We start from the raw sequence: 54846 nt of genomic DNA, 5'->3' as shown, positions 1-54846 counted from the left end.
GGCAATCTCCTGCTCGCCCCCATGCCCGGTCTGGTGACGCAGGTGCAGGTCAGTGTAGGCATGAGTGTGAACGCGGGCGACACGCTGGTGCAGATGGAAGCTATGAAGATGGTGCATACGCTGAGCGCGGTAGCGCCGGGACGTGTGGCCGAGCTGCGTTGCCGCGTCGGCGACGCGGTGCGCGGTGGTGATGTGCTGGCGATCATGGAAACAATCGAATCCGAGGAAAAGCAATGAACGAGCCGATTTATTTTGACGAGCAACACCGGCAGTTCCGGGACAACCTGCGCCGCTTTGTCGAGCAGGAAGTAGTGCCGCACGCCGCGCTCTGGGAAGATCAGGGCATGGTGCCGCGCGCGCTGCTGCGCAAGATGGGCGAACTGGGCTATCTGGGCATACGCTACGACGAAAAGTACGGCGGCTCGAAACTCGACACCGTGTACAGCGCCATCCTGGCCGAAGAACTCGGCCGTTCCACTTACGGCGGCTTCGCCGTGACGGTGATGGTGCACACCGACATGGCCTCGCCGCACCTGGCCAACTTTGGCACGCCAGAGCAGCTCGCACGCTACCTGCCGCCCATCATCGGTGGCGAGAAGATCTGCGCTGTGGCGGTCACCGAGCCCGATGCCGGCTCCGACGTGGCCGGCATCCGCACACGCGCGGTGCGCGACGGTGAGCACTGGGTCATCAACGGAAGCAAGATGTTCATCACCAACGGCGTGCATGGCGACGTGTACTTTGTCGCCGCCAAGACCGATCCGAGCGCCAAGGGTTCGCGCGGTATCTCGATCTTCATCGTCGAGAAGGGCACCCCGGGTTTTCGGGTCGGGCGTGCGCTCAACAAGAGCGGCTGGCTGTGCAGCGACACCGCCGAGCTGGTGTTCGAGGACTGCCGCGTGCCGTCCGCCAACCTGCTGGGCGAAGAGAACAAGGGCTTCTACCAGATCATGCGCAACTTCCAGAACGAGCGCATGGTGCTAGGTGCGCAGGTGATGGGCGAGGCCGCACGCGCGATCGAGCTGACGCTGGCCTATGTGCGCGAGCGCAAGGCCTTCGGCGCCACGCTGTGGGACAAGCAGGCGATTCGCCAGCGCATGGCCATGCGGGCAGCGCAGGTGGCGGCGGCCCGCCAGTTGGTTTACCACGCGGCCTGGCTGGACGCGCAGGGGCGCGACTGCGTCAAGGAGGTGTCGATGGTCAAGGCGCTGTGCGGCGAGCTGGTCAACGATGTGGTCTATGACTGCCAGCAGTTCCACGGCGGCTTCGGCTACATGCGCGAGGCCGCGATCGAGCGTATGGTGCGCGACGCACGCGTCCAAGCTATCGGTGGCGGTGCCACCGAGGTCATGCTCGAAGAAGTGGCGAAACGGTTGTGAACATGAGCACCTCTCGAGCTACTTCAGTCATTGACGGGTTGGTCGAGCTGCCTCTGAAGGAGGTCCTGCCCGGCATCCTGATGTTCACGCTGCCGGTGGACTATGGCATCGACCACGTCAACATCTACCTGATTCGCGACAGCGAGGGTTGGTGCCTATTCGACACGGGTGCCGATTGCGAGGCGGCGCGGGCCTTGTGGCTGCGCGCATTGGAAGGCCCGCTGGCGGCTGGCTTGACGCGCATCATCGTCTCGCACCACCACCCCGACCACCTCGGGCTGGCGGTGTGGCTGCACGAGCGCACCGGGGCTCCGATCCTGATGCGCGAGGAGGAGGTGGCGGTGGCGCGGCAGACGCACGTGGTCAGCATCGATGACCGCGCTTACTGTATCGACTTCATGTGCCGCCATGGGGTGGCGCCGGAAGATGCGCATCAGGTGGTGGGCGGGGTGTTGCAAAGCAATATGGCCTGTGCCGTGCCGACTCGCGTCGAGCCGCTCGAAGCCGGCCAGACCTTGCACATCGGCGATCATGCTTTCGACGTGCTGGTGCTTGGTGGACACAGCATTGCCCAAATCTGCTTGTACGAGCCCAAGCTGAAATTGCTGCTCACGGGCGACCAGTTGCTCGAGCGCATCACACCCAACATTGGTGTCTGGCCCTATGGCGAAACCGATCCGCTGCCACGTTACCTGGATAGCCTGCGCACCATTGCGGGACTGGACATCGAGTACGTCTTGCCAGCCCACCACGGCGTCTACCACGCCGGGGTCGAGCGCGCGCATGGACTGGTGGCGCACCACCAGAGGGCACTGCGCAAGTTCTTGGCGCGTCTGGGCGAGGGGGGCATGAATGCCACCGAACTCGGCTACGCCGTTTATGGCGCGCAGAGCGACCCGCTGCATGCTTACCTGGCCATGGGCGAAACCCTGGCGCACCTGCTGTGGCTGCAGCGTGCCGGCCATGTGCGCCATGAAGAAACGCCAGCCGCGACCCGCTGGTATCCGGTGACGGCGGCCAGCGAAGAGCCCACCCTCACCTTGTCTGGAGACATGTCGAGATGACAGAAACACACATCATCAAAGAAGAAGAAATCGCCAAGCGATGGCAAAAGTTCGCCCATGTGTCGCCGTATAACCGCGAACTGGGCTTCCTGCCGCACGCGGTGCACACCGACTGGTGCGTGCTCAAAGTCGAGTACCAGGAAGCACTGGTGGGCGATCCGCAGACCAGGGTTTTGCATGGCGGAGTCATCACTGCGCTGCTCGACGCCGCGCTCGGATTCGCGATTTTCGTCAAGCTGCCGGAGATACGGCCGATGGCCACGCTGGACTTGCGCATCGACTACCTCAAGCCCGCGACGCCCGGGCGGGCGATTCTGGGGGGAGCCGTTTGCTACAAGTTGACTGCAGAACTGGCGTTCGTCCGTGGCGCCGCTTACCACGACACGTTGGACGACCCAATAGCCACCGCAGTCGGCATTTACATGTTTACTTCCGGGCGACCGGTATTGCGCAACGAGGATGTGCCACGATGAAATGGACCGAACAAATTGACCATGCGCGCGCCCAGGGTGACTGGAGCGAAGTGATCCAGGCGGTGCCCTTTGCGCGTTTTCTGGACCTGCGCATTGATGTCAAGGGCGAGGAGTTCACCTGCGTCTTGCCTTTCCAGGAAAAACTGATAGGCAACCCCATGCTGCCGGCTCTGCATGGCGGTGCCACCGGAGGGTTTCTGGAATGCGCCGGATTGTTCTACCTGCTGTGGCACATGGACAGCCGGGACTTGCCCAAGACCATCGATTTCAACATTGATTACCTGCGCTCGGGCCGTCCGCAGGACACCTATGCCAACGTCGTGATGGTCAAGCTGGGCCAGCGTGTGGCGAACCTGCGCATCCAGGCATGGCAATCCAGCCCCGATAAGCCCATCGCCCTTGGCCACGGCAATTTCATGCTGCGAGCCTGAGGGTGCAGAAAGGAAATGTCCATCATGTCTCAATCTACCTACCGTTCCGTGTTCCGCCCTGGCCTGTTTGTTGGTCAAACCGTTATCGTCACCGGTGGTGGCAGTGGCATTGGCCGCTGCACCGCGCACGAACTGGCCAACCTAGGGGCCAGCGTCGCGCTTGTCGGTCGCCGCGTCGAGAAGCTGGAAGCTGTGCAAGCTGAAATCACGCAGGCCGGCGGCCGGGCCAGTATCCACGCTTGCGACATTCGCGACGAGGCGGGCGTCAAGGCCATGATCGCCGACGTGATCGCACAGCACGGCAAGATCGATGGTCTCGTCAACAACGCGGGTGGCCAGTACCCGCAGCCGGTCAAGGACATCAGCCTGAAGGGCTGGGATGCGGTGGTGCGCAGCAACCTCACCGGCGGCTTCCTGGTGGCGCGCGAAGCCTTCAACCAGTCCATGGAGTTCCATGGCGGCGCCATTGTCAACATCATCGCCGACATCTGGGGCGGCATGCCGACCATGGCGCACAGCGGTGCGGCGCGTGCCGGCATGCTGTCGTTCACCGAGACGGCGGCTTGCGAATGGGCCTGCGCCGGCGTGCGTGTCAACGCCGTGGCACCGGGCTGGATTGCCAGCAGCGGCTTTGATACCTACAGCCCCGAGATGCAGGCCGAACTGCGCAGCCTGAAGACCAAGGTGCCGCTGCAACGCTATGGCACCGAGGCCGAGATTTCGGCGGCGATTGTGTTTTTGCTGTGCGAGGCGGCGGCTTTCATCACGGGTTCTTGCATTCGGGTCGATGGTGGCGTGCCCAATGCCCGACCGACCTGGAAATTGCAGGCTCATGATCGATCCAAACCCTTCAATGGCTTTGCGCTGGCCGAACCGCCAAAGTGCCTGAGCGTCAAGGATCAATGACATGGAAGTGACTATGCAAACCCCAATCACCCCTTCGAACGATCCGTCGGCTTATCTCGCGCCCGGCCGCTACGTGGACAGCGATCACTCGGCGGTGATCGCGTTCGCGCACCGGGTGGCCGACCCTGCCATGGCGCCGCGCGAGATCGCAGTCAAGCTCTATTACGCCGTGCGTGACGAGTTTCTCTACGACCCCTACTGCTTTGACACCACGGTCGAGGGTTTGAAGGGCAGTCGCGTGATCGAGGCCGGGCGTGGCTTTTGCGTGCCCAAGGCGGCGCTGCTGGCAGCGGCAGCCCGCGTCCTGGGCGTGCCGGCACGGCTGGGCTATGCCGACGTTCGCAACCACCTGAGCAGCAAGCGCCTGCAAGACATGATGGGCACCGATCTGTTCGTCTTTCACGGTTACACCGAGCTGTGGGTTGACGGGCAGTGGCTCAAGGCCACGCCCGCCTTCAACCGCTCCTTGTGCGAGAAGGCCGGTATCCATCCACTGGAATTCGATGGCCGCGCCGATTCGGTCTTTCATGAATTCGATGTCAGCGGCCGCAGGCACATGGAGTATGTGCACGACCACGGCACTTACGCCGACTTGCCGCGCGATGAACTGCTGGCCTCTTGGCGCGCACATTACAAAACCTTCGCCGACTGGGGACAGACCGCGGACAGCGGGGCCGACTTCGCGCAGGAAGTGGGGCCGTCATCATGACGACGCGCCGGGAATTTCCCGGCTTTGCCGGTGGCTCTCTGGTGGCCGACGTCTATGGCCCAGTCGGCGCGCCCACGGTGTTGCTGCTGCACGGTGGCGGGCAAACCCGCCATGCATGGGGCAAGGCGGCACAGGTGCTGGGCGATGCGGGTTGGTACACCGTGGCGCTGGACTTGCCGGGCCACGGCGACAGTGCCTGGGCCAAGGATGGCGATTACCGCATCGAGACGCTGGCCGACACCATGTGCTGCATCTGGCGCGAACTGGGCACACCGCTGGCGGTGGTCGGTGCCTCGCTGGGTGGCCTCATCAGCATGGCCACCGTGGGCCGCGCCGATGCGCCGCCGATCAACGCGCTGGTGCTGGTGGACATTGCGCCGCGCATGGAAGAAGTCGGTGTCGAGCGCATCGTGCGCTTCATGCGGGCTCGGCCCGATGGTTTTGCGTCACTTGAAGAGGCCGCCCAGCATATCGCCGCCTACCGGGGCCGACCCATGGAACGACCGGTTGAGGGGCTGAAGAAAAACCTGCGCATGAATGCGCAAGGTCTCTGGAATTGGCATTGGGACCCGCAACTGATGAGCGAGGCCAACCACAACCACCGGCGCGATGCGGACGGCTACGAGCGCGCTTTGCGCGGCCTGCAGGCGCCCACTTTGCTGCTGCGCGGCCAGCGCAGCGACGTCATCAGCGAAGAAGATGCGCGCGCCCTGGTGCAAACCCTGCCGCGGGCGCGTTTTATCGATCTGAAGGGTGCTGGTCACATGATCGCTGGTGATGCCAACGACGCCTTCGCCGCCAGCGTGGCGGCGTTTCTGCACGAAGTGATGCCGTCGACACAGTCCCCGTCGGGTGAAATCTGAACCAGGAGCCTGAAATGAGTTTGCGATCTTTTACGCTGCACGATCTCATCAACCGCAACGCGCGGTTGTACGGATCGAACACCGCTCTGGTGTTCGGCAATCAGCGGATCACGCACGCCCAGTACGCCGGGCGCACAGCGCGCCTGGCAGCCGGTCTGGCGGACGCAGGCGTGGGCCAGGGTGACCGGCTGGCGATACTGGCCCCCAACTGCCTGGAATACGTCGATCTGTTCGGCGCCGCAGCCCAGTTGGGCGCGATCGTGGTGCCGATCAACTGGCGGCTGTCGGCCGAGGAGGTCGCCTATGTCATCGAGGACGTGGCACCGCGGGTGCTGATCGTGGCCGATGAATTCCAGGCCCTGCTGCCGCAGCGCGGTTTGGACGACACGCTGCGCTACACGCTGGGCGCCGCGCCAGCGCCATGGCAACCCGTCAGTGAGCTGTATCGGGAGTGCGATACGCAGGCGGCGGATCTGCCCGGTCTGGCCGACGACAGCGGTTTGCTCATCATCCACACCGCCGCCGTGGGCGGTCGGCCGCGCGGCGCGCTGCTCTCGCACCGCGGCCTGATTGCCGCCAGCCTGCAGACGCAACTGGCCTGGCACCTGACGCCGACGGACGTCAATCTGGGCGTTTTGCCGCTGTTTCACGTGGCCGCCATCGGCTTCATGCTGGCCACGCAGCAGGCGGGCGGGGCGACGCTGCTGTTGACACGTTTCGATCCGCCCAGTCTGGTCAAACATATCGACGAGGACGGGGGCAGCCTGATCGGCACCTTTCCACCGATGCTGGGTGCCCTGCTGGACGCCGCAGCCGCCCAAGGCTCTTCACTGGCCAGGTTGCGCGTGGTGTCGGGGATCGATGTGCCCGAGACCATCGCGCGCTTGCGCACCACCTGTCCCCAGGCGACCTTCTGGAGTGCCTACGGCCAGACCGAGACCTCGGGCTCGGTCAGCCTGGCGCCATTTGACGAGCGCCCCGGCAGCGCCGGGCGTCCCACCGCGCTGAACATGGTCGCGGTGGTGGACGAACTGGACCGCCCGTTGCCCACAGGCGCCACCGGCGAAATTGTGGTGCGGGGGCCGATGGTGTTCCAGGGCTACTGGCGCTGTGAAGCAGACAACGCCTTCACGCTGCGCAACGGCTGGCACCACACGGGCGACATGGGGCGCGTCGATGCCGAGGGCTACCTCTGGTACAGCGGGCGTTCACCGGCCAAGGAGTTGATCAAGCCGGGGGGCGAGAACGTTTATCCGGCTGAAGTCGAGCGGGTCATTATGGAGCACCCGGCGCTGGCGCAGGTGGTGGTCCTCGGTGTGCCGGACGTTCAGTGGGGCGAGGCGGTCAAGGCTGTCTGCGTGCTGAAGGCGGGGTGCACGCTGAGCGCCGAGGAGTTGATCGAGTTTGTGGGCGGTCGCATCGCACGCTACAAAAAACCCAAGCACGTGGTGTTTGTATCGGCACTCCCCTTGGGCGGTGCCGATAGCATTGACCGCGCGGCCGTCAAGGCCGCGCACGGTGGCGCCTGATGGCCATGTCAGCCCGGTGTGCTCAAACCGCCGTTGACGCTGAGCGTCTGGCCGGTGATGGCATCGGACTCCGGTCCGGCCAAGAACGCCGCCGAGTTGGCGATGTTCTGGCAATGCACTGGAAACAGCATGCGCTTGCGCGGGTTCTCGATCATGCCCGCACCATGGCCGTCTTCGAGCGCTGGCGAGCCCGGACCCCAGCGCGGCTCGGCATCCCAGATGTAGCTCATCGCCACCGCGTTGACGCGAATGCCGTCGCGCCCCTGTTCACGTGCCAGCACGCGGCACATTTGCATCATGCCGCCTGTGGCACCGCCAATGAAAGATTCGCCGACCGTGGCCACGCGGCCCGCGGCGGTACCCACCGCGACGATCTTGCCGCGACCGTGCAGTGCCATGACGCGGGCGGCCGCCTGGATCGCATACACGCGGGTGAGCCAGTGGGCGCGGATGTAGTTGTCGAAGCCGCCGTCGCGCATTTCCTTGAAAAGGCGAAAGAACGGCAAGTCGGCACTGGCATCTGCGCCGCTGGCCACCAGGATGTCAAGGCGACCGTGGCGCTCGGCAACTCGATCCACCATGGCATGAACCGCATCGCTATTGGTCAGGTCGGCTTGTTCAAACGTGGCGCTGTAGCCGTTCGCAGCGATCTCGTTGATCACCGCCTGCCCGGCTTCGGGATTGCGGCCGTTGACGACCACGTGCGCGCCGCGCCGCGCCAACTCCAGCGCTATGGCACGACCGATGAAGGCCGTGGCACCGGTGACGAGGGCGATCTGGCCCTGAAGTGGACCGCCAGTCAAGGGTGCTGGGTTCATCCGCTGTTCTCCGGCGCTGGATACATAAAAACCCGACTTTGTCAAAACAGCGGGACAGGCCGATCGAGGGATTGCCCGCAGAGGACCACTTTCATCCATCACCACCCCCCATCCATCACCGGACTTCAAAATGACCAAGCTGACCGACAGTGCCAAGTCGCATCATTTCAAGACGCACCGGCGCACCATCAGCGAAACCGACATCGTCACCTTCGTCAATGTGGTCGGCTTGCATGAACCATTTTTCATCGACATGGAGTACATCCGGGAGAACATGACCGGATCGCATCGCAGCCGCTTTGCGCCCGGCCCGATGGTCATCTCGCTAGGCATGGGGCTGCTGGCGACTTACGTGGCGGGCATCATCAAGGGCACGCTCAAAGGCCACGAAGTCGGCCCGTTCGGCGGTATGACCGGCGTACAGGCGCGCCTGCGCGGTGCGCTGTTTCCGGGCGACACCATTCATGTCGAAGGGGAGGCCCGGTTGCTCCCCACGACCTCGCGCGGCTACACCCTGATGGAGTTGCAACATTTGGTGATCAATCAGCGTGGCGAGACCATTGCCGACTTCACTGAAACCATTACTTTTTTGCCTGCTGCTCCGGCTCCATGAATTTTGAACTTTCGTGAGTCGTTTGCCTGTGGCAGCCCGTCTACGACTCGCGACGTCAAAGGGCCGGATCAACAGTACAGACCGGGTGGACCGGGATATTCAACACTAGGAAACTTCCAACTATGACAAAACGAGAAGCTGTGATCGTCGGCGTTGCCGACCTGCCACTGAAGGACGGCAAGGTCCTTGCGCCCATGTCGGTCCTGCAGGCCCAGGCGCTGGTCGCCCGCGACGCCTTGAAGGACGCCGGCATCGCCATGCACGAAGTCGATGGGTTGCTGACCGCCGGTATGTGGGGGGTGCCCGGTCCGGGCCAGTTGCCGACCGTGACGCTGTCGGAGTACCTGGGGATTACGCCGCGCTTCGTCGACGGCACCAACATCGGCGGCTCGGCCTTCGAGGCGCATGTGGCGCATGCCGCCACCGCCATCGAGGCTGGCCGCTGCGAGGTGGCGCTGATCACTTACGGTAGCCTGCAGAAGAGCGAGATGAGCCGCAACCTCGCCGGGCGCCCGGCGGTGCTGACCATGCAGTACGAGACGCCTTGGGGCATGCCCACGCCGGTGGGCGGCTATGCGATGGCGGCCAAGCGCCACATGCACGAATATGGCACCACCTCCGAGAACCTGGCCGAGATCGCGGTGGCCACGCGCAAGTGGGCGGCGCTCAATCCGGCGGCCACCATGCGCGAGCCGCTGTCGATCGAGGATGTGCTCCAGAGCACGATGATCTCCGACCCGCTGCACCTGCTCGATATCTGTCTGGTCACCGACGGTGGTGGCGCGTTGGTCATGACCACCGCCGAGCACGCCAAGGCGCTCGGTCGCAAGCCGGTGTTCGTGCGCGGTTACGGCGAATCACACACCCACTGGACCATCGCCGCCATGCCCGACCTAGCGCGCCTGACGGCCGCCGAAGTGGCCGGTCGGGACGCCTTTGCCATGGCGGGCATCCGGCATGACGCCATTGACGTGGTTGAGGTCTATGACTCGTTCACCATCACCGTGCTGCTGACGCTCGAAGCGCTGGGCTTTTGCAAGCGTGGCGAGGGTGGAGCCTTTGTCGCCAACCAGCGCACCGCGCCGGGCGGTGTATTCCCGCTTAACACCAACGGCGGCGGTCTGTCTTACGCACACCCCGGCATGTACGGCATCTTCCTGCTGATCGAGGCGGTGCGCCAGTTGCGCGGTGAATGCGGCCCGCGCCAGATCCAGGACGCCGTGACCGCGCTGGTCCACGGCACCGGCGGCACGCTCTCCAGCGGTGCCACTTGCATTCTCTCCACCCGGTGAACACCATGTACGACAAACCCCTGCCCGTCATCGATGGCGAGAGCCGCTCCTATTGGGACGCCCTGAAACAACATCGCCTGACACTCAAGCGCTGCCATGACTGTGGCAAGCACCATTTCTATCCGCGCGTCCTGTGCCCGCACTGCCATTCCGACGCCGTCGAATGGGTCGATGCGCGCGGCACCGGCACCATTTACAGCTACACCATCGCGCGCCGGCCGGCCGGTCCGGCCTTCAAGGCCGACACCCCCTACGTGGTGGCGGTGATCGACCTCGACGAGGGCGCGCGCATGATGACCAACATCGTCACCGACGATGTGGAGGCGGTGCGCATCGGCCAGCGTGTGACGGTGCAGTACGACGACGTGACCGACGAGGTCACGCTGCCGAAGTTCCGGCTGTTGTAGCGCCGAGGTTTCCCATATGGACTTCACCATCGATCCCGATACCGTGGCGATTGCCGAGGCAGTGCTGCGCTTCGTGGAGCGCGAAGTGCTGCCACTGCAGCAGCGCCACCACGATCTGCTGGGCAGCGAACGCACTTTGTTCGACGCCAGCGGCCGTTATGTGCCCGAGGCGCTGGCGCTGCGCCAGCAGGTGCGCAAGCGCTCCGCGGAACTGGGCTTCTACACCTTGTTCGGCGACGAAAAACTGGGTGGTGGCGGGCAGGGCGCGCAGGTCATGGCCCATGTGCAGGAGAGCCTCAACCACTGCGTGGGTCCGGCCCAGCCGCTGGTGCAGACGGTGGTGCTGCCCTCGCCCTTCACCAACGGTCTGTCGCCTGTGCTGCGGCATCTGAAGCCGGACATCTTCGCGCAGTACCGCGACGACATCGCCAGCGGCGACAAGACCCTGTGTTTTGGTCTGAGCGAGCCCGATGCGGGCTCCGATGTATTCGGCATGCAAACCCGCGCCGTGCGCGACGGTGACGAATGGGTGCTCACCGGCACCAAGCAGTGGATAACCAACTCGCCCTACGCCGATTACGCCATGGTGTTCGCGCTGACCGACCCCGAAGCCGCAGCGCGCCACAAGGGTGGTGTCACCGGTTTCTTCGTCGACACGCGCGCGTCAGGTTTTTCAGTGCCGCGCATCATCAACACCATGGGTCACCTAGGCGGCGACACCGGCGTCATCGTGCTCGACGGCGTGCGTGTGCGCGACGACCACCGGCTCGGCGACGTCGGGCACGGCTTGGCGGTGGCCATGGACGGCGTCAACGCCGGGCGCATGGGCATGGCTGCATCCTGCCTGGGCTTGGCCCGCTGGGCGCTGGACCAGGCGGTGGACTACGCCAAGGTGCGAAAAACCTTTGGCGTGCCCATTGCCGAGCACCAGGCCATCCAGCTCATGCTGGCCGACAGCGCGATGGACATCTACGCTGCCAAGACCATGATCCAGAACTGTGCCTGGCGCCTGGACAGCGGCCGCTCAGCCAACGCACAGGTCAGTATGGTCAAGGCATTTTCGACCGAGATGCTGGGGCGCGTGATGGACCGCAGCATCCAGATCCACGGCGGCATGGGCCTGACCAACGAACTGCGCCTGGAAGAGGGCTACCGCTTCGCCCGCGTGATGCGCATACCCGACGGTACGGGCGAAATCCAGCGCCGCACCGTCGCGCGCCAACTGCTGACTGGACAGGCCGACCTGTAGGCTGTGTGGATCCTCTGCAATGCCCAACCCGGAGGCAGATTGACATGATGAAAAAGAACGAAATGAAGGAACACGAACTGTTTGCGGGAGGCCATCGGCTGGCCGCCACCACCTGGGGTGATGTGGGCAACGGGCAGCCGACCATCGTGATGATGCATGGCGGTCTGGACTGCATCACCACCTGGAAAGACCTGCCTCAGGTGTTGGCCGAAGCCAGCGGCTGGCCGGTGCTGGCCTATGACCGGTATGGTTATGGGCGATCCGAGAGTCTGGTGGGTGGGCGCGAGCCCAGCTACCGGCGTGAAGAGGCTGGGCCGGTGCTTGGCGAGGTGTTGCGCCACTTTGGAATCCACAAGGCGTTGATGTTCGGCCACAGTGATGGAGGAGCCATGTCGGTGCTGGCTGCGGCGGCGCATCCTGAGCTGGTATGCGGCGTTTTTGCCTGCTCGCCAACCATGGCTGTGGATCAGTTCATGGTGGATGCCATGGCCGTCGCGCGGCGCGCGTTTGAGCAAGACGGCTTGCGCGAAAAACTTCGTCGCCACCATGGCGACAACACCGACACCATGTTCTGGGGCTGGTACGAGCCCTGGGCCAGCCCGCAGGCACTTCAATGGGACATGAGCGTCGAGCTTGCCGCAGTGCGTTGTCCGGTCTCCGTGTTGTTCGGCAATGACGATGAATATGGCTGGCGGCCCAGCGCGATTGCCTTGTTTCGCCACGGTCTGATGCCGCTTGAAGTGACGGCGCTGCCTGGAGTTGGTCACCATCCGCAGCAGCGGGCCCGTGGGGAGACCAGGAGCATGTTGCAGCGCTTGTTTTGCCGCATTGGGCGCAGCCCTTCCGCGGAGAGCAAAAACGCCGACCAATGAGGGGTATTGCACGTCTCTTTTTTTTCTGCCCGCCAGCCTGCCCGCACCAATAAACGCTGTTAGTGTCGATCAGAGCACGCTTGGCGAGCCAGCATGCCTGCCAGCGGCGAGAGGTCGGTCAGTTCGTCGAGCCGTGCCACCAGGTCTATCAGCTCGTCGCACTCGTCAGGTATGAGCACAGACTTGACCAGCCGGCGAAACTTTTCCTCCAGGCGCTGCTGCTGCTCCAGCAGGTCGCTGGCTGGGCGCCCACTGTCGTAGCGTTGGCGCAGCACTGTGCCGCTCTGAGTCTCGATCACCACCTCGCTGAGGGTGAGATCCGGGCATTGAGGTGCGAGCAAAACCTGCACCCGATCACGCAGCGCCACCACCTCGGGCGCGTATACGGCTTCGTCACTGAACGCGTCCAATCCGGCGGTGTCGACCCCGGCCAGCGCCATCGCCACCGTGTGACGGAGACTGAACTTGGCCTCCAGCCCGGTGCGCGGCTCCGCGATGTTGCATACACCCTCGCAGGCGGAACTGGCACGCACCGTCACGCGGCACACGTCATCAACCCGCAGTGCGTGTTGCAGGCGCAAGTGGCTCGCGGCCTCAATGGCGGCATGTGTGCCATAACAGGCGGCGTGGAACTTGAACAGGTTGTGGCGCAGATGCCAGCCGCCGTTCGGCGTGGCCACCGCAGCTCCCAGCGATGCGGTGCCACCGTGCGTGGCGATGAGGCCTTGCGGACATTCAATCGCATCGGCACGGCTGGTGAAGCCGCGTGCGGCCAACTGGGCCGCCTGCAGGCCGTCGGCACTGGCCCGCCCGGCATGCAAGGGTTTGCACATGGTGCCGAACATCGATTTCAGCCCAGCCGCCATGGTGCTGGCGATGCCCAGCGCGGTCGCGGTGTCGTCGGCATCGAGTTGCAGCAAGCGTGCGCAGGCGGCGGCCGCACCGAGCGTGCCTAGCGTGGCTGTGGTGTGGAAGCCGTTGGAATACTGTGCGTCGCCGCACACCAACCCCAACTGGCACATGGTTTCGTAGCCGGCGGCGAAGGCCGTCATGAAGTCGCGTCCGCTGGCGCCGCGCGATTCGGCCAGGGCGAGCAAGGCCGGGATCAGGACCACCGAGGGGTGGCCGGTGCAGGCCATGTTGACGTCGTCATAGTCGAGTGCGTGCGAGGCCGAGCCATTGATCAATGCCGCCTGCCGGCTGGAGGTCGTCATGGCGTGCCCGACGACGGTGGCCTGGGCATGCCCACCCTGTTCACGGGCTTCTTCGGCCAGCATGTGAACCAGTGGCTCGCACGCGCCAGCCAGCGTCACCCCGATCCAGTCGAGCAGGCATTGCCGGACCCGCAGGCGCACGTCCTCCGGGAGATCGGTGTAGCACAGGGCAGCGCAGCGCGCGGCCAGTTCCCGCGTGATGTCAGCGATTTGGATAGCGGACGACGGTGCGGGTTTTCTGGTTGTGGTCATGCTCATTTCAGTGCCCCTTCCAGACCGGTTTGCGCTTTTCCCGGAAAGATTGCGGGCCTTCCAGGGCATCTTCACTGAGGTAGACGGCATCAAACGCTCGGTTGGAGGCGCGCAGCGCGGCGGTGCGGCCCATCTCGGTGGACAGGCGCACCATTTCTTTGGCCGCGCGCACCGTCAGTGGCGCATTGGCCATGAGCCGGGTCGCCAGCTCTTTGGCCCCTTGCAATGCTTGCCCCTTGGGCATCAGGCGGTTGATGTAGCCGAGTTCGTAGGCGCGCTGCGCTGTCAGCGGGTCGCCGGTCATCGCGACTTCCATCAGAATGCGCTGCGGCAGCATGTGGATGACCGGCGAGGCCCACGGCATGCCGCGCCCGACCTTGGCCTCCGTGATGGCGAATTTGGCGGTTTCGTCGGCCACGCACAGGTCGCACATCTGCGAGAGCAGCCAACCGCCTGCATAGGCATAGCCCTGCACGGCAGCGATGACGGGCTTGGTGACCTCGATGTTGTCGCCGAGCACGGCGATGAAGCCCGCTGGCGGGATGCGCAGTTGAGTGTCTGCGGCTTCCACCAGGTCCATGCCGGCGCAGAAATTGTCACCGGCGCCGGTGAGGATGGCCACCTGCGCCTGCCCGTCAGCTTCGAAGCGGCGCCAGACCTCAAAAAAGCCTTCGCGCACGGCGCGATTCAGCGCATTGCGGCGCTCGGGCCGGTTGATGGTGATGACGGCAATGCCGTCGTTCACTTCGTAAAGCAGTTCATTGTTCATGGGGGTGTCTCCTTTTGAAGTTTGTGCCTGTTACCGCGAGCGGCGGGTCTGGGGCATTGGTCTGGCTTGATTCGTTGCCACCTCACGCGATTCCGGTCCCGCACGGTAGCCGAGTGCCCCCGAGATGCTTGCGGCGAGTTCCATCACCAGGTGCTGCAGCGCATCGGCGACGGCGCGACCGCGCTCGATCGGCGCGGCGATGATCAGCGCTGCGTTCACGCGCCCGTCAGGTTCGAAGATCGGGGCCGAAAAGCCGGCAACGTCAGGTGTCACTTCTCCGAATGTGACCGCCACCCCTCTCACCCGGGCTTCCTCGATGATCCGCGCCAGTTGCGCCGGGTCGGTGACCGAGTGCTCGGTCATGGCCCGCAGATCGGCCCGGCGCAGGTAGTCACGCCGCCATGCCTCTTCCTGGAACGCGAGCAGCACGCGCCCGGCGGACGAGGCAAACAGCGGCCGTGTCGTGCCGACTGGCACGGCGTATCGAATCGTCCGGGTGCTCTCGAAGATCGGGTTGTAGACGAGCCGATCTGCGGTGCGGTCGATTCTGGCGATCAGGGCGGTCTCGCCGGATCGCGCCACTGCCTCCCGCAGGAAGGGCAGGGCCACAACGTCGAGCGAGCGGGCCGACACCAGAGATGCCCCTAGTGAGAACGCCTCGGGGCCCAGTTCATACAGGTCATTGCTGCGCTGCAGGTAGCCATGCGCCGTGAGGCCGCGCAACAGCGAGAGTACGCTGGTTTTTGGTGCATTCAACGCCAAGCACAACGGGGTCAGGGCCAAGCCAGCAGGGCGGTCGGCCAGTATCCGCAGCAGCCGCAGCACGCGGGTCACGGCCATGGGAGAAGCCTCCGCGCGGGTATTGATGCCTGTGCATTCGCGCAAGCTGGCCGTGGGCATGTTCATAGAATCGAAGCCTCCTTGTGTTCTGATATGGGAACATTTGTTTGGTAATCAGAATATCGTTAGGATGGACGGCCGTCAATCCGGTTTTTCCTCAGCACTCGGCGCTGAGGCAGCCTGGCATCGAGAAATCAGAGGAGACACAGATGACAAGCCAACACAAGCAGGCAGCACCCGCCGGGCCACTCGAGGGCGTGCGGGTGATCGACCTCAGCGCGGTGCTGATGGGGCCCTACGCCACCCAGATCTTTGGCGACCATGGCGCGGACGTGATCAAGATTGAATCCCCTGAGGGCGACTCGACACGCTGGATCGGCCCCGGACGCCATCCCGGCATGGGTCCGCTGTTCCTGCACCTGAACCGCAACAAGCGCAGCGTGGCGCTTGACCTCAAATCGCCGGAGGGCGCGGCTGCGATGCGGCGCCTGATCGAAGGCGCCGATGTCTTCGTGCACAACCTCCGCCCGGCCTCCATCGCCCGGCTCGGGCTGGACTACGAGAGCATCTCGATGATCAATCCACGCATCATCTGGTGCGGCGTGTACGGTTACGGCGAGGACGGTCCCTACGCCGGCCGCCCGGCCTATGACGACCTGATCCAGGGCGCGGTCGGCATCGCCGCCTTACAGCAGCAAAGCGGGGCGAGCGAGCCGCGCTACGTGCCGCTGACGATTGCCGACCGCATGGTCGGCCTGCATGCAGCGCACAGCGTGGCCATGGCGCTGTACGGGCGCGAGCGCAACGGACGCGGCTGCCGCATCGATGTGCCGATGTTCGAAACCATGGCCAGCGTGGTGCTTTCGGACCACCTATATGGGCGCACCTTCGAGCCGCCCAGTGGTGACGCTGGCTACGTGCGGCTGTTGTCGCCCGGGCGCCGGCCATACGAAACCAGCGACGGCTACATCTGCGCGCTGGTATACAACGACGGCCACTGGCAGCGTTTTCTGCATGCCATCGAGCGCGACGATTTGCGGGTCGATCCGCGCTTCGCCGACTTGGCCAGCCGCACCCGCCACATTGACGAGGTGTACGGCTTTCTGGGCCAGACGCTATGCGTGCAAAGCACCGCGCACTGGTTGGAGCTGTTCGAAGACATCGACGTGCCGGCGGTGCCTCTGAACACCGTCGAATCACTGTTGGATGACCCACACTTGGCGGCGGTGGGCTTCTTCCGTCAGGTCGAGCACCCGAGCGAAGGAGCGATGCGTACCTTTGGCGCGCCAGCGCGCTGGGTGGGTTACGACGTCAGCAAGCTGGCGCCCGCGCCGCGATTGGGGGAGCACACCGAATCGGTGCTGCGCGAATGCGGCTTTGATGCAGTTGCGCTGGCGTCCTTGCTGGTTGGTGGCGCAGCGGTTCCACTCCTCGCCGATGCGGAGGTGTCAGAATGAGGCTTCCGGCATCAAACGCGACTCGACTGGTGAGCGCGTTGGGCCCCAATTCCGTGGATGGGCAAATGCAAGGATAGCGTTGATGAAGCGGGCTGGAAGATGCTTTTTTGACCATTGATGACCCTGCCCGTATCGCGTTCATCGACATCCACCCCGACCAGAAGGCGCTCAACGCGGTGCAGTTCTCGTGCAACGCCCACGCCTACTACGCCAGTCTGGGTGTGCGCATCTAGCTCCCGCTCATCGACAACGGAGCGGCCTTCCGCTTAAGAGACTTCGCACAGGCCTGCCAAGATTTGGGTATTTGTGACCGATTACCAGCTCGTGGCGGTCCCAAACCAGCGGCAAGGTCGAGCGCTTCATCCAGTCGGATCTGAGCGAATGGGTCTATGGCTTCGCTTACCAGAACTCCAGCGAGCACACCGCTGCGTCGGACCATTGGAATCACCACTACAACTGGCACCTTGGAGTTGGAGTTGGAGTTGGAGTTGACCCGATTTCGTGACCTGCTCGGCGGTGTGTTCAAACCGGCCAAGCGCGCAACCTATCCAAACAACACCGGTCTTAGAGATCCAGTACCAACAAATTGGAACGACAACCCGACACACAGATCATCATCGACTTGTTGGCTGCTCGCTCTTGCTGTGTCAGGATGCTGTCCCGGTGATCCACCTCGCCAGCCAGAACTTTGGTTTCGCAGGCACCGCAGATACCCTCCTTGCAGCTGTAGCTAGGAATGATGCCCGCATCCATCATGGCGTCGAGAATGGTCGAACCAGCCGGCACTTGAATGATCCTCTGACTCCGGCGCAGTTCTACGGTGCAGCCATTGGCGTTGAAGGGCGGCGTCCCCACAGGTTCCACGGCGGCGAACCGTTCCAGATGCACGTGGGTGTATCCCAGACCGTCGCAAGCCTTCTGGAACGCGTCCAGCATGGGGCCGGGGCCGCAGCCATAGAAATGGGTATCGGCCGGATACGCTGCCAGCAGTGTTGGCAGGTCGGGAGACGCACCGACTTCGTCATCGAAGTGGTACCGCACTTTGAGCTGGCCTGACTCCATCGATTCCAGCACTTGCAAGAACGCAGCATCCCGGCGGGAACGAGCGAAATAGAGCAGCTCGGCAGATCGACCCAGCGAAGCCAGTCGATTGAGCATGCACAGCATAGGTGTGATGCCGATGCCACCTGCAACCAGCACGGAGTGCTGAGCACGTTCTTCCAGCGGAAAATTGTTGCGAGGCACCGAGATGTCCAGAACATCGCCCACGCGAACCTTCTCGTGGACATACTTCGACCCCCCACGGCTCTGACGATCCTTGAGAACGCCCACCACGTAGCGTTGCTTATCGGTGATCGGGTTCATCAGCGAGTAGCTGCGAACCAAGCCGTTTCCCAGATGAAGGTCGATATGTGAGCCAGCGGCATGAGGTGGGAAGACAGTGTCTGGTGTGGCTGGCCTAAATTCGACACTAACAACGCCGGGGGCTTCAAGCCTCATGTTGTAGACAAGTGCAGAAAGCTTGGATGTTGACATTGCGGAGTTCTAGACAAGAACCTTGGGGAACATGTCCCCAATAGCTACATGATGTGCAAGCCACCGTCGACCATCAGCGTGGTCCCGGTGATGAAGGAGGCCTCGCTGGACGCTAGCCACACGATGGGCCAGGCAATCTCTTCCGGCGAGGCCCAGCGCCCGATCAGCGAAGTATCCTTGCGCTCGGTCCTGAGCTGCTCGACGCTCTTGCCCGAGCCCTGCGCGCGGCCGACGTGAAAATCCGTCAGCGTGGAACCGGGGCACACCGCGTTGGCGCGCACGCCGTGCGACGACTCCTCGAACGCGAGGCTGCGCGTGTAGGCCAGTTGCGCGGCCTTGGTCGCGTCGTACAGCGCCATGCCCTTGCGGCCGGTGACCGCGTAACACGACGAGACGTTGACGATGCTGCCCGCGCCCGATTGCCGCAGCGCCGGCAAGGCCGCGGCGCAGTAGTTGGACATGCCCACCAGGTTCACGCCCACCATGGCCTGCCACTCGGCGGGCGTGGCGTCGGCGGCGGCCGAGTAGTTGCGCATGGCGGCGTTGTTTACCAGGATGTCCAGGCCACCGAGCTGCGCGTTGCATTGCTGCACGGCGGCGCGCGCGGCGACCTCGTCGGCCACGTTGGCCGCCACGCACAGCACGCGCGCGCCGGGCAGGGCCTGCACGATGGCTTGGCGGGTGCGCTCCAGCGCCTGGGCGTCGGCATCCACCAGCAGCACGGCCGCGCCTTCGCGACAGAACAGCGTGGCCGCCGCGGCGCCAATGCCGGCACCGCCGCCCGTGATCAGCGCGGTCTTCTCAGCGAGTCGGGGTGCGCTCATGTCGGCTCACTCCGCCTTGGCGCCGGTGTCCTTGATGACCTTGCCCCAGCGCACGATCTCGGTGCCGATCCAGTCGCTGAACTGCTTGGGCGAGCTCGCGACGATTTCGAACTCCATCTCGTGCAGGCGCTTCTGGATGTCGGGCGAGTTGAGAATGCGCACCATCTCCTCGTGGTAGCGGTTGATGATGGCCGGCGGCGTGCCGGCCGGCGCGAGCAGACCGATCCACGAGGTGGCCTCGAAGTCCTTCAGCCCCGACTCGCTGAGAGTCGGGATGTCCGGTGTACTCGGAAAACGTTTCGGGCCGGTGGAGGCCAGCAGCTTGAGACGCCCCTCCTTCACGAAGCCCTGCACGTTGCCGGGCACGAAGAAGCCGGCCTGGATGTTGCCCGCGATCAGATCGGCCACGGCTGGCCCGGCGCCGCGGTAGGGAATGTGCGTCATGCGGAAGTTCGCCCCCGACTTCATCATTTCCATGGTGAGGTGCGAGGCGCTGCCCATGGCCACCGAGCCGTAGGCATACTTGGTCGGGTTGGCCCTGGCCTTGGCGATGAAGTCCTTCACATCGGTGATGCCGGTGGCCGGGTTCACCACCAGGTATTGCGGCGACTTCACCGCCAGCGTGATGGGTGCCAGGTCCTTGATGGGGTCGTACGGCATCTTGTCGAACAGGGTGACGTTGATCGCCAGCGGCCCGTTGTAGCCGATCAGCAGGGTGTGGCCGTCCGGCGCGGCGCGGCTCACCTCGTATGCACCGATGTTGCCCCCCGCACCAGGTTTGTTCTCGACCACAAATGGCTGGCCGAGCGCCTCCTGCAGCTTCGGCCCGATCAGGCGAGCGAGCACGTCGTTGGTGCTGCCGACGATGGGCACGATGATGCGCACCGGCTTGCTGGGCTTCCAGTCGGACGCGCCTTGCGCCCAGGCGGCAGTGGCCGCGCAGGCCCCGAGCGCGACAGCCGCCGCGAGTTTCAGGTGGGTTTTCATAGGTGTCTCCGGTGCTGTCTGTCGTGGGGTGGAAAAGTGAAGTCGCTCAAAGGCTGAAGACCGGTTTTTTCGTCGCGTCGGCGAGCTGCTCGCGTGCCCACGCAACGGGGTCCTGTTCCTTGGGCAGCAGCACTCCGGCGGGGCGCACGTGCTGTGCGCTTGGGTCCAGCGCGGGCGGGGTCTGGCCATCTGCCAAGCCGAGCGCGGCCTCATGCAACATGCGGCGCGCCATCACGATAGCCTTGTCAGTGGGCAGTAGCTTTTCGGCCTCGTGATTCTGGATCGTGCCCATGCTTTCCTGCAGCGAATAGTCCTGCGCGGAGAAGCCGAACACGCCGCTGTAAGAGCGGTCTTCGCGTTGCGCCACGCGGTCCATGCAGTAGTCGTTGTCGCGGTTTTGCTTGGGGATGAAGCTGCCGGGCGCTTCGTATTCGACATGAATGCCCTTACCTTCTTCCATCGCGGTGCGTTCTTCGTCGGTGAGGGGATGGGCAGGCTGCCAGTTGATGCTCCAAGCCCAGCAGCTATGGTCGTCGATCGGCACCCACACATGCCCGCCCAGCGCATGCTCGCCAAACGGCGCGATCAGCGTGAACCAGGGGAACAGCCACTGCGTGATGCGCCAGTAATACGAATCGGGTTCGCCGTTGCGGCGGCCGAACAGACTCAGGCCGAAGGGCGTCTGCTCGATCTCGAACTTCACGTTGCCGTCGGCCTTGATGTAGTCCAGCGCCTTCACTCCCTGGTGCATCGGGTCGGTATCCACCTCGTAGCGGTGCACGTAAGAGACGTGTGCGGTGTCGATGCCGCCTTCCATGGCCTGCAGCCAGTTGCTGTACTGCAGGCGCTTGGAGACATACACATGTTCGGGCGGCAGCGTGCACCACTCCAGCTCGGGCGGTGCGGGCTGCTGATCGGCCGGGCCCATATAGGTCCACACGATGCCACCGCGCTCCACGCAAGGGTAGCCCTTTATGTGCATGCGCGCGCAAGCCTGAGGCGCGGACGGCACGTCCACACATTGCCCCATGCCGTCGAACTTCACGCCGTGGTAGGCGCAGCGGATGCCGTTGTGCTCGTTGCGGCCGAAGTACAGCGACACGCCTCGGTGCGAGCAGAATTCGCCGATCAGGCAAGCCTTGCCATCGCTATTGCGAAAGGCGAGCAGCTTCTCGCCCAGCAGTTGCACGCGCACCTGCGGCCCGTCGGCTTCGGGGATTTCGCTCGATGCCAGTGCCGGCACCCAGTAGCGGCGCATCAGGTTGCCCATGCGCGTGCCGGGACCGACGCGGGTGAGCGCTTCAGACATTTCCTTGTTCATAGACAGGTCTCCAAAATTGATCGGCATGTCCACTGCATGACATTACAGTCCATTTTACGGACCGATTGAGCTCTGTCAAGTTTTGAATAGTCAGTCCATCAAGTGGACTGGTTGGCGGGTACCATGATAGAAGTGCAACCTTGGGTGGAGTTATGGGACCAACTGAAAAACCGGGCGAGAGTGTCCGGGCCGTGGACAGAGCGCTGGAAATCCTCATGGCGTTCACGGCAACCGACCACCAACTGACAGCGGGTGAGCTGCTCAAGCGGGTGGACCTGAGCCGTCCAACCCTGTACAGGCTGTTGCGCACGCTGGAACACAGCGGGTTCATCGTGTCGTCCGGTGATCCTCAGCGCTTCGAATTAGGTCCCTCGGTGGCGCACCTTGCACACGTGTGGAGCTCCAGTCTTGACATAGCGACCCTGGCGCAACCGATGCTGCGCCGCTTGTGGGACCAGACGGGCGAGACTGTTGCCTTGCTTGTTCACCAGGGCAACAGTCGAATCTGTGTGGCCGAATTGCCCAGCGCACAGCCGCTCAGTTTCAAACGCGGCTTGGGCTATCGGGAAGACGTGACGTTGGGCGCTAGCGGGCGTGCCATCCTTGCCCATGTTCCCACACCCGAAAGCTATCTGAACAAGAGCGGAGAAGCCGTCAATGTATCGGCCTATCTCGACAGGCTGCAGCAGATCCGGGAACAGGGGTATGCGATAAGCCGGGACGAATTGATCCAGGGCGCGGTGGCGGTTGCTGTGCCGTTTTTTCTGGGGAACGACAAAGTCATGGGATCTTTGGCCGTTTTCGGTCCTGGTGTGCGCGTGGACCAAGCGCGTGTCAGCGTATTTGTTACGCTCCTCAAGGAAGAAGCACGGAAACTCTCGCAAGCACTTGGGCAGCGCTAGCTAGCTTCAAGGGGCCGGCCGGGGCGACACTGATTCTCATACACCCAAGTGCTGCTCCAGCAGTTCGGGCTTCGACAGGAGCTCTTCGGAACTGCCTTCAAAAACCACCTCGCCCTTGACCAGGATCACGTTGCGGTCGGTGATCTGGGTGACGTGTTTCCAGTTCTTGTCCACGATGATGCTGCTGATGCCGCTCTCGCGGATCAGGCCGCAAATGCGCCAGATCTCGCGCGCGATCAGCGGCGCAAGGCCTTCGGTGGCTTCGTCGAGGATCAGCAGGTCGGGGTTGGTCATGAGCGCACGGCCGATGGTGAGCATCTGCTGCTCGCCGCCGCTGAGTTGTTGCCCGCCGTGGTTGAGGCGTTCGGCCAGGCGCGGAAAGGTTTCGAGCACCCTGTCATAGGTCCAGTCGCGTTGACCCTTGGTGCCGGCACGCGCCGACATCACCAGGTTTTCCCTCACGCTCAGGTTGCCGAAGATGCCACGGCCCTCGGGCACGTAGGCCAGGCCCATGCGGGCGATCTCGAACGTGGGTGCGCCGGTCATGTCGCGGCCTTTCACATGCACCTGGCCGCCACTGGGCTTGACGATGCCCATGATGGATTTGAGCAGCGTGGACTTGCCCATGCCGTTGCGCCCCATGAGGCCGATCGTCTGGCCCTGGCCCACGGTGAAGTGAATGCCGCGCAGGATGTGGCTGGCGCCGTAGTGGGTGTGCAGGCCGGTGGCCTCAACCAATGCGTTCGTCAAAGCGCTCATCAGTGTTCCTCACCCAGGTAAGCCGCTTGCACCGACGCATCACCGCGCACCTGAGCCGGCGTGCCGCTGGCGATCACCTGGCCGTTCACCATCACGGTGAGCTGGTCGGCCAGGGTGAACACGGCGTCCATGTCGTGCTCCACCAGCATGATGGCGTGGTCCTTTTTCAACCGCAGCAGCAGCGCCACCATGCTCTCGGCCTCGGCTTGGCCCATGCCGGCCAGCGGTTCGTCGAGCAACAGCACGGTGGGTTCGGTGGCCAGGGTCATGGCGATCTCCAGTTGGCGCTGTTCGCCGTGGCTGGTGGTGCCGGCCACCACGTCGGCGCGCTCTGTGAGGCCGGCGAGTTCCAGCGCACGTTCGCAGCGCTGGTTCACGGCACCCATGGCGCTGGCCGAGGACACCCAGCGCAGCGGGTTCCACGGCACATGCCGTTCGCGCGATTGGGCCGCCAGTCGCACGTTGTCCCACACGGTGAAGGGCAGGAAGATGTTGGTCTTCTGGTAGCTGCGGCCCAGTCCCAGGCGAGAGATTTTCTCGGGGGTCTTGCCGGCGGTCTCGACGCCGTTGAGCGTGATGCGGCCCGAGGTGGGCGGCAGGTCGCCCGAGAGCAGGTTGGTCAGGGTGGACTTGCCCGCGCCGTTGGGGCCGATCACCGCGTGGATGCGTTCACGGTGCAGGTCCACCGACACATCATTGACGGCGGCCAGACCCCCGAAGCGCTTGGTCAGGTTGCGGGCGGAGAGCAGCAGTTCGTTCATGGGCGCTCCTTCGGGCTGGCGAAGCGCTGCACCAGACCCAGCAAGCCGCGCGGCGCCAGCACCACCACCAGCACGATGAACGTGCCCATGAGCAGCTGCCAGTGTTTGGTGAGGTCCTTGAAGAAGTGCATCACGTACTCGAACGCGAAGGCCCCCACGATGGCGCCAGCGAAATTGCCCATGCCCCCGAGGATGACCATCATGATGGCGTGTGCACTCATGTGGAAACCCATCAACTCGGGGTTCACATACCCGGTCTGCGCGGCCCACAGGAAGCCCGCCACGCCGGCCAGCGCCCCTGCTAGCGTGAAGGCCGTGAGTTTGTAGCCGAAGGTCCCAAAGCCCACCGCGCGCATGCGGTGCTCGTTCACGCGAATGCCCGCGAGCACCCGGCCAAAAGGAGAGAACAACAGGCGGCGCAGGAAGGCATAGACCAGCACGAGCAGCAGGAGCGTGAAGTAGAAGAAGGTTGTCTTGTTCTCGAGGTCGATGCCGCTCCAGCCGAACACCGAGGCGGTGGGGCGGAAGTTCACGTACACGCCGTCCGACCCCCCGAGCGCCTTGTTGTCGAAGAACAGGAAGAACACCATTTGGGCGAACGCCATGGTGACCATGATGAAGTAAATACCGTGGGTGCGAACCAAGAAGAAGCCGATGACGAGCGCGGCCAGTCCCGCGCCCAGCGCCGAGGCGGGCAGGGACCACCACAGGCTGATGGGAGTGTCCGCCGGGGTGAGGAAAGCCAGCGCGTAGCCGGCAAGACCAAAGTAAGCCGCGTGTCCGAGCGACACAAGACCGGTAACGCCCTGCAGCAGATCCAGGCTCATGGCGAAGATCGCCAGGATCATCATCTGCGAGAGCATCTGCAGGTAGAAGTCGCTACCGGTGACGGGGATGAGTGGAAACGCGGCGAGCGCGATGGCTCCCAGCACCAGGATGGCCTGGATGCTGCGCGGCAGCTTTTCGAGTTGGGCTTTGGGGGAGCTCATTGTTTGAAGAGCCCTTCGGGCTTGTAGAGCAGCACGGCGGCCATGAGCATGTAGACGGCCATGCCGGCAATCTGCGGCACCAGCACCTTGCCGAAGGTATCGACCAGGCCCACGAGCAGGGCGGCCACGAGCGCGCCACGCACTGAGCCGATGCCACCGATGACCACCACCACAAAACACATGATCAGCACCGAACTGCCCATGCCGGGGTAAACGCTCGCGATGGGCGAGGCGATCATGCCGGCGATGGCGGCCAGCGCCACGCCCAGCGCGAACACCACGCCGTGGATCAGGCGGATGTTGATGCCCAGCGATTCGGTCATCTCGCGGTTGAACGCACCGGCGCGGATCTTCATGCCCAGGCGGGTCTTGGAAATGAGCAGGTACAGACCGAGCGCCAGCGCGATGCACACGCCCGACATTACCAGCCGGTAGACCGGGTAGGAGAGGTTCTCGGTCAGCGGGATCGACCAGTTCAGCACCTCGGGCACCTGCACCGCGTGCACGTCGTCGCCCCAGAGGATGGAGCGCACCTCTTCAAAGATGTAGATCAGACCGAAGGTCAGCAGCACCTGGTCGAGGTGGTCGCGGTGGTAGAAGTGCCGGAACAGGGTCCACTCCAGCACCCAGCCCAGCGCCACGGCGATCACCGTGCCCACCACGATGGCGAGCACCAGACTGTCGAACTGGCCCACCAGAAACCAGGCCAGGTAAGCGCCCAGCATGTAGAAGCTGCCGTGCGCCAGGTTGACCACACCCATGATCCCGAAGATCAGCGTGAGGCCCGCGGCCAGCATGAACAGCAACAGGCCGTACTGCAGGCTGTTGAGCAACTGGATGAGGAAGTTGGCGAAATCCATGAGTTAAGGAACAAAAGGACGAAGAAAAGCGGCGGAACATCTTTTGGACGAACTCCGCCGCTGGAGGACAACCGGGGCGCGAAAGACTCAACCCATGCGGCAACCCGTGGCGGGATCGGCCACAGCCTTCTGAGCAATGCCGATCACCTTGTTGTCCTTGTTGACCACCTGGCGCAGGTAGATGTCCTGGATCGGGTTGTGGGCCTTGCTCATGGTCCATTTCCCGCGCGGACTGTCGATGGTGGCGCCTTCCAGCGCTGCGTACAGTGCCGGTTTGTTCGACAAGTCGCCTTTGACTGCGTTGGCACCCTTGACGAGCAGCAAGCCCGCGTCGTATCCCTGAACGGCATACACATCGGGCTGCGCCTTGAACGCCTTTACATAGTCGAGGCGGAACTGCTTGTTGCGCGGGATATCCAGCGAGTCGCTGTAGTGCAGCGTGGTGAGAACGCCCTCGGCAGCTTCGCCTGCTGCATCGAGCACGCCCTCGGTCAGGAAGCCCGAGCCGTACAGTGGGATCGTCTTGTTCAGGCCGGCCGCAGCGTAGTCGCGCAGGAACTTGGCTGCACCGCCACCGGCGAAGAAGCAAGCCACGGCGTCGGGCTTGTAAGACGCAATCTCGGTCAACAGCGACTGAAACTCCACGTTGGGAAAGGGCAGGCCGAGCTTCTTGATGATGGTGCCACCGGCTTCGGTGTAGCTCTTTTCGAAACCCTCAAAGGCCTCGTCGCCTGCGGCGTAGTTCCAGGTGATCCACACCGCCTTCTTGTGGCCTCGGTCGACCATGGCCTTGCCCAAAGCCAGGGTAGGCTGGGCGTTGGTGAAGCTGGTTCGAAACACATTGGGCGCACACTGGGCCCGGGTGGCCACGTGCACGCCGGCATTGGGAATGATGTTGAGAACTCCTGTATCGCGTGCGACCTTGTGAATGCCCATCTGCACGCCCGAGTGCACCGAACCCACCAGCACGTCGACCTTGTCACGCATTACCAGGCGGGTCGCGTTCTCGATGCCCTTGGCCGGATTGGATTCGTCATCGACCTTGAAGAACTCCACCTCGCGGCCACCGAGCTTGCCGCCGTTTTGCGCCAGCGCCAGCCGGAAGCCGTTTTCGACGGCGATACCGGGCTGGGCAAAGGTACCTGTGAACGGCAGCATCAGGCCAACCCGCAGATTGCTGGTTTGCGCCTGCGCCCACCGGGGCAACAAAATTCCGCTGGAGGCCGCGCCGATCAGCGCGGCTCCTCGTGTCAAAACAAAGCGCCGTGAGTTCATCTGTGTCTCCTGTTGTGGTGGGATCGGGAAAACATCAGGCAGCGGATTTTTCCGCAACCAGCAACCGATCGATGATGCGGCGGGCTTGCACGCCACCGCCATCGATGTTCAGGCTCAGTAGCTTGCGCCCGGCGTTGCGCTCCAGGTTCTGCTGCTGCATCTCCAGCATCTGGAGGTCCTCGGAGAAAACTTTGCTCAGGCTGGTGCGGATCTGCTCGCTCAACGCCTGGTCCTGCGCATTGAAGTTCCTGGCCATGCCCCAAAAGTACCAGGTCGAGGACTCGGTTTCAGGTGTGATGAAGTCGATGACTGTGCTGGAGGCTTTGACCTTGGGGTCTGCATTGAAGCCGCCCTTGCCCGCGTGCGCCACACCCACATCGATCAGCACATGGCTTGGCGGATAGAAGCGGCAGATTTGCCACCGGTCCACTGGAACATCGTCGGCCAGGTTGTTTCCGCGCAAGCCCGCACGCCAGAATGGCGGCGCCATGATGCCCTCCATGTAACGCTCGGTGATGGCGCAGTCTCCATCCATCCGCGTCTTGGGCGGCGACTCATCGATTTCCTTTTGACCAATTGAGTTCGGGTGCAAGTAAGTCTCGTGAGTCAGGTCCATGAGGTTGTCGATCATGAGCCGGTAATCGCATTTGACGTGGTACAGCCCACCGCTGTAGGCCCACTCGGGGTCATCGGCCCAGGCCAGATGGTGGATCTTGGAGGGGTCGGCCTCTTGCGCATCGCCAGGCCAGACCCAGATGAACCCGTAGCGCTCCACTACGGGATACGTCCGCACGGCGGGGAAGCCGCCCACGCGTTGGCATGGCATGGCAACCGTCTTGCCATCGCAACCCATTTCCAGACCGTGGTAGCCACAAACCAGTTTGCCGTTTTCAACCTTGCCCAGCGACAACGGAGCACCGCGGTGGGGGCAAAAGTCTTCGACAGCGGCCACCTTGTTGTCGGGGCCACGGAAAAACACGATGGACTCGCCGCAAATCTTGCGGCCAAGGGGCTTTCCATCGAGTTCGCTGGGCGTAGCGCCTACATACCACGTGTTTTTGGGAAACATGATTCGTTCTCTCCTATAAGTACTAAGGATTCGGGCAGGCTTGTGGAGTCAGCCCTTGGGTGGATCAAGCACACCTACGTTCTGATAGATGTGTTTGATCTCGGTGAAATCGATCAACGCGTCAAAGCCGTGGAGACGGCCCAAGCCACTGCGGCGATAGCCGCCGGTCTCCGCTTCAGCGCACAGCTTGTTGTGGTCGTTGATCCAAACGGTGCCGTTGCGCAGCGCTCGAGCGATACGCCAGGCGCGCGCGCCCTGCTCGGTCCAGACACTCGCGGACAACCCGAACTCGGTGTGATTGGCCCGCGCCACCGCTTCGGTTTCGGTTTCAAACTTTTCCAGCACGACCAAGGGGCCGAAAATCTCCTCTTGGACAAAAGATGCACTGGCATCCCGGTGCGCGACCAAGGTGGGCGAGACAAACCCGCCAAGCCGCAGGTTTCCGCCGATACGCTGACCGCGCAGGATCACTTCGTCTGCGTCGTCCATCGCCTGCTCGATGCGACGTTGCACCAACTCAGTGGTAGAGAGATCGATCAAGGGACCCATCTGGGCGCCCGGGGTATTTCCGGGCGCCACTTTGATTGCCGCCAGTGCATTGGCCAGCGCTTTTTTCATCGCCTCATAGCGTGACGCGTGAACCAACACCCGGCGCGCCGCCGTGCATTGCTGACCAGAGATGACCGTCGCAGCGGCAGCCAGTTGAGGCGCGATGTGGTCGATATCGGCATCTTCAAAAACCAGGCAGCATGACTTGCCACCCAGTTCGAGCGACAGTTTCTTCATAGTGGGAGCAGCGGCGGCCATGATGCGCTGCCCCGTCAGGTTGGAGCCCGTGAAGCTGACCACATCCACCTCTGGCGAGGAGGTGAGCAACTGCGCCACGTCGTGGCCTTGCTCACTCACCAGGTTCACCACACCGGGCGGCAGTCCAGTCACGTCGGCCAGTTCCCTGATCACCGCAGCGGTGATGAGTGCGGACTGCGGTGCAGGCTTGACCACGCAAGTACAGCCAGCGGCCAACGCGGGGGTGATCGACCGGATAAGCAGGATCACGGGAGCGTTCCAAGGGACGATGATGCCGGCGACGCCGGCCGGCTCTTTCAGCATCGTGGAAAATACGCCGGGTTCCACCTCGAGCACGTGGCCTGGTATGTGCCGGGCCAGACCCGCGTAGTAACGGATCTCCGAGATGGCTCCCATCAGCTCACCCCGCGATTGCGCGATCACCTTGCCATTCTCTTGCGTTAGCAGTTGGGCCAGTGCTTCAGCCTTGTGCTCTAGCCGGCTTGCCCATTCGTTCATCACGTTCTGCCGCAGCCGCGGCGACTGGGCCCACGTGGGCTTTTCAAAGGCTCTGCGTGCAGCCGAAATGGCCGCCTCTGCGTCTGCCCGGGTGGCAGCGCTGAAGCAACCGATCTGGCTGCCGTTGGCCGGGTCCAGGCTGGGCACTTCGAGGCCCTGGCTGGCGGGCATCCACCGGCCATCGATCAAGAGTTCTGCTGTGGCGTGCATAGGAGTGCTCAATGTGTGACCGATCCGCCATCAACCACAATCACCTGACCGGTGACAAAGTCACTGTCGGCGCTGGCGAGGTAGATCAAGGTGCCGGTCAGGTCGTCGGGTACCTGATCACGCTTGATGCAGCGGGACGAAACGATGCCTGAAGCGATTGAGCCTTGCCAGTCGGGATTTGCGCTGACATTGGCGCTCAGGGTCAGGCCCGGCGCCAGTGTATTGACGCAGATATTGTCGTTACCCAATTCACGCGCCAGACAGCGCGCCATCGCCACCACGGCGCCCTTGGAGGTGACGTAGTGCAGGAAGAGCGGCGTGCCCTTGAAAACCGTGCCGGAGGCGATGTTGATGATCTTGCCGTAGCGCTGCTGACGCATCACGGGGCTGACCGCTCTGGCGCACTCGAAGGAGCCGCGCACGTTGACGGACATCACCTTGTCCCACTCGGTCGACTCGATCTGCTCGAACGGCTTGAGGGCAAGGTTGCCGAAAATTGCGGCGTTGTTGACCAGCACGTCAATGCGGCCGAACGCCTGAAGTGCGGACCCAACCATCTTCTCCACCGATTCGCGGGACGTCACGTCTGTGTGGACAAACACCGCCCGGCCACCCTTCTCAATGATCTGGTTGACCACCCCGGTGGCGTCCAGCACATCGGCACAGACCACGGAGGCACCTTCTTGAGCCAATGCACGAGCGTATGTCTCTCCGATACCTTGCGCCGCGCCGGTCACGATCGCAACCCGGTTGGCCAGCCGTGGGGTGTTTTCTTTGGGCAGTTGATTCATGGAGTGTCTTTATGTCTTGGTAGTTTTTGTGTGTTTTTCGATCAAGGCCCGGGCTGTTGACAAAAGATCGCGACCATCGAAGCCGCGGCTCTCCATGTCCTTGACCCATTCGACCTCTACCTGGCTTGCTGCGCGCCTGAACTCTTGGGCTTCGACCTGCCCGAAGTTATGGGTCACGTTGCCGCGTGCCTCCACCAACTTGCGGGCAGGGTCGTCGCCACATTGGTGGGCGCGCCCCAAGGACGCAGAAGCGGTTATGCCCGAGTTGGGGTCCAGCACCTTCCGGACATCTGGCGGCAGGGACTCGTACTTCCGTTTGTTTGTTGCCATCACGAATGTCGTGGTGTAGAGCGCGCCACTGGCTGGATCGAACTGACTGTGAAACTTCGTTAATTCGTGCACCTTTACGGAGGGAACGACATCCCAAGGGATCACGCAACCGTCGAGAGGCCCCTTTTGCAGTGCGTCGGGAATCTTGGGCAGCGGCATGCCCACAGCATTGGCGCCGAGGTATCCCAGCATCTTCGTAGTTTGTCTGGTTGGACCGCGCATTTTCAGGCCGCGCAAGTCGTACGGAGCCTCAAAGAGGCGGTCGCGGGTGTGGAGCATCCCCGGCCTATGAACCTGCACTGCAATGGGATGCACTTCCTTGTGTTCGTTGGACGCTTTTGTCTTGATGAACTCCCAGAAAGCCTTGGAAGTAGCCTCGGCGTTGGTCGTCATGAACGGCAGGACAAACACCTCGCTGCAAGGAAAGCCTCCAGGTGAATAGTCGGTCAGTGTCCAAACGATGTCAGCCACGCCATCCCGTGCCTGGTCGTATGGCTGCACAGGCGCGCCATCAAGCTGCATCGCGGGGTACGCCTCAAACCGGATGCGCCCATCTGATTCCCGTTGCACCTTTTCCATCCATACCTTGTTCATGCTGACCCATACGTTGGACATGGGAGACATGAAAGTGTGAAATCGCAAAGTGATCGACTGCTGAGCAAAGCCTGTCAGCGAGGGAGCGCCCAAGGCCATCCCTACTGCCAACTGAACGATGGTTCTGCGGTTGATCATTTGGTGAATTGAGGAGAAGGCGTGAGTACCTAGGAAGTGAGACTTGATCCAGTTCGCAATCCGGATTGTCCGTCTGGTGATTATGTTGTTCATTCTACGGTTATGTTCACTCCACGAAATCAGGGTAAACACTGGGGGCGTCGTGAGCGGTTACCTAAATGACCTTCGATGTTGTTAGGCTGGGTCGGCACGAAACATCCGGCGCTATCGCCAAATCCACAAGATCACGACGAGAACCGCAAGGACCGAGTCCTCATGTTCGCCACAGCCAAGCACCAGCGTGCAGGCCGTGGGATGTGTGGAGTCCTCGGACCTGCTCGTGCTAGATGACCAGTCTCTGGCCCGGCGCATCGCCGACATCAGCGACGAACTCCTCTATGCCATCGTTCACCAGCGCTACAACCTGCGCCGCGCCATCGTCATCACCTCAAATCTTTTGGTGCAGGACCTGAGCAAGTACCTGGCCGACGTCACCATGGCCACCACCATCCTTGATCGACTGATACACCGCTGCTCGACGCTGGGGTTCGAAGGCAAGAGCTACCGTCTGAAGCAGTCCGCCTCACGAATCGCGATCGCACCCGAACAGTCGGAATTCGAACGACTTTGTTAGCGCAGTTTGGGTTGACCATAGGAGGAGACTGTCAAATTTAGGAAGTCACTCGCTCAGCGTGGAGTTCAGCAGGTAAATCGTGCGAAGCAAGGCCTCGGGACTGGCAATTCCCTTGCCGGCGATGTCCATGGCACTTCCATGCCCGACACTGGACAGCACGACGTTGCCTCCCACGCTGAGGGCACTTGCGGCGTGGGGCGCCAGCAACTTGATTGGAATGTGACCCTGGTCGTGGAAGACGGCCACATAGAGATCGTGCTGCCTGTTTGCCAACAGCGTGTCTGCACCTGTGGGCCCACTGACATGGTGGCCTGCTGAGCGCAGCTGCGCCACCGCAGGCACCATCAAGCGAGCGTCCTCCGGTCCGAAAAGCTCACCTTCGGATGCGTGTGGATTGATACCGAACATGCCGATGCGAGGCGTTTCCACGCCCAGCCGCTGACACGCGACGATGCCTGCCTGAGTGGCGCGCACGATCAGGTCGGTGCTCAGACGATCAAGTGCTGTTTGAACGCTCTCGTGGAGCGTGACGTGCACGATGCGTAAGCCCGCCCCCACCAGCATCAAGAAAACGGAGTCGGCAGATTGGCCGCACACACGCGCCACAAGAGAGGGGTACCCGCTGAACGCTATACCTGCCTGCGTGATCGCTGTCTCGTGGTGAGGACAGGCGATCACGGCGTCGAACTCGCCAGCCTGCGCAGCCTGAATGGCCGCCGTAGCGCTGGCCACCGACGAGGCGCCAGCGGCCGCGTCGATGCGACCAGGTACAGCTGCAGCCGGATCGAGGGCGCCTACCTCGTTGCAACGAACACCATCTAGCATCCCGCTAAGGTTCAATTGCTCGGCGCAGCGGCGCAGCACCGAATTCGGGCCGAACAGCGTAATACGGTCGCGCTCAGACTCTGTCAGAGTGGCAAGTGCCTTTAGCGTGATCTCCGGTCCGATGCCGTTCGGATCGCCGATCGAGATGGCCAGGCGCGCAAGGCCGCTCATGCAGCCTTTGGTTTATGTTTGGCAATGAGCGCCTTTGCGCCAGCCAAGAGCTTGGCACCGTCCTGCCCGCGCTTGTCCATCTCCTGGACCCATTCGCTGGCGATGGTGCCAGTCAGTTTGACAAACTCGCTGGTTTCCGATTCGCTGAACACGTGTACCTTGTTGCCTCGATCGGTCGCCATCTTGCGACTGATGGGGTCATGATCTTGTTGCACCTTGCCGAACCAAGCCGAGGTTTCCAGGCCCGAGTTGTCGTCGATCACCTTTTTGATATCCGGAGGCAACGATGTATATTTTCTTTTGTTCATCACCATCACAAACGCCGTGTTGTAAAGAGCTGGCTTGCCGGGCGCGAACTCGCTGTGGTGCTGAACAAGCTCATGCACCTTGACCGAAGGAATCACTTCCCAAGGCAAGGCTGCGCCGTCAATGACGCCTTTGGACAGCGCGTCTGGAATCTGTGGCAGCGGCATGCCTACCGCGGATGCTCCTGCTGCTGCGAGCAACTTAGTCGCTTGGCGGGTCGGCCCTCGCATCTTCAGGCCGCGCAGGTCGGAAGCGCTGTTGATGGCCTTGCTTTTCGAGTGCAGCACTCCTGGACCATGGGTATGAAAAGCGAGTGGTTGGACGTCCTTGAACTCATCGCTGGCGTGGGTTTCGAGGTACTCCCAGGCGGCACGCGACGCTCCGATGCCGTCCATGGTCATGAACGGCAGTTCGAACACTTCGGTCCGAGGGAATCGACCGGGGGTAAGTCCAGCCAAAGTCCATACGATATCGACAACACCATCCCGTGCCTGGTCGAAAAGTTGACTTGGTGAGCCCCCCAGCTGCATGGCAGGAAAGCCCTCGAAGCGGATACGTCCGCCCGAGTCGTTCTCCACTTTCGACATCCATGCCTTGTGTGCATTGAGATAGACATTCGAGGTCGGCGCCATGAAGGTATGGAACTTCAGGGTTACCACTTGCTGGGCGAAGACGCCAAGGGTGGGGGCTCCAAGGGAAGCGGCTGCCGCCGCCGATTTGATGAGGGTTCTGCGTTGCATCATGAGGTTGTCTCCTGGATTGAAGGGAAAGGCGGGTCCGGCCCCCTGGGCGGTGCTGGCTTCTTGTAGTACTGGTGATCAAGCAGGGCTTGCCTGCGAAACGAATTTAGTGACGAGGTAGCCGTCGAAGGTTTCGCTGCCGCCTTCGCTGCCGATGCCGCTGTCCTTCACGCCACCGAACGGCGTCTCGGCCAGCGTGATGCCGAAATGGTTCACGTTGACCATGCCCACCTCGAGGCCGTTGACCATGCGCTCCGAGGTCTTGATGGAGCCGGTGAAAACGAAACCGGTGAGGCCGAAGGGCAGGGCGTTGGCGCGCTTCAATACCTCGTCGGTGTCCTTGAAGCGCGTGATCGGCGCGACCGGACCGAAGGGTTCTTCGACCATCAGGCGCGCGTCGTCGGGAATGTCGGTGAGGATGGTGGGCGGGTAGAAGTAGCCAGGGCCAGCGAGCCGCGTGCCGCCGCTGGCCAGCTTCGCGCCACGCTCCAGCGCATCGGCCACCAAGCCTTCCATGGCATCGACCCTGCGCAGGTGCGCCAGGGGGCCCATCTGCGTGTCCTTGTCCATGCCGTCGCCCACCTTCAAGCCACCGTAGGCTTTCGTGAAGGTGTCGAGAAAGCGGTCGTACACCTTCTCCTGCACGAAGAAGCGGCTGGGTGCAATGCACAGCTGCCCCGCGTTGCGCGCCTTGAAACGCGCCAGCAGATGGGCCGCGTCGTCCACGTCTGCGTCGTCGAACACCACCACCGGCGAGTGCCCGCCCAGCTCCATGCTGATGCGCTTCATGTGCAGGCCGGCGAGCGACGCCAGCTGCTTGCCCACCGGCACCGAGCCGGTGAACGATACCTTGCGCGAGATCGGCGAGCGGATCAGGTGGTCCGACACCTCGGCCGGCACACCCCACACCACGTTGAGCACGCCCGGGGGCAGACCCGCGTCGTGGAACATGCGCGCGAGCGCGATCACCGCGCCCGGCGAATCCTCTGGCCCCTTCAGCACAAGCGTGCAACCCGCGCCGATCGCCGCCACCATCTTGCGGATGGCCTGGTTAAACGGAAAGTTCCAGGGCGTGAAGGCCACGCACACGCCCACGGGCTCGCGCAGCACCAGCTGGCGCACGTGGGGCAGGCGTGCGGGGATCACGCGGCCATAGATGCGGCGGCATTCTTCGGCGTGCCACTCTGCGTGTTCGGCACAGGTGGTCACCTCCAGCAGCGCCTCGCTCAGCGGCTTGCCCTGGTCGAGAGTGATCTGGCGGGCGACCTGCGGTGCGCGTTCGCGCGTGAGCTCGGCCACGCGGCGCAGCACCTTCGAGCGCTCGAGCGGCGAACTCTTGCGCCAGCTCTCGAAGGCGCGTTGCGCCGCGTTCAGTGCGCGGTCAAGGTCGTCGCGGCGCGCGTGCGGCAACGAGCCGATCACCTCGCCGTTGGCGGGGTTGATGATGTCCTGGTGTTGGCGGTCGCCGCCTTCGATGAATTCGCCATCGATGTAGAGGAAAGGCTTGCCGTATGCGGTGTCGGTCATGGTGAGTCAACCGATCAGATGAATACCGAGCCACCGTCGACGGCGATGGTCTGGCCGGTGATGAAGCCCGCGCCGTCGCTGGCTAGGAAGAGCAGGGCGCCCACCAGGTCTTCAGGCACCTGGTCGCGCTGCAGCGAGCGGCTGGTCTTGCGCACCACGTCGCCCATCTTGCTGTGCAGGTCGTTGTCGAGCACACCGTCGCTCAGCGTGAAGCCCGGGGCAATGGCGTTGACGGTGATGTCGTCCTTGCCGAGTTCGCGGGCTAGCGAGCGCGTGAACGCGATCACCGCGCCCTTGCTGGCCACGTAGTGCAGCATGTTGGGCGTGCCCTTGATCGGCGTGGTGGACGCGATGTTCACGATGCGGCCGAACCCGTTCTTGCGCATTTCGGGCACGACCGCTTTGGCGCACACGAAAGGCCCCAGGGTGTTGACCTCCATCACCCGCATCCACTCGGCGTCGCTGATCTGGTCGAACGGTTTGAGCGTGAGCGTGGTGAACAGGCCGGCGTTGTTCACCAGCACGTCGAGCCGGCCGAACGCCTTCACGGCCTGTTCGACCATGCCCGCCACGTCGGCGGGCTTGACCACATCGGTCTGCGTGCCGATGGCCTTCAGGCCCTGGGCACTGAGGCGTTCGGCCGCTTCGACGGCACCGCGCAGGTCGGCGATGACGACCTGGTGGCCCGCGCGCGCGAGGGCTTCGGAGAAGGCGAAACCGATGCCGCTGGCGCCGCCAGTGACCGCGATGACCCGGGATGCTGCTGTCATGTGTTGTCTCTTTCTGTGGGAAGGTGTGGATGTCGAATGGGACTGAGGGAGCTCAGGTCGGTGCTAGCACCGGCGCGAGGGCCGTGCGCGCGCGCATGTGGGCGGCAGGGTCGTTGAGGGATTCGACGGCGCTGAGTTGATCGCCGCGGTAGCGCAGCACCGAAAAGCGGCCGCTGGCCGGATCGCCCTCGATGTCGCTGCGGTCGCCCGGCGCGGCCAGGCCGGCCATCTGCAGCCGGCAAGGGCCTTGCTCGCTCCAGAACCAGGGCACCTTGGCGTACGGCAGGGGTTGACCGCACAGGCGCGCGGCGATGCAGCGCGCCTGATCAACGGCGTTCTGTACCGACTCGATGCGCACGCGGGAGCCGCCATCGGCCGCGAACGGAAAGTTCGCGCAGTCGCCGAGCGCGGAGATGGCGGCGTCGCTGGTGAGCAGCAGCTCGTCGACCTCGATGCCATTGCCCACCGCCAGCCCGGCGTCGCGCGCCAGCTGGTCGTTGGGCGTGACGCCTACCGCGATCACGATGAGGTCGGCGACGATGCGGCCACCGCCGTGCAGGCGCAGGCCGGTGGCGCGGCCGTCCTCGCCTTCGATGGCGTCGAGCTGCGTGTTCAGGTGGAATTGCGTGCCCTGGGCTTCGTGGAAGGCTTGCAGGTGTCGCGCCATGGGCTCGGAGAGGGCGCGCAGCAGGGGCCGTGCCGTGGCCTCGATCACGTGCATCGGCAGGCCCTGGCCGCGCGCCACGGCCGCGAGTTCCAAGCCAATGAAGCCGGCGCCGACCACGGCCACCGCGCGCGCGCGGGCCAGTTGCTCTCGGATGCGCCGCGCGTCCTCCAGACCGCGCAGCACGTGCACGCCGGACAACCCCGCTCCGGGCACGCACAGGGTGCGCGCGGTCGCGCCGGTGGCCAGCACCAGGTGGTCGTAGGGCAGGGTCTGGCCGCTGGAGAGGTGCACGCCACGCGCCGCGCGGTCGATGCGCGCCACGCGCGTGCCGCCGAGCACGCGGGCATCGATGCGCTGGTAGAACGGGGGCGGGCGCAGCAGCAGGCCGGTGTCGTCCACCTTGCCTTGAAGGAAGGCCTTGGACAGCGGGGGGCGCTGGTAAGGCAGGCCGGGCTCGTCGCCGACCAGGGTGATGGGATCGGCATAACCCGAATCGCGCAGCGAGGCCGCGAGCTGGAAGCCGCCCTGCCCGGTGCCGACGATGACGGTGCCGTGGGCCATCAGACCTGCCGCTCCGGGATGTGCACGATCAGCTGGTCCACGCCGGGCGCCAGCGCGAGCTGGCAGCCCAACCGGCTGTGTTCGCGGCGCTCGCCCGCGGCGCTGGCCAGCATTTCGTCCTCGACGTCGCTGATGGGCGGCAGGAAGCCGATCGAGGCCGGGTCCACGTACACGTGGCAGGTGGCGCACATGGCGGAGCCGCCGCACTCGGCGACGATGCCGGGAATGCCGTGGCCGACAGCGGTCATCATGACGGTAGCGCCGGGACTGGCGGGCACGGCTTCTCGGGAGCCGTCGGGTTGTACGTAGACGATCTGGGGCATCGTGGGTTTCTCTCTTCTAGTTCGAATGGGGCGGGATGTCAGTGCACGGCGGCCAGCAGCGGCTCGACCGTCACGGGCATGCTCTTGAGCCCGCGCACCGTGTTGTTGAAGTGCTGGACCGGTTCGCCGTCGAGGCGGATCGAGGCCACGCGGCGGGCCAGTGCGGTGAGCACGATCTCGCCTTCGAGGCGCGCCATCATCTGGCCGGCGCAGCCATGAATGCCCGTGCCGAAGGCCATGTGGCCGGTGGCGCGGCGGGTGATGTCGAAGCGGTCGGCTTCGGGCCAGCGGCGCGGGTCGCGGTTGGCCGAGGCGATGAACACCACGATCTTCTGGCCCTGCTTCACGGTGATGCCGCCGAGTTCCACGTCCTGGGTGCTGGTGCGGTAGAAAGAGTGGAAGGTGCTGTCGTAGCGCAGTACCTCTTCGAGTGCCTGGCGCGCCAGCGAGGGGTCGTCGCGCAGCAGGGCCCATTGACCGGGGTTGCGCGCGAAGCTGGTGAAGGCGTTGCACAGGGTGAACACGGTGGTGTCCAGCCCGGCGGAGAGCAGGGTGCGAACCAGCATGCCGGCCTCGTCGTGGCCTATCTCGCCCGCGTCGGCGGCGGCGAACAGCTGGGCGCCCAGGCCGTCGGGCGTGAGCGCGTCGCGCTGGCAGACCTTGGCGATCCAGTTCACCGCTTCGCCCGAGCTGTTCATTCGGTCTTGGAAACGCTCGTTGATCGGGCCGAAGCCATTGAACACCATGTCACCGTAGGGCAGCAGGTGCTCGCGCCCCTCGGCGGGCAGGCCCACCGCGTCGCCGAAGGCCTTAATGGGAAAGGCCTCGCACAGTTCTTTGGCGGCGTCGAACGAGCCGCGTTCCACGAGCTCGTCGACCATGCGCGCGGCCACGTCCTCGAAAGTGGCGCGCAGGCGTCCGATCGATGCGGGCGAGAGCACGCGCGCCACCACCTTGCGGGTGCGGCTGTGGTGGGGCGGGTCTGCTTCGAGAATGATGCTGGGCTTGCGCCAGGGCGTCTCGGTGTGGAAGTTGGCAAGGCCCACGCCCGCGCTGGAACAGAAGATGTCGGGCTGAGACAGGATGCGCTGCACTTCGTCGTGGCGTGCGACCGCAAGCACGCCGTAGCGCTCCAGCCAGGCCCAGGGGCCGAGTTCGCGCAGCTGCTCGTAGTGGGGATAGGGGTTGGCCAGCACCTCGGTGGCGTACGGGTCGAAGTCGCTGGTGGGAACGTTGTCGTAGGGGTTGGGATGGGTCATGGAATGGCTCTTCTTCGGGTGTGCTTCAGTCGGTCAGCGCGGAGGTGCGGGGCTGGGCCACCACGAACGCGTCGCAGAAGAACGCATCGGGCGGCAGGCCGCGGGTTTCGACGAAATCGCTGCGCGCCGCGCTCACCATGGCAGGCGCGCCGCAGGCGTAGACCTGGTGGCCGGCAAGACTGTCGTGGTCTTGCAGCACGGCCTGGTGCACGAAGCCGGTGCGACCGCTCCAGCCGGCCTCGGGTTCGGAGAGCACGGGCACGAAGCGCAGGCCGGCCTGCTCTCCCCAGCCGCGCGCCAGGTCGAGCAGGTACAGGTCCTTCTCGGTGCGCGCGCCCCAGTAGAGTGCGATCTCGCGTGCCTGGCCCCGGCGCAGGCCGTCCTCGACCATCGACTTGATGGGTGCGAAGCCGGTGCCGCTGGCGAGCATCACGATGGGCGCGGTGCTGCCCTCGCGCAGGTGAAAGTCGCCATGCGGCAGTTCGACCCGGAGGTGGTCACCCACCTTGAGGTCGTGCGCGAGCCAATGCGAGAACGCGCCGCCTTCCAGCATGCGGATATGCAGCTCGGCGCCATCGTTCTGGTGCGGCGGGTTGGCCATGGAGAAGCTGCGGCGCTGGCCGTCGGGCAGCAGCACCTGCAGGTACTGGCCGGCCTTGAACTTCACCTTCTCGCCCGCCGGAAAACGCAGCTTGAGGCGCGCCACGTCGCTGGCCAGAAAGTCGATGCGCATGACCCTGGCGGCGAGCTGGCGGCGCGCGTTCGGATCGGTTTTCTCGATCTGGCGCGGTTCGATCTCGATGTCGGTGAGCGGGCGCGCCTGGCAGAACAGCACCTGTCCGTGCGCGATCTCGTCCGCCGTGAGCGTATGCTCACCCGCCGCGCCGGGGTTCACCCGGCCCGAGACGACGCGGCCCTTGCAGCTCGCGCACACGCCCGAGTTGCACGAGAACGGCATCTCGTAGCCGGCCTGTCGCACTGCGTCGAGCACTGTCTGACCAGCGGCGCAGGGGATGGCGGTGGCCATCCCGGCGATGCGTATGAGGTGCGGGGTGCTCACGGCTTGCTCACAGGGGAATGGCCAGCAGCGTGTCGATGTTGTGGCTGTCGCAGACCACCACACGGCTGGCCAGGCGCAGGGTATCGCCTCCATCGATCACCAGCTCGTCGAGGTAGCGCCCGGTGGCGAAGAGGCTGGTCTCGCCGCCACGCATGATGCGCACCACCACAAACGGGGTTTCGCTGCGGCGCCCGCGCGGCGTGTCCTCCAGCAGGGAGGGCAGGCCCACCAGGTGGCGGTAACGTTGTTTCTCGTAGACGTTGGCGGTGCGCAGTGAGAGCACGCGGTCGTTGAGCATGGCGCGCGAGTCGGCGTAGATCAGGCTGGCTTCCATGCCTTGCGCATGGTTGTCGGCGGTGGTCACGCGGTAGAGGCAGTGTTCGGTGAAGAACTGCGTCCAGGCTTCGAGCTCGTCGTTGTCGATGCAGCGCGCGCAATGCGCGTTGAGCGCCAACGCGCTCGCGGTGTCGATCACCGCGTTCATGCATCCGCTCCCATGTGCAGGCGGTAGGCTTTCCAGAAGCCGCGCACGGACGCTTCCGTGGTGCGGCTGCTCTGCGAGCGCACGCTGTCGCCGCCCATCTCGACGATGGCTTCCTGCGCGCCAGCGGAGGCAATGCCGCGTTGCACAAAGCCGCCCACAGCGCCGTCCTCCATCGATACGAAGCCGGCCGGCCCGATCAGGTTGGACTGCTTGTGACGCATGGTGCGCAGCTCGGGTGTGTCGTCCTGGAAGCCGAGGTACACCCAATTCAGGGCGGTGGTCTCCAGGCCTTCGGGCAGCACCTGGCGTACCGCGATGGTGTTCTGTATCTGCGCCAGCACGAAGCCCGGAAATACCGAGAGGATCTGCAGCGTCACGCCATCGCCGAACTCGTCTATTCCTTTCAACAGCGTGGCGTCCTCGAGCTTGAAGTCGTCCTTCTCCGAACGCAGCTCCTCGGTCTTGTAGTCCTCGCTATTTTCGGCGATGGGGTCGATGGCGGAGAAGCTGATGTGGTTGCCGCCACATTCGCTCACCACCACGCCGCCCTTCTGCGAAAGGCGGTTGAGCCGGAACGTGGTGAAGAACACGTGCAGCAGGCTCGCGTGGTACGTGTCGCGCACGTTCTCCACGTAGAGCTTCCAGTTGTTGGGCAGCGTCTGCTTGAAGCGGCCGAGGATCTGCACCGGCTTGTGCAGCACGCGCGAGATGCCGCGCGCGATTTCCGGGCCGAGGTAGTCCTCCAGGTCGGGCACGTCGTCGCTCAGGCTGCCAAATACCAGGCCACAAAACACACTCGTTCTCAATTTGCGCGGACCATGACTCTTCATGCAGAAAGCAGGGTCCATGCCGCCTTCTCCGTTTACGCCGTTCTGGAACGCGATGCCCTTGAGGTTGCCCTGGCGGTCATAACGCCATGCGTGGTACACGCACTGGAAGTCACGCGCGGTGCCGCCGTCGTCCAGGACGATCAGTGCGCCGCGGTGCGAGCAGCGGTTCTCGAACGCGTACACCTCGCCGTCGCTGTCGCGCGCCACCACCACCGGCATGCGGCCGAGGAACGTCGTGCGGTAGCCGCCGGGTTGTGGCAACTCGGCTTCGAGACACAGGTAGTTCCAGGTCGCGCCTTCGAAGATGCGCTGTTGCTCGGCGTCGAGCACGGCCGGTTCCTGGTACAGGTGGTATGGCACGCGGGTGAGGTTCCCAGGTGGCCAGAAGGTTAGGGGTGCGCTATTCGCAGGGGCGGTGACGCTCATGATGCAGTGGGGTTCTTGCCTTGGAAGAATTCGGATACCGAACTTTTGACCGTTTGGTGAACCGCGACTGTATTTTTTGAGTTGATGAAGGTCAACAAAATCCGGCAAAATGTTCGAATACCGAACTTATTCAACTTCGAGTGGGGCCGCAAATGGACGATGAAGCGCGTGCAGTTGACAAGGAATACGTCATGGGTCTGGAGAAGGGCCTACTCCTGATCGAGGCCTTCGGCGTCAGCAATTCGCCTCTGACGCTGACCGAAGCGGCCGATATCACAGGCCACAGCAAGGCCTCGACTCGCCGCGCCCTGCTTACCCTCGTCAAGCTAGGCTACGCGCGAGCATCGGGGCGGCATTTTTTTCTCGAGCCGCGCACCTTGCGGCTGGTGCACGCCTACGTGAACTCTACGCCCCTGACCAAGGTGGCGCAGCCCATCCTGGAGATCACTAGTGAGCGCACGCGCGAGTCCGCGTCGCTGGCGGTGCTGGACTCGCAGTTTGTCGTTTTCGTTGCACGCTCAACTCAGCGGCGCAGCTTGTCTTTCGGACTCGGTATCGGCGCGCGATTGCCCGCCTATTGTTCTGCAACCGGGCGAGTGCTTCTCGCGGGTATGTCAGACGAGGAGGTTGAATTCCGCCTTCAGCGAATGAGTCGCCAGGCGATTACGCCGAAAACAAAGACTGACGTGGCGGCACTGATGAAGGAGGTGCAGGCTGCGCGCGAGTGCGGTTATTCGATGAGTGACGAAGAGCTGGAAATTGGCTTGCGTTCCATTGCCGTGCCGGTGCGCAATGGAAAGGGTGAGTTGCTGGGGGCTATGAGTCTTTCCGTGGCCACTTCGCGCATGTCACGCGACGATGTCGTGAACAAGTTGATGCCAGAACTTGAAGTGGCACGAAGGACGTTTGCACTGCAGTTGTAGAGCCCGCCTGTTGGCTTCCGTTGAAAACTGACCCCCGTAGAGCGGCAGAGATCAGTGGAACTCAACACGACGTATCCAGATCGTCCAAAGGGAATGATCAACTCGCGCAGAAAGGGGCTCTGACCGACCTTGCGGCACGTGAATGGTGAAGTCTTCAAGGTGGCGGCGCCGGCGCGGATCCGCGACCGAGGTGCGTGCGCACGCGCTCGATCGTGGGCCGCTTGCGTTGGGCAAGCACGCCGTCGGCCGCGGCCCAAACGTCATCGACTTGGACGCCCCGGGAGACTCTCGTACTTTTCGTTGGCATCGCCCTGCTCTCTGATATAAATTAGTGCCGATAAGATATAGTTATCGACACCTATCTCCCCGACAGCTCAGAAGGAGCGGGCGCATTTTTGTCGCTTCACAACACTCACCGGGCGACTGCTCACGCTACAGAAAACGTCTGCGCCCCGTTCGCAGAAATTGGTCGATGTATCTTCGCACGCAATTTCTCTGCGGGACTTTTGCGGGACTGGGCTCTGAAATACACGTCTAAACAGGGTAGTTTTGGTACACTGAGCGGTCACAGAGCCTATATAAATCAACAACTTAAAGATGATCTGGTAGCTACGAACCAAGGGGTCGTGGGTTCAATTCCTGCCAGCCGCACCATTATTCGTAATGAGAACAACGGGTTAGCTCCAAAAGGGCTAGCCCGTTTTTCTTTGGGGTACCGCCCCCTCTCGGACCGGTCTATGGGGCTGAGGCAGCCTGGAAAGCGTTCTTGAGCCGCTGAAAAAGCGCTCGCAAGCGGCGTTGTGAAGAGAACAGGCCTTGCGAGAGAGCGATCGGATGAGGTTTCGAATCGCTCACCTCTTTCGCCGACGCTGCCTACCGTCCCGAGAATCGCGGCAAGCGTTTCTCCTGAAACGCTTGGCGCCCTTCGGCGAAGTCTGCGCTGGCCGATGTCAGCGCTTCTCGTGCGCGCATGGCCGCGAGGTCGGTCACGCCGGCGGCGATCTCGTTGAGCGACTGTTTGGTCGCCTGTACCGCCAGCGGCGCCAGCGCCACGAGCTCCTTCACCAGTTGGTTCACCGTGGCATCGAAGTCTTCGGGTGCGACCAGTGCCTCCAGGCAGCCGGCTTGCCACAGCATCTCGGCCGTGAACGGGCGCGCCGAGAGAAAGGCGCGCTTGGCGCCCGAGAGGCCCAGCCGCGCCACGTAGCGTTGCAGGCCGGCCGGGTAGTAGTGCAGGCCGAGCGCGGTCGCAGGCATGCGGAACTCGATGCCGGTCAGGCCAATGACCAGGTCGCAGGCCAGCATCAGGTCGGTGGCGCCACCGTAAACGCTGCCGTTGAGCGCGCACACGGTGACCGGGCGCAGCGCCGCCAGCGCGTTGGCCACGCGCTCGAACAGCCGGGGATCGCTGTCCTGATCGTCGAAGCTGCCGATATGGTAGCCGGCGCAGAACACCGGCCGGCCCTGGCCTTCGGTGAGCGCCGTGAGCACAAGCACGCGGATGGCGGGGTCGGCATTGACCCGCTCGAACTGGTCCAGCAAGGTGTTCAGGTCGCCGGCCTCCAGCCGGTTGCGGTGCGCGGGCCGGTTCAGCGTGACCGTGGCCACGCAGCCGTCCACCGACAGCCGGGGCGCCGAGGGGGCGTTCATCTCAGTGCCAGCCATAGACGGCCATCGTGCTTTCGCCCGCTTCGAGCCGGCGCAGGATGGCGGCCTCGTCGGCTTCGCGCCGCTCGCCCGCAGCGACCGCCTCGGCCGCGCGCGCGTGCGGAATCGCCACCACGCCGTCTGCATCGCCCACGATCAGGTCGCCTGCCTGCACCACCACCTGACCCATCAGAACCGGGTGGTTGATCCAGCCGATGGCGCCGAAGTCCTTGCCCGTGCCCTGGATGCACAGGCCGCGCGCGAACACCGGGAAGCCGATCTCGCCCAGCAGCACGCCATCGCGCACGCAGCCGTCGATCACCAGGCCGGCCAGTCCCTTGACCTTGGCCATGGTGGTCATGATCTCGCCCCAGTAGCCGTGCTCGTGGGCGCCGTTGGCGAACACCACCATCACGTCGCCGGCCTGCGCCACCTCGAGCGCGCGGTGCAGCCAGAGGTTGTCGCCGCCGGGGGAATGCACGGTGAGCGCCGAACCGGCGCAACGAAAGCCCGGTGCCACTGGCCGGATGGCCGAGGGCAGGGCGCCGATCTTCTTCGCCGCTTCGTGCAGCGTGGCGGTGGGCAGCTTTGCCGCGGCGGCCACCAGGGTGGGGCTCAGGCGCGGGATGTCCAGGCGGGTGGTCAGGGCGGCGTCGTGTCGCTTCATGTGGCCTCGCGGGTCTGGAGTTGGTGGTACTTGAACTGCCGGCGCGCCTCGTCCAGGCGCACGCCGGCGCGCACGGTTTCGCGGATGCGGTTCTCGGCCGCCTCGATGGCTTCGGCGATCTCCAGCACGCGGTCCTCGTGCTCCTTGGGAATCACGACGACGCCGTCGGTGTCGCCCTTGAGGATGTCGCCCGGCGCGACGCGTGCGCCGCCGACGTTCACCGGCACGCCGGTGGCTTCGACCTGCACGCGGTCCTTGCCGGTGCGCATCCAGTGGTCGATCGAGAACACCGGGTAGCCCAGCGACAGGCAGAGGTGGGTGTCGCGGTTGATGCCATTGATGACGGTGCCGGCGATGCCGCGCCGGTGCGCGATTTCGGTCAGGATGTCGCCCCAGACGGTGGCGTTGTCGCAGCCGTTGTTGTCCAGCACGACCACGCTGCCGGGGGCCACGTCGTCGATGTAGTCGCCCACCGTGCCGCAGGGGGAGGCGGCGGGGCCGTACTTGAGGGTCCAGGCGCGCCCGGCCATGCGAAAGCCCGCGTCGCGCGGCTTGATCTTGTGGCACTGGCCCAGGATGCCCAGCTTGTCCAGCGCGTCGGACAGGGTGGGGGTGTCGAGGCGCGCGGCGCGCGCGACGTTGGCATCGATAGGGAGGTCGGGTGGGGCAGTGGTCATGGTTCAGTTCTCCAGCATGTGTTCGTATTGGCCGCCCATCACCTGTCCGATGGGGGTGCCCGAGAGGATGGCTTTGGCCATGGCGGCTTCCTTGGCGACGATGGCCTCGGCGGTCTCCAGCACGCGCTCGATGTCAGCCGCAGCGATAAAGATCGTGGCACTGCGGTCGGCCAGCACGTAGTCGCCCGGCTGCACACCGACTTCGCCGCCAGCGGCCGCACCGATGGTCACTGGCACCTGCACGCCCAGCTCCACCACCCGGCCACGCGCGGTGCGCGAGGTCAGGCTGCGGCTGAACACCGGAAAGCCGTAGGCCATGGCCTCGTCCACGTCGCGCAGCGGGCCGTCGGCGATCACGCCGGCCACGCCGCGCACTTTCGCGCCCAGCGTGAGCAGGCCGCCCCAGCAACCGGCTTCCAGGCCCGAGCGCTGTTCGACCACGATCACGTCGTCCGCACCCGCGAGCTCGACGGCGGTGCAGCCCAGGTGCCTGGGCGGGCCGGGCGGTGGCTGGCCCGGGCCCACCTTCATGGTGACGGCGCGGCCGGCGATGCGGCCGGGGCCGCTGCGCTGAGGCAGGCCGGTGACCACGCCGGGCAGTTGCAGCTTGTCCAGCGCATCTGACACCGCGCAGGCATCGAGGCGGCGCAGGCGCTGGACGAGGAGAGAGATGTCGCTCATGTCAGGGCTTTCAGGAGAGGGGGTTCAGGTGATCGTCTTCCACGCGGCAAAGGCCAGGCCAGTGCCGGTGAGCGCAGGGCTTCGGTAGCCGGGCACGTACTCGACCCATTCGAGGTCGAGCTCGCGCGCCATCTCGCCCACCACCAGCCAGTTGCGGATCTCCGAGCTGCCCGCCTGCAGCAGCTTGGGGTCGAGCGCGGCGAGGGTCTGGCTGTCCTTCTCGCGCAGGGCCTGGAGGACCTTCTGGTCCAGCGCCTCGTCCACCACGAAATGGCTCAGGCCGCCGGAGGCGATCACGCCCACGCGCAGGTCTTCAGGCCAGGTCGCGACCAGCTCGCGCAGCGCGGCACCCAGGGCCACGCAGCGGCGCGGCGTGGGCTGGTTCGGCGGGTCGAAGGTGTTGAGGATCACCGGGATCACCGGCAGCGCAAGTTCCTTGAGCAGGCGGCGGTGGATGAACTGGAAGGCATGGCCTTCGGACTGGCCGCGCTCCAGGCCATCCATGGCCGTGATGTCGAAGTCGCGGTCGCACAGCTGGCGGATGAGCCACTCGGCCAGGTCGCTCTTCACAGGGTACTCACGGTCGGTCTCGGGCTCGTGGCGCCACATGCGTGCCGACTTCACCCAGCTGTCGCTCGCCGAGGCGGGCTCGCGCGCGGTGTTGCGGATGGTCGGTCCGTAGAAGATCGCGAACGCGGGGTTGTTGCTGGTGCGGAACAGCTCGGTCTGGTCGTCGCCAACGATCAGCAGCACGTCCAGCCGCGCCGCGCGGATGCGCTCGCCGAGCTGGTCCATCGCGGCCTCGGCGGCGTCGTAGCGCTGGCCCATCCTCTCGGGCGTCACCATGGCTTCGGAGCCTGCGGGGGCCCGGGCGAGCAGGGTTGGGTAGTCGGTCTTTTCGCCCTGCTGGTCGAAGTAGTGGGCGTTCTTCGTGTCGATCACGCGAAAGCCGTGCTGCCAGTCTTCGCGCTGCGAGACCAGCATGATGCTGTGGGACGAGCCGAATGCGGCGACGAGTCGGGCCATGGTGCAACCTTCAGGAAAGGGTCAGACAACAAACTGGCTGCGCAGCGCCGCGATCTGCTCGGCGCCGTAGCCCAGGCCACCGAGGATGGCGTCGGTGTGGTCGCCCTGGTGGGGCGCCGGCACCAGCGGCCCGGCGCTGCGCGGGTGCCTGGAGAATTGCATGGGCAGGCCCACCACCTCGATCTCTCCCAGCTCCGGGTGCTGCATCGGGCGCGCCATGCCCAGGTGCTTGACCTGCGGGTCCTCGAACATGTGGTCCACCGTGTAGATCGGCCCGCAGGGCACGCCGGCCTTGAGCAGGCGCTCGGTCCACTCGGCGGTGCTGCGGGTCTTGAAGGCCGCGCCAATGGCGGCGTTCACGCGCGCGCGGTTGCACACGCGCTCGGGGTCGGAGCCGAAGCCGGGTTCGTCCACCAGCTGCGGCAGCTCCAGCGCCTCACAAAGGCGCTTCCACATGGTCTGGCCGATGGCCGCGAGGTTGAGGTGGCCATCGCGGGTCTCGAACACGCCGGTGGGCACGGTCAGCGGGTGCTCGTTGCCGGTGGAGCGCGGCACCTTGCGGTCGATCAGCCACTGAGCGGCCTGGAAGTCGAGCATGGCGATCTGCGATTCGAGCAGCGAGGTGTGCACCCACTGGCCCTCGCCCGTCACCGAGCGCTCCAGCAGCGCGGCCATGATGGCCTGGGCGCAGAAGTGCCCGGCGCACAGGTCGGCGATCGGAATGCCCACGCGCATCGGGCCCTCGCTGGGTTGGCCGGTCACGCTCATCAGGCCGCCCATGCCCTGGGCAATGGAGTCAAAGCCCGGCCAGTTGGCGTAGGGGCCGTCCTGGCCGAAGCCGGAGATGCTGGCGTAGATGAGGCGCGGGTTGAGGGCGCGCAGGTCGTCGGGGCCGATGCCCAGGCGGTGCTTCACGTCGGGCCGGTAGTTTTCGATGAACACGTCGGCCTCTTTCACCAGCGCGTGCAGGATGGCCAGGCCCTCGGGCGCCTTCATGTTGAGCGTGAGGCTTTCCTTGTTGCGGTGCAGGTTCTCGTAGTCGGCGCGGTTGTGGTCGCGCCCGCCGATCATGTCGTCGCCGCCGGGTGCACCCGGCGGGATTTCCAGCTTGATCACGCGCGCGCCCAGGTCGGCGAAGGTGCGGATGGCCGTGGGGCCGGCGCGCACGCGCGTGGCGTCCAGGATGGTGAGGTGCGACAGCGGGCCTGTGCGGGGCGCGGAAGATGGGGCGGTGGACATCCGGTGCGCTTTCAGAGGGGGGTGAACATGGGCACGTGGTGGCCGCCGTCGCTGGGCTGGAAGACCACGCGCACGCGCTGCCCGATGGCGAGGTCCGCCGGGGTGCAGTCGACCAGGTTGCTCATCATCGTGACGCCTTCGTCCAGCGTGATGTAGGCCAGCGTGTAGGCCGCTTCGCCCTGGCCCATGGTGCTGAAGGTGTAGACCGTGCCGAAGCCGGAGGTTTCCAGCCATTCGGTGTTTTCGCTCAGGCAGTGCGGGCAGATGTCGCGCGGGTAGTGGTGCACTTCGCCGCAGGCGCGGCAGCGCTTGATCAGCAGGCGGCCTTTGTCGGCCGCCTCCCAGTAGGGCAGGGACTCGGGCAGGGCGCGCGGGGCCGGGATGCGGCGCGGGCGCGGTGCGGTCGGGGGGGTGGTGCTCATGGGGTCAGACCCTTTCCAGAATCAGGGTGGCGGCGGTGTGGCGCGAGGCGAGCGCACCGCCGATGCCACTGGCCAGCGCAAGGTGGCAGTTGGGCACCTGCACCTCGGGGTGGGCTTCGCCGCGCAGCTGGCGCACGGCCTCGATGACCTTGGTGATACCGCCGCGGTTGGCCGGGTGGTTGTTGCACAGGCCGCCACCGTCGGTGTTGAAGGGCAGCTTGCCCACGCCGGAGATCAGGTTGCCGTCCATCACGAAGCGCCCGCCCTGGCCTTTGTCGCAGAAGCCCAGGTCTTCGAGCTGCATCAGCACGGTGATGGTGAAGCTGTCGTAGAGCGAGGCGTACTGGATGTCGCCCGGCTTGACGCGCGCTTCGGCGAAGGCCATAGGGCCCGACCAGGCCGCGGCCGACCAGGTCAGGTCGATCTGGCCGCCCATGCCGTGCTTGGGGGCTTCGCCCGTGCCGCGCACACGCACCATCGGGCGGCCGTTCTGGCGCGCCAGTTCGCGCGCGATCTCGGGCCTGGCCACGATGAGCGCGCCGCCGCCGTCGCTCATCACGCAGCAGTCCAGCCGGTGCAGCGGGTCGCTCACCAGGGGCGAGTTCAGCACATCCTCGACCGTGACGCGGTCGCGCAGCATGGCGTTCGGGTTGTGCTGCGCGTGGTGCGAGGCGGCCACCTTGATCCAGGCCAGCTGCTCGCTGGTGGTGCCGAACTCATGCATGTGGCGCCGGGCCACGGCGGCGTACAGGTTCTGCGTCGCGGGGCCGTAGGGCAGCTCGAAGGCCAGCTCGGGCGCGTCGGGGTCCGGCGGCTTGAGCGCCAGCGGCGCCTTCACGCCGCCGGCTTTCGCCGCCGCCTGCGCCGCCGCCATCTGCGCGCGCGGGCGCCCGGCCAGCGTGATCAGCGCCACATTGCAGCGGCCGGCAGCGATCGCCTCGGCGGCGTGCGCCACATGCAGGATCGGCGCGGAGCCGCCGCATTCGGTGGAGTCGATGTGGCGCAGCTTCAGGCCCAGGTACTCGGCGACGGTGGCCGTGCCCAGGCCGGGCGCGTCGCCGGCGCAGAAGTAGCCGTCGATGTCGCTCTTGCTCAGGCCGGCGTCGTCCAGGGCGCCTTTGGCCACGTCGGCGTGCAGGCGCACCACCGACAGGTCGTCGGCCTTGCGGGTCGGGTGTTCGTAGGCGCCCACGATGCAGGCGGCTCCATTCAGGCTCATGGTGCGGGGTTCCTTCGGGGGCGGTTCATTGCTCGGGCTTGAAGCCGGTGGCCTGGATGACGGGGCGCCAATAGACCAGCTCGGCGCGCTGCAGCTTGTCCATGTCCTCGGCGGAGCGGAAGTCCGGGTTCAGCATGGCCTTGTGGATCAGGATCTCGCGCACCTCGGGCAGGGCCAGCGTGTACTTCAGCGCGTTCTGCACGCGCTCCAGCGTGGCCTTGGGGGTCTTCGCGGGCGCCCACATGCCAGTCCAGGCATCGCCGGTGTCGATCGAGAAACCCTGCTCCTTGAAGGTGGGCACGTCGGGCAGCAGCGGCGAACGCTGGGCACCGAAGACGCCGACCACCGCGACCTTGCCGCTCTTCTGGTGCGGCAGGATGTCGCCCGCCGTCATCACCCCGGCCGGCACCTGGCCGCCCAGCAGGTCGGTGACCAGCGGGCCGTTGCCGCGGTAGGGCACGGCCGTGAGCGGCACGCCCAGTGCCTTGCCCAGCTGCAGGCCGGTGAAGTGGGTGTGGCCGCCCGCGCCCGCGGTGCCAAAGCTCGCGTCCTTCGGGTTGGCCTTGAGCCAGGCCTGGTAGTCCTTCGCGGTCTTCACGCCCGTGTGCTGCCCGACCGCCAGCGCCAGCGGGTAGGACACCACCACGCCGACCGGTGCGAAGTCCTGCAGCATGTCGTACTTCAGCACGTCCGGTGGGTAGAGCAGGGTCTGGAACACCGGCGTGGCGTTGGGCGCAATCATGTAGGTCAGGCCGTCGGGCGCGCTGGCCTTGAGCGCCTGGGCCGCGAGCCGCCCGCCCGCGCCGGGCTTGTTGTCCACGATGATGGTTTGCTTGAGCACCACCGACATCTTCTCGGCCAGCACGCGGGCCACCGTGTCGGTGGAGCCGCCGGGTGGAAAGCCCACCAGGATCTTGATGGGCGGGGTCGACTGGGCCTGAGCGACCATCGAGGCGCACATCAAGGCGGTCATCAGCACAGACACAAAAGCAGGGCGGTTCATGGGGTGGTCTCCGGGTGGGTGTAAGAGGTTGTCAGTGCAGTTGTTTCAGGTGCCAGTCGGCGTCGCCGAAGAGCTGGCCAATCACCAGCAATCGCTTGGCAAAGTGGCTGATGCGGCATTCGTCGGTCATGCCCATGGCGCCGTGCATCTGGATCGCCTGCAGGCCCAGCGCGCGGCCCTGCTGGCTCACCAGCACCTTGGCGGCCGAGACCAGGCGGCGGCGCTGCGCCGGTGCGTCCGCATCGATCGCCATCGCGGCCACACAGGCCATGGACTTGAGCTGCTCCAGCGCGATCGCCATGTCGGCCAGGCGGTGCTGCATCACCTGGAATTTCGCCAGCGGGGCGCCGAACTGTTTGCGCGTGCGCAGGTGCTCGGCGGTGTGCACGATCAGCGCATCGACCACGCCCACGGCTTCGGCGCACAGGGCCGCGATGCCGGCATCGAGTGCGGCCTCCACGGCGGCCTGCGCTTCGCCTGCTCGGCCCAGCCGGCGCGAGGCATCCACCTGCACGCCGTCGAAGTCCACGTGCGCGGCGCGCCGGTTGTCCAGCGTGTCGAAGCCGCGCACACGCACGCCTGGCGCGTTCGCATCCACCGCGAACACCGAGAGGCCGTCGCAGTCGGCGTCGCGCGCGACCACAAGCAGCAGGCCCGCGCTGTCGCCGTGCGGCACGCCTGTCTTGCGGCCGTGGAGCGCGTGGCCGCCCGGCACTGCGCGCGCCTGCAGCGCGACGTGCCGCCAGTCGTAGCGCAAGCCGTCTTCGTACAGCGCCACCGCGGCCTGCAGCGCACCGCTGGCCAGATCCGGCAGCCAGCGCTGCTGCTGCGCGGGCGAGCCCAGCTGCGCGATCAGCCGGCCCGCCATCACGGTGCTGGCCACGAAGGCGCCGCCGCCCAGCGCACGGCCGAGTTCCTGCACCACCAGCATCACCTCCACCGGGCCTTGTTCGCTGCCGCCGGCCTCGGCCGGAAAGGGCAGGCCCAGCAGCCCCAGGCCGGCCATGCCGGCCCAGCGCTCGGCGGCGCGCTGGGGTGTTTCGGCCTGGCCCCGGTGTTCCGTCGGGTACTCGCCGTCGCAAAAGCGCTGCACCGCGTCGCGCAGGGCCAGGTGGTCGTCGTTCAGAGAGAAATCCATGGTCGGTCCTCAGAAGGCATCGAGCGTGGCGCGCGCGATCAGGTTGCGCTGCACTTCACTGGTGCCGCCGTAAATCGTGAGTTTTCGGGCGTCCAGGCAGTTGGCCGCCAGCGCCACCAGCTCGGGGTCGGTGGCCGCCTCGTCCAACTGTTCAAGGTGCTGTGCCGCCGCCGAGAAAGGCACGGCGTCAGGGCCCGCGATGTCCAGCAGCGCTTCGAAGATGGCCTGGCGCAGCTCGGTGCCGCGCACCTTGAGCATGGAGGCCTCCACGCCAGGCGTGCGGCTCTGCTGGTGGTCGCACAGCAGGCGCAGGGCGGTGAATTCCAGCGCCATCAGCTCGACCTCGAACTGCGCCAGCCGCGCCTGCAGCACGGGGTCGTCGCACAGGCCCTGGCGCTCGGCCAGCCGGCGCGCGCGCGCCAGCTGCTGCTTGCACGAGCCGATGCCGGCGATGCCGGTGCGCTCGTGGCCCAGCAGGTACTTGCCGTAGGACCAGCCCTTGTGCAACTCGCCCACGAGGTTCTCGACCGGCACGCGCACGTTGTCCAGGAAACACTCGTTGAGGTCGGTGCCGCCTTCGAGCAGGCGGATCGGCCGCACCGTGAGGCCCGGCGAGTTCATGTCGATCAGCAGGAAGGAGATGCCTTCTTGCGGCTTGCTGGCGTTCGGGTCGGTGCGCACCAGCGCGAACATCATCGAGCACCAGTGCGCGTAGGACGTCCAGACCTTGTGGCCGTTGACCACGAAGTGCTGGCCATCGGGTTCAAGCACGGCGGTGGTGCGCACGGCCGCGAGGTCCGAGCCCGCGCCCGGCTCGGAGAAGCCTTGCGCCCACCAGGTGTTGCTCTGGCGAATGTCGGGCAGGTACTTCTTCTTCTGTTCCTCGGTGCCAAAGGCGTGCAGCACCGGGCCCAGCATCTGGATGCCGCTGGCGATGATGCGCGGCGCGCCGCCCAGCAGCGTCTCTTCGTCGAAGATGTAGCGCTGCACCGCGTTCCAGCCGGGGCCGCCGTGCTCCACAGGCCAGCCCGGCGTGAGCCAGCCGCGTGCCTCCAGCAGGCGGAACCAGGTGACGTAGTCGGCGTGCTCCAGGCGCAGGCCGAGCTCCACCTTGCGCCGGATCTCGGGCGGGAGGTGGTCTTTGACAAACTGGCGCACTTCCAGGCGGAAGGCCTCGTCGGCGTCGGAAAACTGAAGTTTCATGGTGAGGGCGATCAGGAAGGCGTGGCCACGACCAGCGCGTCCAGGGCCAGCACGGGCTGGACCGAGCCGCTGGGGTAGGCGACCAGGGGGTTGATGTCGATTTCGGTGATGGCCGGGTTGGCGCGCATCTGCGCCCCCACCAGCGCGACGACGCGGGCGATGGCGCCCAGATCCACCCCGGCGGCGCCGCGCATGCCTTGCAGCACGGCGGCCGCCTTCAGGCGCCCGAGCTCCACCTCGATGTCGGCCTCGGCCATGTCGGCGGGAATCAGGCGCACGTCTTTCAGTGCCTCGATCCAGATGCCGCCCAGGCCGACCAGCACCACCGGGCCCCAGTCCGCGTCGCGTTTGGCACCCACCACCAGTTCGAGGCCGCGCGCGCCCATGCTCTCGACCAGCGCGCCGTCCAGCGCGAGGCCGGGCCGGTGCCGGGAGACGCTGGCGTGCAGGCGCTGCCAGCCCTCGCGCAAGGCGGCTTCGTCGGCCAGGCCCACCAGCACGCCGCCCACGTCGCTCTTGTGCGGCAGCTCGCTGGCCTGCGCCTTGAGCACCACCGGGTAGCCCAGGCGCCCGGCAATGCGCACCGCCTCGTCGGCGCTGGTGGCCAGCGCACCGGGCGGCACGGCCAGGCCCGCGCCGGCCAGCCAGGCC

58 protein-coding genes and 2 pseudogenes (1 of these 60 only partly in view) are annotated in these 54846 nt (G+C 64.9%); 19 read left to right on the top strand and 41 right to left on the bottom strand.

The annotated features are described in order from the left end of the window. The 9 genes in view from KIT86_RS08060 to KIT86_RS08020 are tightly spaced (at most 24 nt apart) and all read left to right on the top strand, a layout consistent with a single transcriptional unit that may run on beyond the window. Positions 1-237, top strand: the 3' portion of a protein-coding gene (locus KIT86_RS08060) for a biotin carboxylase N-terminal domain-containing protein (RefSeq protein WP_056278178.1). It extends 1788 nt beyond the left edge of the window; 237 of the gene's 2025 nt are visible here — the last part of the coding sequence; its start codon lies off the left edge, out of view; its stop codon occupies positions 235-237. Then, complete coding sequence (locus KIT86_RS08055) at positions 234-1379, top strand: acyl-CoA dehydrogenase family protein (RefSeq protein ID WP_056278176.1); 1146 nt, start codon at positions 234-236, stop codon at positions 1377-1379. Before KIT86_RS08060 ends, KIT86_RS08055 begins: the two co-directional genes overlap by 4 nt. A gap of 2 nt (positions 1380-1381) precedes the next feature. Then, positions 1382-2443, top strand: a complete 1062-nt coding sequence (locus KIT86_RS08050; protein WP_056278172.1) for an MBL fold metallo-hydrolase — start codon at positions 1382-1384, stop codon at positions 2441-2443. Next, positions 2440-2916 carry a PaaI family thioesterase gene (locus tag KIT86_RS08045; RefSeq protein ID WP_056278169.1) on the top strand — a complete coding sequence of 159 codons (477 nt, stop codon included), beginning with the start codon at positions 2440-2442 and terminating at the stop codon, positions 2914-2916. Before KIT86_RS08050 ends, KIT86_RS08045 begins: the two co-directional genes overlap by 4 nt. After that, the gene (locus KIT86_RS08040; protein ID WP_056278166.1) at positions 2913-3347 is read left to right on the top strand and encodes a PaaI family thioesterase; all 435 of its coding nucleotides are present in this window, start codon (positions 2913-2915) and stop codon (positions 3345-3347) included. The genes KIT86_RS08045 and KIT86_RS08040 overlap by 4 nt, the downstream gene beginning before the upstream one ends. 24 nt (positions 3348-3371) lie before the next feature. Further along, the gene (locus KIT86_RS08035; RefSeq protein WP_056278584.1) at positions 3372-4253 is read left to right on the top strand and encodes an SDR family oxidoreductase; all 882 of its coding nucleotides are present in this window, start codon (positions 3372-3374) and stop codon (positions 4251-4253) included. A 13-nt stretch (positions 4254-4266) separates the two neighbouring features. Then, positions 4267-4962, top strand: a complete 696-nt coding sequence (locus KIT86_RS08030; protein ID WP_235501454.1) for a transglutaminase family protein — start codon at positions 4267-4269, stop codon at positions 4960-4962. Beyond that, on the top strand, positions 4959-5825 hold the full coding sequence (locus KIT86_RS08025) for an alpha/beta hydrolase (protein WP_297397063.1): 867 nt from the start codon (positions 4959-4961) through the stop codon (positions 5823-5825). Before KIT86_RS08030 ends, KIT86_RS08025 begins: the two co-directional genes overlap by 4 nt. A gap of 14 nt (positions 5826-5839) precedes the next feature. Beyond that, complete coding sequence (locus tag KIT86_RS08020) at positions 5840-7354, top strand: AMP-binding protein (protein WP_056278157.1); 1515 nt, start codon at positions 5840-5842, stop codon at positions 7352-7354. Between the two features lie 8 nt (positions 7355-7362). Here the strand turns inward: KIT86_RS08020 and KIT86_RS08015 are convergent, their stop codons facing one another. Then, positions 7363-8328: an SDR family oxidoreductase gene (locus tag KIT86_RS08015; protein ID WP_156775482.1), complete on the bottom strand. Its 966-nt coding sequence runs from the start codon at positions 8326-8328 to the stop codon at positions 7363-7365. Here KIT86_RS08015 and KIT86_RS08010 point away from each other — a divergent pair. The 5 genes from KIT86_RS08010 to KIT86_RS07990 all read left to right on the top strand — a co-directional run bounded on the left by KIT86_RS08010 (position 8303) and on the right by KIT86_RS07990 (position 12605). Continuing rightward, positions 8303-8785 (top strand): MaoC family dehydratase, encoded by a 483-nt coding sequence (locus tag KIT86_RS08010; protein WP_056278151.1) that lies wholly within the window; start codon positions 8303-8305, stop codon positions 8783-8785. The two genes, KIT86_RS08015 and KIT86_RS08010, sit on opposite strands and share 26 nt — an antisense overlap. A gap of 122 nt (positions 8786-8907) precedes the next feature. Next, on the top strand, positions 8908-10077 hold the full coding sequence (locus tag KIT86_RS08005; RefSeq protein ID WP_056278147.1) for an acetyl-CoA acetyltransferase: 1170 nt from the start codon (positions 8908-8910) through the stop codon (positions 10075-10077). Between the two features lie 5 nt (positions 10078-10082). Next, entirely contained in the window at positions 10083-10484 is a 402-nt protein-coding gene (locus tag KIT86_RS08000; protein WP_034694630.1) for a Zn-ribbon domain-containing OB-fold protein, read from the top strand. A 16-nt stretch (positions 10485-10500) separates the two neighbouring features. After that, on the top strand, positions 10501-11733 hold the full coding sequence (locus KIT86_RS07995; protein ID WP_056278144.1) for an acyl-CoA dehydrogenase family protein: 1233 nt from the start codon (positions 10501-10503) through the stop codon (positions 11731-11733). A 44-nt stretch (positions 11734-11777) separates the two neighbouring features. Continuing rightward, a complete protein-coding gene (locus KIT86_RS07990; protein WP_177134598.1) occupies positions 11778-12605 on the top strand; it encodes an alpha/beta hydrolase in 828 nt (275 codons plus the stop codon). 59 nt (positions 12606-12664) lie between these two features. On the opposite strand, the gene KIT86_RS07985 is transcribed toward KIT86_RS07990, so the two are convergent. Genes KIT86_RS07985 through KIT86_RS07975 form a run of 3 tightly spaced genes read right to left on the bottom strand, consistent with a single transcriptional unit; the run spans position 12665 to position 15746 of the window. Then, positions 12665-14140: an MmgE/PrpD family protein gene (locus KIT86_RS07985; protein WP_297397056.1), complete on the bottom strand. Its 1476-nt coding sequence runs from the start codon at positions 14138-14140 to the stop codon at positions 12665-12667. Then, a complete protein-coding gene (locus KIT86_RS07980) occupies positions 14079-14840 on the bottom strand; it encodes an enoyl-CoA hydratase-related protein (protein WP_056272141.1) in 762 nt (253 codons plus the stop codon). Before KIT86_RS07980 ends, KIT86_RS07985 begins: the two co-directional genes overlap by 62 nt. Before the next feature lie 30 nt (positions 14841-14870). Then, positions 14871-15746, bottom strand: coding sequence for an IclR family transcriptional regulator (locus KIT86_RS07975; protein ID WP_235501286.1), 876 nt, complete (start codon positions 15744-15746; stop codon positions 14871-14873). 143 nt (positions 15747-15889) lie between these two features. Here KIT86_RS07975 and KIT86_RS07970 point away from each other — a divergent pair, with 143 nt between their 5' ends. Together KIT86_RS07970 and KIT86_RS07965 are read left to right on the top strand one after the other, a co-directional pair. Next, positions 15890-17137 carry a CaiB/BaiF CoA-transferase family protein gene (locus KIT86_RS07970; protein WP_069047275.1) on the top strand — a complete coding sequence of 416 codons (1248 nt, stop codon included), beginning with the start codon at positions 15890-15892 and terminating at the stop codon, positions 17135-17137. A gap of 107 nt (positions 17138-17244) precedes the next feature. Then, positions 17245-17370, top strand: a complete 126-nt coding sequence (locus KIT86_RS07965) for a hypothetical protein (RefSeq protein WP_256926968.1) — start codon at positions 17245-17247, stop codon at positions 17368-17370. A gap of 331 nt (positions 17371-17701) precedes the next feature. Here the strand turns inward: KIT86_RS07965 and KIT86_RS07960 are convergent, their stop codons facing one another. The 4 genes from KIT86_RS07960 to KIT86_RS07945 are packed head-to-tail and all read right to left on the bottom strand — an operon-like array spanning position 17702 to position 21805. Further along, positions 17702-18673 carry a PDR/VanB family oxidoreductase gene (locus KIT86_RS07960; RefSeq protein ID WP_086124705.1) on the bottom strand — a complete coding sequence of 324 codons (972 nt, stop codon included), beginning with the start codon at positions 18671-18673 and terminating at the stop codon, positions 17702-17704. Between the two features lie 44 nt (positions 18674-18717). Next, positions 18718-19497: an SDR family NAD(P)-dependent oxidoreductase gene (locus tag KIT86_RS07955; protein ID WP_056272130.1), complete on the bottom strand. Its 780-nt coding sequence runs from the start codon at positions 19495-19497 to the stop codon at positions 18718-18720. A gap of 6 nt (positions 19498-19503) precedes the next feature. Then, entirely contained in the window at positions 19504-20484 is a 981-nt protein-coding gene (locus KIT86_RS07950; protein WP_297397049.1) for a tripartite tricarboxylate transporter substrate binding protein, read from the bottom strand. A 46-nt stretch (positions 20485-20530) separates the two neighbouring features. Next, on the bottom strand, positions 20531-21805 hold the full coding sequence (locus KIT86_RS07945) for an aromatic ring-hydroxylating dioxygenase subunit alpha (RefSeq protein ID WP_056272119.1): 1275 nt from the start codon (positions 21803-21805) through the stop codon (positions 20531-20533). A 152-nt stretch (positions 21806-21957) separates the two neighbouring features. Between KIT86_RS07945 and KIT86_RS07940 the strand changes: the two genes are divergently transcribed. Then, the gene (locus KIT86_RS07940; RefSeq protein ID WP_056272116.1) at positions 21958-22707 is read left to right on the top strand and encodes an IclR family transcriptional regulator; all 750 of its coding nucleotides are present in this window, start codon (positions 21958-21960) and stop codon (positions 22705-22707) included. 36 nt (positions 22708-22743) lie between these two features. Here the strand turns inward: KIT86_RS07940 and KIT86_RS07935 are convergent, their stop codons facing one another. The 9 genes from KIT86_RS07935 to KIT86_RS07895 form a co-directional block, all read right to left on the bottom strand. Next, on the bottom strand, positions 22744-23457 hold the full coding sequence (locus tag KIT86_RS07935; protein WP_297397075.1) for an ABC transporter ATP-binding protein: 714 nt from the start codon (positions 23455-23457) through the stop codon (positions 22744-22746). An 8-nt stretch (positions 23458-23465) separates the two neighbouring features. Further along, the gene (locus KIT86_RS07930) at positions 23466-24227 is read right to left on the bottom strand and encodes an ABC transporter ATP-binding protein (RefSeq protein ID WP_297397046.1); all 762 of its coding nucleotides are present in this window, start codon (positions 24225-24227) and stop codon (positions 23466-23468) included. After that, entirely contained in the window at positions 24224-25216 is a 993-nt protein-coding gene (locus tag KIT86_RS07925; protein ID WP_056272109.1) for a branched-chain amino acid ABC transporter permease, read from the bottom strand. The genes KIT86_RS07930 and KIT86_RS07925 overlap by 4 nt, the downstream gene beginning before the upstream one ends. Further along, the gene (locus KIT86_RS07920) at positions 25213-26076 is read right to left on the bottom strand and encodes a branched-chain amino acid ABC transporter permease (protein ID WP_297397042.1); all 864 of its coding nucleotides are present in this window, start codon (positions 26074-26076) and stop codon (positions 25213-25215) included. Before KIT86_RS07920 ends, KIT86_RS07925 begins: the two co-directional genes overlap by 4 nt. Before the next feature lie 87 nt (positions 26077-26163). Then, positions 26164-27351, bottom strand: a complete 1188-nt coding sequence (locus KIT86_RS07915; RefSeq protein WP_056272102.1) for an ABC transporter substrate-binding protein — start codon at positions 27349-27351, stop codon at positions 26164-26166. A gap of 34 nt (positions 27352-27385) precedes the next feature. Beyond that, positions 27386-28420, bottom strand: coding sequence for an aromatic ring-hydroxylating dioxygenase subunit alpha (locus tag KIT86_RS07910; protein ID WP_056272099.1), 1035 nt, complete (start codon positions 28418-28420; stop codon positions 27386-27388). A 48-nt stretch (positions 28421-28468) separates the two neighbouring features. Beyond that, positions 28469-29935, bottom strand: coding sequence for an aldehyde dehydrogenase family protein (locus tag KIT86_RS07905; RefSeq protein WP_297397039.1), 1467 nt, complete (start codon positions 29933-29935; stop codon positions 28469-28471). Positions 29936-29943: 8 nt separating this feature from the next. Further along, complete coding sequence (locus KIT86_RS07900) at positions 29944-30726, bottom strand: SDR family oxidoreductase (RefSeq protein ID WP_056272093.1); 783 nt, start codon at positions 30724-30726, stop codon at positions 29944-29946. Positions 30727-30735: 9 nt separating this feature from the next. Continuing rightward, positions 30736-31788 carry a TRAP transporter substrate-binding protein gene (locus KIT86_RS07895; RefSeq protein WP_297397037.1) on the bottom strand — a complete coding sequence of 351 codons (1053 nt, stop codon included), beginning with the start codon at positions 31786-31788 and terminating at the stop codon, positions 30736-30738. Between the two features lie 280 nt (positions 31789-32068). Here KIT86_RS07895 and KIT86_RS07890 point away from each other — a divergent pair, with 280 nt between their 5' ends. After that, the gene (locus KIT86_RS07890) at positions 32069-32401 is read left to right on the top strand and encodes an ATP-binding protein (RefSeq protein ID WP_321166262.1); all 333 of its coding nucleotides are present in this window, start codon (positions 32069-32071) and stop codon (positions 32399-32401) included. A gap of 45 nt (positions 32402-32446) precedes the next feature. On the opposite strand, the gene KIT86_RS07885 is transcribed toward KIT86_RS07890, so the two are convergent. From KIT86_RS07885 to KIT86_RS07840, 10 genes are all read right to left on the bottom strand, one after another. Next, positions 32447-33397 carry a 4-hydroxythreonine-4-phosphate dehydrogenase PdxA gene (locus KIT86_RS07885; protein WP_056272090.1) on the bottom strand — a complete coding sequence of 317 codons (951 nt, stop codon included), beginning with the start codon at positions 33395-33397 and terminating at the stop codon, positions 32447-32449. Next, the gene (locus tag KIT86_RS07880) at positions 33394-34446 is read right to left on the bottom strand and encodes a TRAP transporter substrate-binding protein (RefSeq protein ID WP_056272088.1); all 1053 of its coding nucleotides are present in this window, start codon (positions 34444-34446) and stop codon (positions 33394-33396) included. The genes KIT86_RS07885 and KIT86_RS07880 overlap by 4 nt, the downstream gene beginning before the upstream one ends. 75 nt (positions 34447-34521) lie before the next feature. Beyond that, positions 34522-35970 (bottom strand): NAD-dependent succinate-semialdehyde dehydrogenase, encoded by a 1449-nt coding sequence (locus KIT86_RS07875; protein ID WP_056272085.1) that lies wholly within the window; start codon positions 35968-35970, stop codon positions 34522-34524. Between the two features lie 14 nt (positions 35971-35984). Beyond that, the gene (locus KIT86_RS07870) at positions 35985-36740 is read right to left on the bottom strand and encodes a glucose 1-dehydrogenase (RefSeq protein WP_056272082.1); all 756 of its coding nucleotides are present in this window, start codon (positions 36738-36740) and stop codon (positions 35985-35987) included. A 52-nt stretch (positions 36741-36792) separates the two neighbouring features. Continuing rightward, positions 36793-37968 carry an FAD-dependent oxidoreductase gene (locus KIT86_RS07865; protein ID WP_297397031.1) on the bottom strand — a complete coding sequence of 392 codons (1176 nt, stop codon included), beginning with the start codon at positions 37966-37968 and terminating at the stop codon, positions 36793-36795. After that, a complete protein-coding gene (locus KIT86_RS07860) occupies positions 37968-38291 on the bottom strand; it encodes a 2Fe-2S iron-sulfur cluster-binding protein (protein WP_056272074.1) in 324 nt (107 codons plus the stop codon). The genes KIT86_RS07865 and KIT86_RS07860 overlap by 1 nt, the downstream gene beginning before the upstream one ends. Positions 38292-38329: 38 nt before the next feature. Beyond that, positions 38330-39550, bottom strand: a complete 1221-nt coding sequence (locus KIT86_RS07855; protein WP_056272071.1) for a cytochrome P450 — start codon at positions 39548-39550, stop codon at positions 38330-38332. 25 nt (positions 39551-39575) lie between these two features. After that, a complete protein-coding gene (locus KIT86_RS07850) occupies positions 39576-40610 on the bottom strand; it encodes a 2Fe-2S iron-sulfur cluster-binding protein (RefSeq protein ID WP_236944066.1) in 1035 nt (344 codons plus the stop codon). 7 nt (positions 40611-40617) lie between these two features. After that, positions 40618-41094, bottom strand: a complete 477-nt coding sequence (locus KIT86_RS07845; RefSeq protein WP_056272065.1) for an aromatic-ring-hydroxylating dioxygenase subunit beta — start codon at positions 41092-41094, stop codon at positions 40618-40620. Then, the gene (locus KIT86_RS07840; protein ID WP_056272063.1) at positions 41091-42350 is read right to left on the bottom strand and encodes a Rieske 2Fe-2S domain-containing protein; all 1260 of its coding nucleotides are present in this window, start codon (positions 42348-42350) and stop codon (positions 41091-41093) included. The genes KIT86_RS07845 and KIT86_RS07840 overlap by 4 nt, the downstream gene beginning before the upstream one ends. Before the next feature lie 152 nt (positions 42351-42502). On the opposite strand from KIT86_RS07840, the gene KIT86_RS07835 reads away from it, so the two are divergent. Next, a complete protein-coding gene (locus KIT86_RS07835; RefSeq protein ID WP_056272060.1) occupies positions 42503-43273 on the top strand; it encodes an IclR family transcriptional regulator C-terminal domain-containing protein in 771 nt (256 codons plus the stop codon). 62 nt (positions 43274-43335) lie between these two features. Here the strand turns inward: KIT86_RS07835 and KIT86_RS07830 are convergent. The 14 genes and pseudogenes from KIT86_RS07830 to KIT86_RS07765 all read right to left on the bottom strand — a co-directional run. Further along, a pseudogene (locus tag KIT86_RS07830) lies at positions 43336-43443 on the bottom strand (type II toxin-antitoxin system RelE/ParE family toxin); the annotation flags it as partial. Positions 43444-43448: 5 nt separating this feature from the next. Then, a pseudogene (locus KIT86_RS07825) lies at positions 43449-43580 on the bottom strand (DNA-binding protein); the annotation flags it as partial. A gap of 566 nt (positions 43581-44146) precedes the next feature. Then, a complete protein-coding gene (locus KIT86_RS07820; RefSeq protein ID WP_297397023.1) occupies positions 44147-44923 on the bottom strand; it encodes an enoyl-CoA hydratase/isomerase family protein in 777 nt (258 codons plus the stop codon). A 1-nt stretch (position 44924) separates the two neighbouring features. Further along, a complete protein-coding gene (locus KIT86_RS07815) occupies positions 44925-45587 on the bottom strand; it encodes a 4-hydroxy-4-methyl-2-oxoglutarate aldolase (RefSeq protein ID WP_297397021.1) in 663 nt (220 codons plus the stop codon). Beyond that, positions 45584-46264, bottom strand: coding sequence for an RraA family protein (locus KIT86_RS07810; protein ID WP_297397018.1), 681 nt, complete (start codon positions 46262-46264; stop codon positions 45584-45586). The genes KIT86_RS07815 and KIT86_RS07810 overlap by 4 nt, the downstream gene beginning before the upstream one ends. 3 nt (positions 46265-46267) lie before the next feature. Next, positions 46268-46945, bottom strand: a complete 678-nt coding sequence (locus tag KIT86_RS07805; RefSeq protein WP_297397016.1) for an RraA family protein — start codon at positions 46943-46945, stop codon at positions 46268-46270. Between the two features lie 24 nt (positions 46946-46969). Next, positions 46970-47971, bottom strand: coding sequence for a protocatechuate 3,4-dioxygenase (locus KIT86_RS07800; protein ID WP_297397013.1), 1002 nt, complete (start codon positions 47969-47971; stop codon positions 46970-46972). 21 nt (positions 47972-47992) lie between these two features. Continuing rightward, positions 47993-49210, bottom strand: coding sequence for a CaiB/BaiF CoA-transferase family protein (locus KIT86_RS07795; RefSeq protein WP_297397010.1), 1218 nt, complete (start codon positions 49208-49210; stop codon positions 47993-47995). 11 nt (positions 49211-49221) lie between these two features. Then, positions 49222-49632, bottom strand: coding sequence for a Zn-ribbon domain-containing OB-fold protein (locus KIT86_RS07790; RefSeq protein ID WP_297397008.1), 411 nt, complete (start codon positions 49630-49632; stop codon positions 49222-49224). A gap of 4 nt (positions 49633-49636) precedes the next feature. After that, positions 49637-50851, bottom strand: coding sequence for a thiolase domain-containing protein (locus KIT86_RS07785; protein ID WP_297397006.1), 1215 nt, complete (start codon positions 50849-50851; stop codon positions 49637-49639). Positions 50852-50876: 25 nt separating this feature from the next. Next, positions 50877-51854 (bottom strand): Bug family tripartite tricarboxylate transporter substrate binding protein, encoded by a 978-nt coding sequence (locus tag KIT86_RS07780; RefSeq protein ID WP_297397004.1) that lies wholly within the window; start codon positions 51852-51854, stop codon positions 50877-50879. Between the two features lie 31 nt (positions 51855-51885). After that, on the bottom strand, positions 51886-52992 hold the full coding sequence (locus KIT86_RS07775; protein ID WP_297397000.1) for an acyl-CoA dehydrogenase family protein: 1107 nt from the start codon (positions 52990-52992) through the stop codon (positions 51886-51888). Positions 52993-53001: 9 nt separating this feature from the next. Continuing rightward, entirely contained in the window at positions 53002-54195 is a 1194-nt protein-coding gene (locus tag KIT86_RS07770) for an acyl-CoA dehydrogenase family protein (RefSeq protein ID WP_297396997.1), read from the bottom strand. Positions 54196-54206: 11 nt separating this feature from the next. Next, the coding region (locus KIT86_RS07765) for an acetate--CoA ligase family protein (RefSeq protein ID WP_297396993.1) at positions 54207-54846 on the bottom strand (640 nt) is incomplete at its 5' end.

Origin of the sequence: Hydrogenophaga sp. (genome assembly GCF_026125825.1) — a bacterium.
GTDB lineage: Bacteria > Pseudomonadota > Gammaproteobacteria > Burkholderiales > Burkholderiaceae_C > Hydrogenophaga.
This window is presented reverse-complemented; position numbering and strand designations above follow the sequence as displayed.

Excerpts from the sequence above, each read along its gene's own strand:
- KIT86_RS08055 (WP_056278176.1), top strand. The coding sequence starts at position 234 with ATGAACGAGCCGATTTATTTTGACGAGCAACACCGGCAGTTCCGGGAC.
- KIT86_RS08050 (WP_056278172.1), top strand. The coding sequence starts at position 1,382 with ATGAGCACCTCTCGAGCTACTTCAGTCATTGACGGGTTGGTCGAGCTG.
- KIT86_RS08045 (WP_056278169.1), top strand. The coding sequence starts at position 2,440 with ATGACAGAAACACACATCATCAAAGAAGAAGAAATCGCCAAGCGATGG.
- KIT86_RS08040 (WP_056278166.1), top strand. The coding sequence starts at position 2,913 with ATGAAATGGACCGAACAAATTGACCATGCGCGCGCCCAGGGTGACTGG.
- KIT86_RS08035 (WP_056278584.1), top strand. The coding sequence starts at position 3,372 with ATGTCTCAATCTACCTACCGTTCCGTGTTCCGCCCTGGCCTGTTTGTT.
- KIT86_RS08030 (WP_235501454.1), top strand. The coding sequence starts at position 4,267 with ATGCAAACCCCAATCACCCCTTCGAACGATCCGTCGGCTTATCTCGCG.
- KIT86_RS08025 (WP_297397063.1), top strand. The coding sequence starts at position 4,959 with ATGACGACGCGCCGGGAATTTCCCGGCTTTGCCGGTGGCTCTCTGGTG.
- KIT86_RS08020 (WP_056278157.1), top strand. The coding sequence starts at position 5,840 with ATGAGTTTGCGATCTTTTACGCTGCACGATCTCATCAACCGCAACGCG.
- KIT86_RS08010 (WP_056278151.1), top strand. The coding sequence starts at position 8,303 with ATGACCAAGCTGACCGACAGTGCCAAGTCGCATCATTTCAAGACGCAC.
- KIT86_RS08005 (WP_056278147.1), top strand. The coding sequence starts at position 8,908 with ATGACAAAACGAGAAGCTGTGATCGTCGGCGTTGCCGACCTGCCACTG.
- KIT86_RS08000 (WP_034694630.1), top strand. The coding sequence starts at position 10,083 with ATGTACGACAAACCCCTGCCCGTCATCGATGGCGAGAGCCGCTCCTAT.
- KIT86_RS07995 (WP_056278144.1), top strand. The coding sequence starts at position 10,501 with ATGGACTTCACCATCGATCCCGATACCGTGGCGATTGCCGAGGCAGTG.
- KIT86_RS07990 (WP_177134598.1), top strand. The coding sequence starts at position 11,778 with ATGATGAAAAAGAACGAAATGAAGGAACACGAACTGTTTGCGGGAGGC.
- KIT86_RS07985 (WP_297397056.1), bottom strand. The coding sequence starts at position 14,140 with ATGCCCTGGAAGGCCCGCAATCTTTCCGGGAAAAGCGCAAACCGGTCT.
- KIT86_RS07980 (WP_056272141.1), bottom strand. The coding sequence starts at position 14,840 with ATGAACAATGAACTGCTTTACGAAGTGAACGACGGCATTGCCGTCATC.
- KIT86_RS07975 (WP_235501286.1), bottom strand. The coding sequence starts at position 15,746 with ATGAACATGCCCACGGCCAGCTTGCGCGAATGCACAGGCATCAATACC.
- KIT86_RS07970 (WP_069047275.1), top strand. The coding sequence starts at position 15,890 with ATGACAAGCCAACACAAGCAGGCAGCACCCGCCGGGCCACTCGAGGGC.
- KIT86_RS07960 (WP_086124705.1), bottom strand. The coding sequence starts at position 18,673 with ATGTCAACATCCAAGCTTTCTGCACTTGTCTACAACATGAGGCTTGAA.
- KIT86_RS07955 (WP_056272130.1), bottom strand. The coding sequence starts at position 19,497 with ATGAGCGCACCCCGACTCGCTGAGAAGACCGCGCTGATCACGGGCGGC.
- KIT86_RS07950 (WP_297397049.1), bottom strand. The coding sequence starts at position 20,484 with ATGAAAACCCACCTGAAACTCGCGGCGGCTGTCGCGCTCGGGGCCTGC.
- KIT86_RS07945 (WP_056272119.1), bottom strand. The coding sequence starts at position 21,805 with ATGAACAAGGAAATGTCTGAAGCGCTCACCCGCGTCGGTCCCGGCACG.
- KIT86_RS07940 (WP_056272116.1), top strand. The coding sequence starts at position 21,958 with ATGGGACCAACTGAAAAACCGGGCGAGAGTGTCCGGGCCGTGGACAGA.
- KIT86_RS07930 (WP_297397046.1), bottom strand. The coding sequence starts at position 24,227 with ATGAACGAACTGCTGCTCTCCGCCCGCAACCTGACCAAGCGCTTCGGG.
- KIT86_RS07925 (WP_056272109.1), bottom strand. The coding sequence starts at position 25,216 with ATGAGCTCCCCCAAAGCCCAACTCGAAAAGCTGCCGCGCAGCATCCAG.
- KIT86_RS07920 (WP_297397042.1), bottom strand. The coding sequence starts at position 26,076 with ATGGATTTCGCCAACTTCCTCATCCAGTTGCTCAACAGCCTGCAGTAC.
- KIT86_RS07915 (WP_056272102.1), bottom strand. The coding sequence starts at position 27,351 with ATGAACTCACGGCGCTTTGTTTTGACACGAGGAGCCGCGCTGATCGGC.
- KIT86_RS07910 (WP_056272099.1), bottom strand. The coding sequence starts at position 28,420 with ATGTTTCCCAAAAACACGTGGTATGTAGGCGCTACGCCCAGCGAACTC.
- KIT86_RS07905 (WP_297397039.1), bottom strand. The coding sequence starts at position 29,935 with ATGCACGCCACAGCAGAACTCTTGATCGATGGCCGGTGGATGCCCGCC.
- KIT86_RS07900 (WP_056272093.1), bottom strand. The coding sequence starts at position 30,726 with ATGAATCAACTGCCCAAAGAAAACACCCCACGGCTGGCCAACCGGGTT.
- KIT86_RS07895 (WP_297397037.1), bottom strand. The coding sequence starts at position 31,788 with ATGATCAACCGCAGAACCATCGTTCAGTTGGCAGTAGGGATGGCCTTG.
- KIT86_RS07885 (WP_056272090.1), bottom strand. The coding sequence starts at position 33,397 with ATGAGCGGCCTTGCGCGCCTGGCCATCTCGATCGGCGATCCGAACGGC.
- KIT86_RS07880 (WP_056272088.1), bottom strand. The coding sequence starts at position 34,446 with ATGATGCAACGCAGAACCCTCATCAAATCGGCGGCGGCAGCCGCTTCC.
- KIT86_RS07875 (WP_056272085.1), bottom strand. The coding sequence starts at position 35,970 with ATGACCGACACCGCATACGGCAAGCCTTTCCTCTACATCGATGGCGAA.
- KIT86_RS07870 (WP_056272082.1), bottom strand. The coding sequence starts at position 36,740 with ATGACAGCAGCATCCCGGGTCATCGCGGTCACTGGCGGCGCCAGCGGC.
- KIT86_RS07865 (WP_297397031.1), bottom strand. The coding sequence starts at position 37,968 with ATGGCCCACGGCACCGTCATCGTCGGCACCGGGCAGGGCGGCTTCCAG.
- KIT86_RS07860 (WP_056272074.1), bottom strand. The coding sequence starts at position 38,291 with ATGCCCCAGATCGTCTACGTACAACCCGACGGCTCCCGAGAAGCCGTG.
- KIT86_RS07855 (WP_056272071.1), bottom strand. The coding sequence starts at position 39,550 with ATGACCCATCCCAACCCCTACGACAACGTTCCCACCAGCGACTTCGAC.
- KIT86_RS07845 (WP_056272065.1), bottom strand. The coding sequence starts at position 41,094 with ATGAACGCGGTGATCGACACCGCGAGCGCGTTGGCGCTCAACGCGCAT.
- KIT86_RS07840 (WP_056272063.1), bottom strand. The coding sequence starts at position 42,350 with ATGAGCGTCACCGCCCCTGCGAATAGCGCACCCCTAACCTTCTGGCCA.
- KIT86_RS07835 (WP_056272060.1), top strand. The coding sequence starts at position 42,503 with ATGGACGATGAAGCGCGTGCAGTTGACAAGGAATACGTCATGGGTCTG.
- KIT86_RS07820 (WP_297397023.1), bottom strand. The coding sequence starts at position 44,923 with ATGAACGCCCCCTCGGCGCCCCGGCTGTCGGTGGACGGCTGCGTGGCC.
- KIT86_RS07815 (WP_297397021.1), bottom strand. The coding sequence starts at position 45,587 with ATGAAGCGACACGACGCCGCCCTGACCACCCGCCTGGACATCCCGCGC.
- KIT86_RS07810 (WP_297397018.1), bottom strand. The coding sequence starts at position 46,264 with ATGACCACTGCCCCACCCGACCTCCCTATCGATGCCAACGTCGCGCGC.
- KIT86_RS07805 (WP_297397016.1), bottom strand. The coding sequence starts at position 46,945 with ATGAGCGACATCTCTCTCCTCGTCCAGCGCCTGCGCCGCCTCGATGCC.
- KIT86_RS07800 (WP_297397013.1), bottom strand. The coding sequence starts at position 47,971 with ATGGCCCGACTCGTCGCCGCATTCGGCTCGTCCCACAGCATCATGCTG.
- KIT86_RS07795 (WP_297397010.1), bottom strand. The coding sequence starts at position 49,210 with ATGTCCACCGCCCCATCTTCCGCGCCCCGCACAGGCCCGCTGTCGCAC.
- KIT86_RS07790 (WP_297397008.1), bottom strand. The coding sequence starts at position 49,632 with ATGAGCACCACCCCCCCGACCGCACCGCGCCCGCGCCGCATCCCGGCC.
- KIT86_RS07785 (WP_297397006.1), bottom strand. The coding sequence starts at position 50,851 with ATGAGCCTGAATGGAGCCGCCTGCATCGTGGGCGCCTACGAACACCCG.
- KIT86_RS07780 (WP_297397004.1), bottom strand. The coding sequence starts at position 51,854 with ATGAACCGCCCTGCTTTTGTGTCTGTGCTGATGACCGCCTTGATGTGC.
- KIT86_RS07775 (WP_297397000.1), bottom strand. The coding sequence starts at position 52,992 with ATGGATTTCTCTCTGAACGACGACCACCTGGCCCTGCGCGACGCGGTG.
- KIT86_RS07770 (WP_297396997.1), bottom strand. The coding sequence starts at position 54,195 with ATGAAACTTCAGTTTTCCGACGCCGACGAGGCCTTCCGCCTGGAAGTG.